Origin of the sequence: Pseudescherichia vulneris NBRC 102420 (assembly GCF_000759795.1) — a bacterium.
GTDB lineage: Bacteria > Pseudomonadota > Gammaproteobacteria > Enterobacterales > Enterobacteriaceae > Pseudescherichia > Pseudescherichia vulneris.
This window is the reverse complement of sequence record NZ_BBMZ01000002.1, coordinates 399779-456167: the sequence shown is the minus strand read 5'-3', so window position 1 is coordinate 456167 and position 56389 is coordinate 399779. Positions and strand designations below refer to the sequence as shown.

Annotated in this window: 57 protein-coding genes and 3 tRNA genes (2 of these 60 cut by a window edge); 30 read left to right on the top strand and 30 right to left on the bottom strand. The window is 55.3% G+C overall.

Annotated features, from left to right (window positions below; genetic code table 11):
• Positions 1 to 351, top strand: partial view of an HNH endonuclease gene (locus EV102420_RS02300; RefSeq protein WP_042388619.1) — the 3' portion only. It extends 294 nt beyond the left edge of the window; the window shows 351 of its 645 coding nt (coding positions 295-645); its start codon lies beyond the left edge, outside the window; the stop codon is at positions 349 to 351.
• A gap of 475 nt (positions 352 to 826) precedes the next feature.
• Here the strand turns inward: EV102420_RS02300 and EV102420_RS02290 are convergent, their stop codons facing one another.
• Positions 827 to 1039 (bottom strand): MarR family transcriptional regulator, encoded by a 213-nt coding sequence (locus tag EV102420_RS02290; RefSeq protein WP_370678335.1) that lies wholly within the window; start codon positions 1037 to 1039, stop codon positions 827 to 829.
• A 211-nt stretch (positions 1040 to 1250) separates the two neighbouring features.
• Here EV102420_RS02290 and EV102420_RS02285 point away from each other — a divergent pair, with 211 nt between their 5' ends.
• The 5 genes from EV102420_RS02285 (at position 1251) to EV102420_RS02260 (ending at position 4970) form a co-directional block, all read left to right on the top strand.
• The gene (locus EV102420_RS02285) at positions 1251 to 1679 is read left to right on the top strand and encodes a hypothetical protein (RefSeq protein WP_306302596.1); all 429 of its coding nucleotides are present in this window, start codon (positions 1251 to 1253) and stop codon (positions 1677 to 1679) included.
• 395 nt (positions 1680 to 2074) lie between these two features.
• Positions 2075 to 2401 (top strand): DUF1493 family protein, encoded by a 327-nt coding sequence (locus EV102420_RS02275; protein ID WP_042388337.1) that lies wholly within the window; start codon positions 2075 to 2077, stop codon positions 2399 to 2401.
• A gap of 26 nt (positions 2402 to 2427) precedes the next feature.
• Positions 2428 to 2766 carry a DUF1493 family protein gene (locus EV102420_RS02270; RefSeq protein ID WP_042388335.1) on the top strand — a complete coding sequence of 113 codons (339 nt, stop codon included), beginning with the start codon at positions 2428 to 2430 and terminating at the stop codon, positions 2764 to 2766.
• 214 nt (positions 2767 to 2980) lie between these two features.
• Positions 2981 to 3820: an MBL fold metallo-hydrolase gene (locus EV102420_RS02265; protein ID WP_042388333.1), complete on the top strand. Its 840-nt coding sequence runs from the start codon at positions 2981 to 2983 to the stop codon at positions 3818 to 3820.
• Between the two features lie 253 nt (positions 3821 to 4073).
• Positions 4074 to 4970 (top strand): manganese catalase family protein, encoded by an 897-nt coding sequence (locus EV102420_RS02260; protein ID WP_042388330.1) that lies wholly within the window; start codon positions 4074 to 4076, stop codon positions 4968 to 4970.
• 57 nt (positions 4971 to 5027) lie between these two features.
• Here the strand turns inward: EV102420_RS02260 and EV102420_RS02255 are convergent, their stop codons facing one another.
• Positions 5028 to 8729, bottom strand: a complete 3702-nt coding sequence (locus EV102420_RS02255; RefSeq protein ID WP_042388327.1) for an NAD(P)-binding protein — start codon at positions 8727 to 8729, stop codon at positions 5028 to 5030.
• Positions 8730 to 9155: 426 nt separating this feature from the next.
• On the opposite strand from EV102420_RS02255, the gene EV102420_RS02250 reads away from it, so the two are divergent.
• A complete protein-coding gene (locus EV102420_RS02250) occupies positions 9156 to 10061 on the top strand; it encodes a WYL domain-containing protein (RefSeq protein ID WP_042388325.1) in 906 nt (301 codons plus the stop codon).
• Here EV102420_RS02250 and symE read toward each other — a convergent pair.
• Positions 10058 to 10384, bottom strand: a complete 327-nt coding sequence (gene symE, locus EV102420_RS02245; RefSeq protein ID WP_042388322.1) for an endoribonuclease SymE — start codon at positions 10382 to 10384, stop codon at positions 10058 to 10060. The genes EV102420_RS02250 and symE overlap by 4 nt on opposite strands.
• Before the next feature lie 205 nt (positions 10385 to 10589).
• On the opposite strand from symE, the gene EV102420_RS02240 reads away from it, so the two are divergent.
• Positions 10590 to 11711, top strand: a complete 1122-nt coding sequence (locus EV102420_RS02240; protein ID WP_042388321.1) for a ribosomal protein uL16 3-hydroxylase — start codon at positions 10590 to 10592, stop codon at positions 11709 to 11711.
• 10 nt (positions 11712 to 11721) lie between these two features.
• Here EV102420_RS02240 and EV102420_RS02235 read toward each other — a convergent pair whose 3' ends face one another.
• The gene (locus EV102420_RS02235; protein ID WP_042388318.1) at positions 11722 to 12504 is read right to left on the bottom strand and encodes an NAD(P)H-dependent oxidoreductase; all 783 of its coding nucleotides are present in this window, start codon (positions 12502 to 12504) and stop codon (positions 11722 to 11724) included.
• Between the two features lie 86 nt (positions 12505 to 12590).
• Between EV102420_RS02235 and EV102420_RS02230 the strand changes: the two genes are divergently transcribed.
• From EV102420_RS02230 to EV102420_RS02215, 4 genes are all read left to right on the top strand, one after another.
• Entirely contained in the window at positions 12591 to 13484 is an 894-nt protein-coding gene (locus EV102420_RS02230) for a LysR family transcriptional regulator (protein ID WP_042388317.1), read from the top strand.
• Positions 13485 to 13501: 17 nt separating this feature from the next.
• Complete coding sequence (gene fos, locus EV102420_RS02225; RefSeq protein ID WP_042388315.1) at positions 13502 to 13924, top strand: fosfomycin resistance glutathione transferase; 423 nt, start codon at positions 13502 to 13504, stop codon at positions 13922 to 13924.
• Between the two features lie 208 nt (positions 13925 to 14132).
• Entirely contained in the window at positions 14133 to 15200 is a 1068-nt protein-coding gene (locus EV102420_RS02220) for an HlyD family secretion protein (RefSeq protein ID WP_042388314.1), read from the top strand.
• Complete coding sequence (locus EV102420_RS02215; RefSeq protein WP_042388313.1) at positions 15190 to 16260, top strand: DUF2955 domain-containing protein; 1071 nt, start codon at positions 15190 to 15192, stop codon at positions 16258 to 16260. The genes EV102420_RS02220 and EV102420_RS02215 overlap by 11 nt, the downstream gene beginning before the upstream one ends.
• Here EV102420_RS02215 and EV102420_RS02210 read toward each other — a convergent pair whose 3' ends face one another.
• Both EV102420_RS02210 and EV102420_RS02205 read right to left on the bottom strand, forming a co-directional pair.
• Positions 16261 to 17532 carry a DUF445 domain-containing protein gene (locus EV102420_RS02210; protein WP_042388309.1) on the bottom strand — a complete coding sequence of 424 codons (1272 nt, stop codon included), beginning with the start codon at positions 17530 to 17532 and terminating at the stop codon, positions 16261 to 16263.
• A 41-nt stretch (positions 17533 to 17573) separates the two neighbouring features.
• A complete protein-coding gene (locus tag EV102420_RS02205) occupies positions 17574 to 18095 on the bottom strand; it encodes a VOC family protein (protein WP_042388308.1) in 522 nt (173 codons plus the stop codon).
• Positions 18096 to 18304: 209 nt separating this feature from the next.
• On the opposite strand from EV102420_RS02205, the gene EV102420_RS02200 reads away from it, so the two are divergent.
• Entirely contained in the window at positions 18305 to 19675 is a 1371-nt protein-coding gene (locus tag EV102420_RS02200) for an NAD-dependent succinate-semialdehyde dehydrogenase (RefSeq protein WP_042388306.1), read from the top strand.
• Positions 19676 to 19718: 43 nt separating this feature from the next.
• On the opposite strand, the gene EV102420_RS02195 is transcribed toward EV102420_RS02200, so the two are convergent.
• The gene (locus tag EV102420_RS02195) at positions 19719 to 21131 is read right to left on the bottom strand and encodes an aminotransferase-like domain-containing protein (RefSeq protein WP_042388303.1); all 1413 of its coding nucleotides are present in this window, start codon (positions 21129 to 21131) and stop codon (positions 19719 to 19721) included.
• 177 nt (positions 21132 to 21308) lie between these two features.
• On the opposite strand from EV102420_RS02195, the gene EV102420_RS21030 reads away from it, so the two are divergent.
• Positions 21309 to 21473: a DUF1127 domain-containing protein gene (locus EV102420_RS21030; protein ID WP_072015171.1), complete on the top strand. Its 165-nt coding sequence runs from the start codon at positions 21309 to 21311 to the stop codon at positions 21471 to 21473.
• A 33-nt stretch (positions 21474 to 21506) separates the two neighbouring features.
• On the opposite strand, the gene EV102420_RS02190 is transcribed toward EV102420_RS21030, so the two are convergent.
• The 7 genes from EV102420_RS02190 to EV102420_RS02160 form a co-directional block, all read right to left on the bottom strand.
• Positions 21507 to 22154 (bottom strand): LysE family translocator, encoded by a 648-nt coding sequence (locus tag EV102420_RS02190; RefSeq protein WP_042388302.1) that lies wholly within the window; start codon positions 22152 to 22154, stop codon positions 21507 to 21509.
• 48 nt (positions 22155 to 22202) lie between these two features.
• Positions 22203 to 22949 (bottom strand): AraC family transcriptional regulator, encoded by a 747-nt coding sequence (locus tag EV102420_RS02185; RefSeq protein WP_042388301.1) that lies wholly within the window; start codon positions 22947 to 22949, stop codon positions 22203 to 22205.
• Positions 22946 to 23905, bottom strand: coding sequence for a GTPase (gene yjiA / locus EV102420_RS02180; RefSeq protein WP_042388299.1), 960 nt, complete (start codon positions 23903 to 23905; stop codon positions 22946 to 22948). Before yjiA ends, EV102420_RS02185 begins: the two co-directional genes overlap by 4 nt.
• An 8-nt stretch (positions 23906 to 23913) precedes the next feature.
• Positions 23914 to 24108: a YbdD/YjiX family protein gene (locus EV102420_RS02175; protein WP_042388298.1), complete on the bottom strand. Its 195-nt coding sequence runs from the start codon at positions 24106 to 24108 to the stop codon at positions 23914 to 23916.
• Between the two features lie 91 nt (positions 24109 to 24199).
• Positions 24200 to 26350, bottom strand: a complete 2151-nt coding sequence (locus EV102420_RS02170) for a carbon starvation CstA family protein (protein ID WP_042388297.1) — start codon at positions 26348 to 26350, stop codon at positions 24200 to 24202.
• Positions 26351 to 26618: 268 nt separating this feature from the next.
• Entirely contained in the window at positions 26619 to 27065 is a 447-nt protein-coding gene (locus EV102420_RS02165) for a DUF943 family protein (RefSeq protein WP_042388295.1), read from the bottom strand.
• The gene (locus tag EV102420_RS02160; RefSeq protein WP_165570642.1) at positions 27058 to 27882 is read right to left on the bottom strand and encodes a DUF3289 family protein; all 825 of its coding nucleotides are present in this window, start codon (positions 27880 to 27882) and stop codon (positions 27058 to 27060) included. The genes EV102420_RS02165 and EV102420_RS02160 overlap by 8 nt, the downstream gene beginning before the upstream one ends.
• A gap of 228 nt (positions 27883 to 28110) precedes the next feature.
• On the opposite strand from EV102420_RS02160, the gene tsr reads away from it, so the two are divergent.
• Entirely contained in the window at positions 28111 to 29778 is a 1668-nt protein-coding gene (gene tsr, locus EV102420_RS02155; protein ID WP_042388291.1) for a methyl-accepting chemotaxis protein, read from the top strand.
• A 63-nt stretch (positions 29779 to 29841) separates the two neighbouring features.
• Here tsr and opgB read toward each other — a convergent pair whose 3' ends face one another.
• The 9 genes from opgB to EV102420_RS02110 all read right to left on the bottom strand — a co-directional run bounded on the left by opgB (position 29842) and on the right by EV102420_RS02110 (position 37312).
• The gene (gene opgB, locus EV102420_RS02150) at positions 29842 to 32133 is read right to left on the bottom strand and encodes a phosphatidylglycerol--membrane-oligosaccharide glycerophosphotransferase (RefSeq protein ID WP_042388290.1); all 2292 of its coding nucleotides are present in this window, start codon (positions 32131 to 32133) and stop codon (positions 29842 to 29844) included.
• A 202-nt stretch (positions 32134 to 32335) separates the two neighbouring features.
• Entirely contained in the window at positions 32336 to 32836 is a 501-nt protein-coding gene (locus EV102420_RS02145) for a YjjA family protein (protein ID WP_042388288.1), read from the bottom strand.
• A gap of 72 nt (positions 32837 to 32908) precedes the next feature.
• Positions 32909 to 33646 carry a replicative helicase loader DnaC gene (gene dnaC, locus EV102420_RS02140; RefSeq protein ID WP_042388284.1) on the bottom strand — a complete coding sequence of 246 codons (738 nt, stop codon included), beginning with the start codon at positions 33644 to 33646 and terminating at the stop codon, positions 32909 to 32911.
• Positions 33647 to 33648: 2 nt separating this feature from the next.
• On the bottom strand, positions 33649 to 34188 hold the full coding sequence (dnaT, locus tag EV102420_RS02135) for a primosomal protein DnaT (RefSeq protein ID WP_042388281.1): 540 nt from the start codon (positions 34186 to 34188) through the stop codon (positions 33649 to 33651).
• A 123-nt stretch (positions 34189 to 34311) separates the two neighbouring features.
• Entirely contained in the window at positions 34312 to 34740 is a 429-nt protein-coding gene (locus tag EV102420_RS02130) for an organic hydroperoxide resistance protein (protein WP_042388279.1), read from the bottom strand.
• A gap of 106 nt (positions 34741 to 34846) precedes the next feature.
• On the bottom strand, positions 34847 to 35302 hold the full coding sequence (locus EV102420_RS02125) for a MarR family winged helix-turn-helix transcriptional regulator (protein ID WP_042388277.1): 456 nt from the start codon (positions 35300 to 35302) through the stop codon (positions 34847 to 34849).
• 62 nt (positions 35303 to 35364) lie between these two features.
• Positions 35365 to 36006, bottom strand: a complete 642-nt coding sequence (locus EV102420_RS02120; RefSeq protein WP_042388275.1) for a TetR/AcrR family transcriptional regulator — start codon at positions 36004 to 36006, stop codon at positions 35365 to 35367.
• Positions 36007 to 36071: 65 nt separating this feature from the next.
• On the bottom strand, positions 36072 to 36545 hold the full coding sequence (locus tag EV102420_RS02115) for a threonine/serine exporter (protein ID WP_042388273.1): 474 nt from the start codon (positions 36543 to 36545) through the stop codon (positions 36072 to 36074).
• Positions 36536 to 37312: a threonine/serine exporter family protein gene (locus tag EV102420_RS02110; protein WP_042388270.1), complete on the bottom strand. Its 777-nt coding sequence runs from the start codon at positions 37310 to 37312 to the stop codon at positions 36536 to 36538. Before EV102420_RS02110 ends, EV102420_RS02115 begins: the two co-directional genes overlap by 10 nt.
• Positions 37313 to 37786: 474 nt before the next feature.
• On the opposite strand from EV102420_RS02110, the gene EV102420_RS02105 reads away from it, so the two are divergent.
• The 3 genes from EV102420_RS02105 (at position 37787) to EV102420_RS02095 (ending at position 40654) form a co-directional block, all read left to right on the top strand.
• A complete protein-coding gene (locus EV102420_RS02105) occupies positions 37787 to 38524 on the top strand; it encodes a helix-turn-helix domain-containing protein (RefSeq protein ID WP_042388268.1) in 738 nt (245 codons plus the stop codon).
• Positions 38470 to 39156 carry a DNA-binding transcriptional activator BglJ gene (gene bglJ, locus EV102420_RS02100; protein WP_072015170.1) on the top strand — a complete coding sequence of 229 codons (687 nt, stop codon included), beginning with the start codon at positions 38470 to 38472 and terminating at the stop codon, positions 39154 to 39156. The genes EV102420_RS02105 and bglJ overlap by 55 nt, the downstream gene beginning before the upstream one ends.
• A 154-nt stretch (positions 39157 to 39310) precedes the next feature.
• Positions 39311 to 40654, top strand: a complete 1344-nt coding sequence (locus tag EV102420_RS02095) for a PTS sugar transporter subunit IIC (RefSeq protein WP_042388263.1) — start codon at positions 39311 to 39313, stop codon at positions 40652 to 40654.
• A gap of 3 nt (positions 40655 to 40657) precedes the next feature.
• On the opposite strand, the gene fhuF is transcribed toward EV102420_RS02095, so the two are convergent.
• The 6 genes from fhuF to rsmC form a co-directional block, all read right to left on the bottom strand.
• Complete coding sequence (gene fhuF, locus EV102420_RS02090; protein ID WP_042388261.1) at positions 40658 to 41446, bottom strand: siderophore-iron reductase FhuF; 789 nt, start codon at positions 41444 to 41446, stop codon at positions 40658 to 40660.
• Between the two features lie 100 nt (positions 41447 to 41546).
• The gene (locus EV102420_RS02085) at positions 41547 to 42611 is read right to left on the bottom strand and encodes a GGDEF domain-containing protein (protein WP_042388259.1); all 1065 of its coding nucleotides are present in this window, start codon (positions 42609 to 42611) and stop codon (positions 41547 to 41549) included.
• Positions 42612 to 42922: 311 nt separating this feature from the next.
• A tRNA-Leu gene (locus EV102420_RS02080) sits at positions 42923 to 43008 on the bottom strand.
• 37 nt (positions 43009 to 43045) lie between these two features.
• A tRNA-Leu gene (locus tag EV102420_RS02075) sits at positions 43046 to 43131 on the bottom strand.
• Positions 43132 to 43160: 29 nt separating this feature from the next.
• Positions 43161 to 43247 (bottom strand) — tRNA-Leu (locus EV102420_RS02070).
• 174 nt (positions 43248 to 43421) lie between these two features.
• Positions 43422 to 44450, bottom strand: a complete 1029-nt coding sequence (gene rsmC, locus EV102420_RS02065) for a 16S rRNA (guanine(1207)-N(2))-methyltransferase RsmC (protein ID WP_042388257.1) — start codon at positions 44448 to 44450, stop codon at positions 43422 to 43424.
• 104 nt (positions 44451 to 44554) lie between these two features.
• Here rsmC and EV102420_RS02060 point away from each other — a divergent pair, with 104 nt between their 5' ends.
• From EV102420_RS02060 to deoD, 12 genes are all read left to right on the top strand, one after another.
• Positions 44555 to 44968: a DNA polymerase III subunit psi gene (locus EV102420_RS02060; protein ID WP_042388254.1), complete on the top strand. Its 414-nt coding sequence runs from the start codon at positions 44555 to 44557 to the stop codon at positions 44966 to 44968.
• The gene (gene rimI, locus EV102420_RS02055; RefSeq protein ID WP_042388252.1) at positions 44937 to 45377 is read left to right on the top strand and encodes a ribosomal protein S18-alanine N-acetyltransferase; all 441 of its coding nucleotides are present in this window, start codon (positions 44937 to 44939) and stop codon (positions 45375 to 45377) included. The genes EV102420_RS02060 and rimI overlap by 32 nt, the downstream gene beginning before the upstream one ends.
• A gap of 16 nt (positions 45378 to 45393) precedes the next feature.
• The gene (gene yjjG, locus EV102420_RS02050; RefSeq protein ID WP_042388250.1) at positions 45394 to 46071 is read left to right on the top strand and encodes a pyrimidine 5'-nucleotidase; all 678 of its coding nucleotides are present in this window, start codon (positions 45394 to 45396) and stop codon (positions 46069 to 46071) included.
• A gap of 91 nt (positions 46072 to 46162) precedes the next feature.
• Positions 46163 to 47752: a peptide chain release factor 3 gene (prfC, locus tag EV102420_RS02045; RefSeq protein ID WP_042388248.1), complete on the top strand. Its 1590-nt coding sequence runs from the start codon at positions 46163 to 46165 to the stop codon at positions 47750 to 47752.
• A gap of 345 nt (positions 47753 to 48097) precedes the next feature.
• Positions 48098 to 48718 carry a molecular chaperone OsmY gene (gene osmY, locus EV102420_RS02040; protein ID WP_042388246.1) on the top strand — a complete coding sequence of 207 codons (621 nt, stop codon included), beginning with the start codon at positions 48098 to 48100 and terminating at the stop codon, positions 48716 to 48718.
• A 129-nt stretch (positions 48719 to 48847) separates the two neighbouring features.
• A complete protein-coding gene (locus tag EV102420_RS21025; protein WP_002437547.1) occupies positions 48848 to 49009 on the top strand; it encodes a DUF1328 domain-containing protein in 162 nt (53 codons plus the stop codon).
• 116 nt (positions 49010 to 49125) lie between these two features.
• Positions 49126 to 50199 carry a patatin-like phospholipase family protein gene (locus EV102420_RS02035; RefSeq protein WP_042388245.1) on the top strand — a complete coding sequence of 358 codons (1074 nt, stop codon included), beginning with the start codon at positions 49126 to 49128 and terminating at the stop codon, positions 50197 to 50199.
• Positions 50196 to 50969 carry a TatD family hydrolase gene (locus EV102420_RS02030; protein WP_042388243.1) on the top strand — a complete coding sequence of 258 codons (774 nt, stop codon included), beginning with the start codon at positions 50196 to 50198 and terminating at the stop codon, positions 50967 to 50969. The genes EV102420_RS02035 and EV102420_RS02030 overlap by 4 nt, the downstream gene beginning before the upstream one ends.
• A gap of 285 nt (positions 50970 to 51254) precedes the next feature.
• Positions 51255 to 52034, top strand: a complete 780-nt coding sequence (gene deoC / locus EV102420_RS02025) for a deoxyribose-phosphate aldolase (protein ID WP_042388240.1) — start codon at positions 51255 to 51257, stop codon at positions 52032 to 52034.
• A 105-nt stretch (positions 52035 to 52139) separates the two neighbouring features.
• Positions 52140 to 53462 (top strand): thymidine phosphorylase, encoded by a 1323-nt coding sequence (gene deoA, locus EV102420_RS02020; RefSeq protein ID WP_042388238.1) that lies wholly within the window; start codon positions 52140 to 52142, stop codon positions 53460 to 53462.
• Positions 53463 to 53529: 67 nt separating this feature from the next.
• Positions 53530 to 54753 (top strand): phosphopentomutase, encoded by a 1224-nt coding sequence (gene deoB, locus EV102420_RS02015; protein ID WP_042388236.1) that lies wholly within the window; start codon positions 53530 to 53532, stop codon positions 54751 to 54753.
• Between the two features lie 102 nt (positions 54754 to 54855).
• Positions 54856 to 55575 (top strand): purine-nucleoside phosphorylase, encoded by a 720-nt coding sequence (gene deoD, locus EV102420_RS02010; RefSeq protein ID WP_042388235.1) that lies wholly within the window; start codon positions 54856 to 54858, stop codon positions 55573 to 55575.
• Positions 55576 to 55656: 81 nt separating this feature from the next.
• Here deoD and lplA read toward each other — a convergent pair whose 3' ends face one another.
• Positions 55657 to 56389 carry the 3' portion of a lipoate--protein ligase gene (gene lplA, locus EV102420_RS02005; RefSeq protein ID WP_042388231.1) on the bottom strand. The gene runs 284 nt beyond the window's last position, so only the last 733 of its 1017 coding nucleotides appear in the window; the start codon falls outside the window, past its right edge — the gene reads right to left on this strand; it ends in the stop codon at positions 55657 to 55659.

Here is a 56389-nt window from a genome sequence, read left to right as displayed (position 1 = left end):
GATGAGATCCAGCAGGAAGCTACCTACATCGAAGGAGCCGCCATTCAGGTAACCGTTAACCGCTACGAACGTGACCGCAAGGCCCGACAGGCAGCACTAGAGTGGCATGGCTATCAGTGCAAGGTATGCGGTATCGACATGACCAAGGTGTACGGTGAAATCGCGAAAGGCTTTATTCATGTGCACCATCTTGTCCCCTTATCAGAGATAAAAGAGGACTACCGGGTTGACCCTAAAACCGATCTCATCCCCGTCTGCCCCAACTGCCATGCAATGCTACATCGGCAAGATCCCCCGTTAACCCCTGAAGCTTTGAATCGACAGATGAAGGCACAAGCTTCCAGCAATTGACTCTCTAAAATGTTCGATAACCGAATCCCACAAGATGACATCATAAAGAAAAATTTACTCACACTGTTCTATGGGAAGGAATAGTGAATATCCCATTAATGAACTCTGAAGCAGAGTAGTCAACAGCTACTTTAGCATATCGACATGGGATAAGTCCTGGTGCTCAAGCTCTTCCAGTAGTCGATACCCGCGCTCTGATACCTTATCGTGATCCATACCTACCGGGGCTCTAAGGATGACGTCAACTAATCCAGCTTCGGATAAATTCTTCACCAGCTGAGCAACATTACCGATACCCTCCATGTTTCGCATTGCCATGGCGCGATCAAGATTATACCAGTTCCAGTTTACGTCATTTCTGGAAGCTAACAGCTTAAGAATGTTTAACTCAGTATTGTTTAGCATAATTGCGCATATAGACCATAGACATCTGCGCTAGTCATCCTGTTTGCTTCAAGTGAGGTAGCCATTGGCTCTACTGTGCTTCCTGTTTACTTAGAAACTGATGTCCTTGAACTGATACACGATACCGAGGCTTAGCGTTTTCTTCGCTGTAAACGATATCAACCATTCCATTATTCACCAGGCTCGTTACGATGTTCGCAACGTTGCTAAATCCGGGAATTCCCCTCACAGCAAGTGTACGGTCCAATATCATCCAGATCCAATCAATGTCTTTTTCTGCCATCACTTGTAGGACATTAAATTCAGCATTGGATATCCTAATTTTATTGCTCACTGGTAAAATTCCCGCTAATCTTTTGACTATAATCTGAAGTTTATAGAAAATCATGGCAATAACTAAATTGTAATTAATTTTATTTATATGCTTGAGTGTTTGTTAGTTTCGGCAAGAACCTCTGATAATATGTATTAACTTCTTGCAAGGGAATGAAATAATGATGCTGACAATATTAAGGTGGATTAGCGCAGCCATCATCACGGTACTCATCCTCGGATGGCTGTTCGTCTGGTTGATTGCATCAGGTATTGATGAGACGACGACTTATACTGAGAACGACTTCTTCAGTTACCACACGCTGACGGACAAAGAGATCGAGAAAGCCCCCCGGATATCCGGCGATTACTACTTTAAATCACAGCCCGGTGATGGGTATGCGCCAACCAACACGATTATCTTTAAGGGAGCATCAAACGTTGAACCATTACGGGTATATCTAAAAAAATTGGGATACACCAGGCAGAGAATAGATTCAGAGGCGGCGGAAACCTGGATAAAGCCAGAGGAGTTTAACAGCGATATATTTTATCTTTACGCCAACGCTACTACCGGTGAGGTCGAGCTATCAAAGCTGCTGAACAACTAACGGTAAATGCCCGAGCCTTTAGTTCAGCCCAATGTATGAGCATAGACGTCATGAGGCATTTAACACCCTTGTCGATAATGTAATGGAGGCGATCGGCAGTGATAAAATCTGCTCGTAATCGTTGGGCTATCCGGCTTCTCAACGTCTTTCTGTTCCTTGCGATCTTTATTGCTGTAGGCCGTACTCTGGGCGATCCCTACTACTGGGTTAACGACGCCTTAGCCGATAAGCTCGCCAATCTGCTTTACGGGTACGGTAAAGTGGGTGCTGAAGAGATAGACGATGTCTATTTTTATATTGATGTTGTCTCGGTCATAGCGATAACTGTTGTTCTCTATCTTATAGTAGTTAAGTTAATAAGAAGACTCAGGAACAGTGCGAGGCAACGATAGCTTATGGTAGACAACATTGAGCAGCGCGTTTATGAACTTATACGCCCCTATGCTGGCGTCTATTTATTTAGCTTTGAGCCGGTAGAGCTAACGCTTGAAAGCGATCTCGATGCCGATTTGGATCTTGAAGATCTCGATGCCAGCGAGCTCATGGATACGTTTTTCAGTGAACTGCACGTAGAACGAGGCAACTTCAACATCAAAACTTACTATCCCGATATCCCTTTTTCATGGAACCTGTTTAAGAAAAGGGAGCCTGTTCCCGTGCCCGCTTTCACTATCGGCATGCTGGTCGAGTCAGCAAAAGCCGGTAAGTGGTTATATGACTAGTTGATAGCGAGAAAAGGAGACACGTCATGGTAACGGATAGCGAGGTACTAGATCTCTTTCGGGACGAGCTACCCGTAATGGGAACGCTGACGGGTAAGATGATCCCTTTGCAGCTTGATGATGCGCTACAGGCTTATACTGAGTTTGACGATCTCTCATTTGCTATTGATAAATATAGTAAAAAATACGAAGTGGACGTGTCGGTTATTGATTTCTCTGCCTACTATCCGTGGGAAATAGAATGGTTTTTCCGCAAGTGGTTTACCAAGAAGCCAATCAGGCAAACCACAGAACCGTTAACGGTGAAAATGTTTGCGGAGTCAGCCCGGGCGGGCGAGTGGTTATACGCGAAGGAATATCAGTAGCCATCAATCCTTTTCATCGCTTGCGTACGCGTAACCCAGTCATCATTTAAACCCGCAAAACCTCCCTCAAACCATTGCACTCATCCGCCTAACGTGGACAATGTTTATCCATCGGCTGTTTTTATAACTGCGAAACCAATAAGTTGCATGAAGCTATGCGGCCGGATTGATAAAGGGCGAGTATACTTTTAACTGAACAAGGAGGTTCAAACATATGCTGAAAATAACCGTGTTACTTGAAAACCGAAAAGCAAAACATGCTGATGGGCTAGCCTGTCGGCCAGGGCTAAGCCTGTTGATTGAAGATGGTGAAACGAGGATACTTTTTGATACCGGGCCAGATGCCTCGTTTATGCACAACGCTAAAAAAATGGGCGTGTCGCTTGATGGCATTGACTGGGTTGTACTATCCCACGGGCATTACGATCACTGCGGTGGGCTAAGGCATCTTCAAAAGCTACCAAAGGTGCTGTGCCACCCAGGTGTTTACGACCAAAAATACGCAGGGGTAATGGTTTTTAATCACTTTATAGAGATCAAGAAGATATCGACCCAGCTACCTCCAGTTCAATGTAACTTTCATTTCACCAAAGAGCCTTACGAGATAAGCCAGAGGTTTATCTGGTCGGGCGAGATAGAATCAGCTAAATCTTACGGGTATGTGAGAGGTGAGAAAGTAGAGCCAGACGCACTCAACGATGAAGGCGTCCTGATATATAAATCCAAAAAGGGTCTGGTGATATTCACCGGCTGCGGCCATAAAGGCTTGAGAAATATTATCGAACACTGCAAAAAGCTCACGGGGATAAATACTGTTCATGCTCTGGTAGGTGGGATGCATCTACGGCATGCTATGCCGTGGGCTCTACTACCTTTACGACACTATATCCAAGATGTTAACCCCGAGCGGATCCTGACCTGCCACTGCACTGGGAGGTGGGGCAAGCTGTGCTTGCCTGGAGCTGAAGAGATCAATACAGGGGATAACATCAGCCTGCCTGAGGCTCCTTTTCAAGCGCGCGTATCTGTTAAATCAAACACATCAATACCTTGAAAAGAAAAATAAATATTTATGTAAATGATTATTTCCTATGATTTTATTTGCTCTGTCAATGCTGGGCTAGGATAACTCTTAAAACCAGGAAGATAATTTAATATTCCCGCCGATTTTCCCTCATGAGCTATCCTTATAACCTGCACGACGACTTTATATGAAAATCTAACGTTTTCATATTTAAGCATTTATTTATTAATCATTCAGTAGTTGTGAAGATGCTGAAAAAATAAATAATCACTGGAGTGAGCCTATGTTCAGACATGTAAAGCAATTACAGTACACAGTACGCGTTGCTGAGCCGAATCCCGGTTTAGCTAACCTTCTGCTTGAGCAGTTTGGTGGACCACAGGGTGAACTGGCAGCAGCCTGCCGTTACTTTACTCAGGGGCTCGGCGATGACGATCCGGGCCGCAAAGATATGCTGATGGACATCGCAACTGAAGAGCTAAGCCACCTCGAAATTATCGGCTCTCTGGTTGGGATGCTCAACAAGGGTGCGAAAGGCGATCTGGCAGAAGGCACAGAGCAAGAAGCCGACCTCTATCGTAAAATCACCGGTAACGGTAACGACAGTCATCTGACTGCGCTGCTGTATGGCGGTGGTCCGTCACTGACTAACTCGGCAGGTGTGCCGTGGACCGCGGCCTATATCGATACCATCGGTGAAGTGACCGCTGACCTGCGCTCTAACATTGCCGCTGAAGCGCGTGCAAAAATCATCTACGAACGTCTAATCAACATGACCGACGATCCAGGTGTGAAAGATGCGCTGGGCTTCCTGATGACCCGTGAAGTAGCGCACCAGATCTCCTTTGAAAAAGCGCTCTACTCGATCCGCAACAACTTCCCGCCAGGAAAACTGCCGCCGATCGAACAGTACGCTCACACCTACTTCGATATGTCTGAAGGTGGTGAAGTACGCGGTAGCTGGAACTCAGATGAGAACTTCGACTACGTGACTAACCCACAGCCTGCCGTTGACGGTGGCGATGGCTTACCTAGCGTTGTGCTGCCGGGGCCGCAGCAGGCGAACCTGGACGCGATGAAGCTGCGTACCGCATCTGACCCGTCGGTTAACCCGGTTACCGGTACCGATCTGGGTTCAGTGCCGCCGATTGAGAACGAGACCGCTAAAAAAGCGCCGTAATCGTCGGTAAGTGAAAAAAACCCGGAAGCGAATGTTCCGGGTTTTTTATTTATCGGTTTACGCTCCCGCCCCACGTCGGCTGACGCTGTTTTTCACCTTCTCAGCGGCATTCTTCCCGGCAATAAACGCATGATCGGAGTTGTAGTACTCCCACTCACTGTAGCGACCCGCCAGCACGATATCCTGAGTCAGCAGCCACTGACGCACCGTCTCAACGTTTTTCGACCGCTCATGATCGTACACCACGTAGGCATAGGGAATATCCAGCTGATTAGCCACCAGCACCTCATCTTCCGCCGTAAAGATGCCGACCTCAATACACTCGGCAATGCAGCGGTCTATCAGCGCCTGACCATCAACCGGTAGCGGTTTATGCTCGGAGTAGGTGATCTCGCAGGTCAGGCCACAGCCGCCCGGCGGATTACACTCTGGGCTGGTATTACCCTGCACAAAGATGCGGTGGAAAATGGTTTCACCGGCAAAGTAGATCCAGTGTTTATCGGTGAGATCTGCCCGACCAATGCCAAGGTTCACACAGCGTACCGAGACATGGTGCAGCCCGTTCGCCGCAGCGATCACTTCATCCGGAGCCTCGTCGCCAATGATGCGAATAAGCTCGGGAAGCGGCATGGTGCTAATCAGCTGCTCATAATGGAACTGCCTGCCATCGGCGAGAACGGCAATATGCTGATTCGCCAGAATATGGGTGATCTCGCTGTTGGTCTCTACCACGCCTTTGATGTGCGGCAGAAACGCCGACATCAGCGCCTGGAAGCCACCTTTCAGCGGGTAGCCGAAGCGGGCGTTGGGACCCATCGGTTTGCCGACCGGCTCTACCGCGCCTTCAACGATCTGGGCGAGATCCGGTAGCGGCACGCGCCCACCAAGCCAGGAGGTCTCCATTTCAGAGAGCGGTACGGTCCACAGCTTCTGGTTATAGGGAATAGCAAAATGCCTGGCGATACCTGCGCCCCACACCTGGTAGATAAAGCGTTCGAAGTTCTCTGGCGGTATATCAGCTGTGTTACTGTACTTGGCTTCAATGGCACCGAGAATACACTCTTTGATGGTATCGGTCGGCAGGCCATACAGCGCGCCCTGGAAAGGATAGCGCGTGTAGACGCCGTCGGTGTAGATCCAGGCCTCGCGCATCTGCCAGTGCAGGTTGTCACCCAGCAGCATGTCATACAGCTCCAGCACATAGGGATCGTTCGAGAACATGATGTGCCCGGCGTAGTCGAAGGTAAAACCGCCGTCTTCAATCGAGCGGCACCAGCCGCCGACGCTCTCGTTGCGCTCCAGCAGCACCGCCTGAGAGCCATAGTGATACGCCGCGCTCAGACCCGTTGGACCGCCGCCCAGGATCAGGCAGCGGGCAGGGATGACGTTTTCGCTGCGCGAGGGTTTCGGCTTAAGCGCCATGTTTTTCCGCGCCGCGTCATTTGCTGCCTGTGTGGCAGGCGTGGCGACGCGCTGTGGGGCGGATTTTGCCAGCTCTTTCTCCATCAGGCCATGCATTGCCTGTGCCGTGACGTCCCAGGAGGTGCTGTCAACGATCCGCTTCATCTCACGCTGCATTGTCTGCCTGGCTTCGGGCGTTAGTGCGAGCATTTTTTCACAGGCGCGTACAAAGCCGGCACGATCGTAGCCGATGGCCACGACATGCTTATAGGGCTCGACCACATCGGTAATCGCCGTGCTCACCACCGGCAGCAGGGCGGCCATATACTCAAGCACCTTGGTCGGGCTGATGTAGCGCGTTGAGGCGTTGAGGGCGAACGGCATCAGGCAGACATCCCACCCGGCCAAAAACTGAGGCAGGGCCTGGTAAGGCTGCATACCAAGATAGTGGATATTAGGACGCTGGGGCAGGGAGGCCGGATCGATTTTGACGACCGGCCCGACCATGATCACCTGCCACTCCGGATGGGCATCGGCAATCGCAGCCACCAGATCGAGATCCATGCGCTCATCAATGACGCCACAGTACCCTAAGCGCGGGTGCGGCAGATCCTGGATAAGCGGATGGTAGTTGTTGCGATCGAGCGCCTGCTCAAAGTGAATGGCGTCTACGCTGCTGGTAAAGCAGTGAATATTTTCATGCCGTCCCGACTTTGCTGCATAGAGGCTGGGGCCGCCGGTAAACACGATATCGGCCCGATTAAGCAGGGCGGATTCGCGCTGTAAAAGCTGTCTGGGCGCATTCTCAAACGCGGCCAGCTCATCCATACAGTCGTAGATCACCAGAGAGGGATTAAAGACCGCCAGCAGCGGCAGCGCCATCGGCGTATAGAACCAGACCAGCGGCGCTTCATTTTCATCGACGATATCCGCCAGCAGCGGCTGGAGATACGCAATCTGACTGTCGTGGAAGCCATGCACCTGGAGCGGCGTATGTGGTTTTATTACGGTCACATTGGGCGCAGGATGCGTCATGCTCAGGCTGGCAGGCGGAGGCGCGAACGTTGGCTCTTCAATAAAGTAGATCTGGTAATGTTTCGCCAGCCGGGTCAGGAGATGCTGCGGGCGCTGAAAGACAAAGTCCCAGCGCAGATGGCTAAAGATATACAGTTTTTTCATAGGGTCGCTACTATTCTTAGCGTCATTCAGATCGCATAGTCGGGAATGGAACAGACCCAGTGTGTGCTGCGCCTTTTGCAAGGCTGCGGCATAAACAGGATCAAGTATGCGTGCCAGTGGGTCCGTGCCCTGATGGTCAAGTTCCCATAGTCCGCTGCGATGCCAACGGCTCAAATCCTCCCAGTCGGGCCGGTCGATGGCGGGATAAAGACATACCCCATGTAGCTCGACGCCTGCCAGCTGCGCCTGGGCTACCTCTGTCGCTATCTGGCTTATCCATGCACCGCGTCCGCTGCCAACGTGGCTGGTTTCAGCCAGCAGGATCGGGCGCTCATAGCGACGATAAAGCGTTTCTAACATCTGGCTGAGGCGGACACGCCTGGGATCGCCAAGGTGCCAGCATAGGCGTGCATTGCTGCCGCTCTCCCATTGGTTATCGTGGTAGTAGTTCGCTCCAATAATATCGAGATAACGGGGCGCACCGCCCAGCTCCGGTTCTGTTCTGCCTGAGAGCATGTCCCAAGTTTGATACTGTGAGTTGTAGTGGCCTGCTGTCGCGGCCAGCGACTCCGGGCTCTGGTCCGGCGCGACCAGGTGAATAATGGGATCGCAGTGCAACATGCGAGCACGCGGATCGGCAGCCCTGATCGCCTCGCAGGCTGCTATGGTTGCGCGTACCAGCTGACGCTTGCTCTCTTCGCCAGTGACGATGCCCGGCGGCGCTGAGCAGCGGAAAAACCCTACCGAGAGGGCCCAGCTGGTAAACGAGATCTCATTGACCGGCGAGTAAACGGGCGAAGAGACGTACCATGGCGCTAAAAATTGCGCCAGCGCACCACAGAAACGTGCAAAGCGGGGCACAAAATCGGGTGAAAAAATATCGGTTTCGTCTGGCCAGCCGTAGTGGCAGATCGTCCAGCAAATTTGTATTCCGACCTCGTTTGCAGCCTGCATCTTTTCGGCAACGGATGAAAAATCATATCCGTAAGCGGTCTCAACAAGACGCCAGCCTACGCTCTCTCGTACCGTTGCAATATTTAACTTCTTTAATAAAATATAATCGCTTAGCACTCTGGCATTGTGCCCGGTAACGTCGTTCATTGAGAGCGGCATACCCTGACCGTTTCGGTGATCGGCACCCTCATAACCCGCTTGCCAGAAGCTGTCAAATATTGGCATCCCGCTCTCTCCTGCATTTTTATTTTTTGTGATCCGTAACCGAATAACGTTTTTATAATGGGCAGCGCTGTTTACCGAAGCGGTAATCGATAAACTTTAAGAAATTTAAGCGTATATCCAATAAGTTATATTTTCACTCATGCCTTTGCATGAGCAATTTTTAATGACAATAGGGTGGTAAATATATTTTTGTTAATTTTGGTTAAGTATAGTGCTGGCAATCCTTTTTACCAGTTGAGTATCGTTAAAGAGTGATAAGAAATTATTAGAGTTAGTTATATATGCAATACGCCATCAATAAAAAGTGCGATTTTTATAGCGAGTAAATACTCATTTAAAAAAATCATTATAGTTTTCAAGGCGGCTGCCGTTAATTATTATGACCCTAGCCTCTTTCGAGGCACTTTTCTTCCGGGACGTAAATCAATGAAGGATAACGGCAGTACAAAATACGACCTGCTTATTGAGCGCCTGTGTGAAACGTTTGGTGCGCTCTACCAGGGTGTCACCATCGATAAAAACTGGCTGTGCGAACGGTTTGGCATTGCGGAGCGAACCGCCTACCGGGATCTCGCCAGGCTGGCTCACGTGTTAGACGAAGTATCTAACGGACGCTTTAAGCTAACGGCGAATCTGCTGCCGTCGCTCCATACTGGTCACCTGGCAGAGTTTGCCAGCTTTGCCGGCGTTGCACATTTGTTCCCGCATCATGACGGCCAGTCTCTGCGTAAGCGCATGAACAACGCCGACAATATTGCTATTCACGGTGCCTGCAGCCGGGAGAATCAGCAGTATGGCGATCTCATGAATAGCCTCGATAATTCGATCACCTCCCGCACGGAAGTCACCTGCTTTTACCGCGAAAAAAACCGTCGTCTGCAACCGTATCGGCTCATTAACCACTATGGCCTCTGGTATCTGGCCGCAGTAGAGCAGGGCTGCCTGAAATCATTTGAGCTGGCGCGCATTGCAGAGTTTGCCACGACTCAAACAACATTTGAGCTGGAGGCTGACGTCGTTGAAGAGCTTGAGACGACCCCCGGCATCCGCTTCGGTAAAAGAACCGAAGTGACGCTGCACGTCTCTGCCCATGCGGCCACTTTCGTCACGCGCCGCCCGCTTTTCCCCGCCCAGCGTCTGTTGAAGGAACATAAGGACGGCAGCATTACCATTGCGACGGCGATCAGCGACCAGGACACGCTGTTTCGCTGGTTACGCTACTGGCTGCCCGACATTCGTATTCTTGGCCCAGCCACGTTGAGCGCGGCTTTCACGCAGGATCTACAGGCACGCTGCAAACCCGCTATACGCGAACAGCTGCAGGACGCTTAATTCACCCGTCTCTTTGCGGCGACCAGGTCAATGTAGTCCTGCACCTGGCGCTGCTTTCGTGGGGAGAGCTTGCTGATTTTCCGCACTGATTGCATCAGCTCCTCTTCAACGGGTTTAGCGATCAGCACGATGCACCCGTTCAGCACCCGAACATCCATCTCCGTACCGGTTGGGAAACCGGCCTCTTCCAGCCACTGGCCTTTTATGGCGATGGCGGGCACATGAACATGGTCATGAAAGCGTGTCGCATAGCTGACGGTTAAACGGCGTTGGGTAACGGGTTCTACAAGACCATGTTCATCAAGACAATGTTCATCTGCCATGGTAACGGCTCCTTAGCAAGAAAGAGGCAGTGCGCCGAAAAGAGAATGACTGTAATTATATACAGTATATTGCGGCTGGCTATTTAGAAAAACTCAAATCAATGTTTAGAAATTGTGGGTTCGCCACTCTCTTGACCCATGACAAGGCAGCGTCGGTAGCAGCCTCTTTATAATCAGGGACGTTTCCTCTCTCTGGTGTGAACCCATGGCTTACCAACTCGATCTCAACTGGCCGGAATTTCTTGAAAAGTACTGGCAAAAACAACCGGTTGTTTTAAAAAACGCGCTGCGCAACTTCGTTGATCCTATCAGCCCCGACGAGCTGGCAGGGCTGGCAATGGAGCCAGAAGTCGACAGTCGTCTGGTCAGCTATCACAACGGCCAGTGGCAGGCCAGCAACGGCCCGTTTGAGCACTTTGATCACCTGGGCGAAACCGGCTGGTCGCTGCTGGCGCAGGCCGTCAACCATTGGCATATGCCCTCCGCCGAGCTTGTTCGTCCGTTTCGCGTGCTGCCGGACTGGCGCTTAGACGATCTGATGATCTCCTTCTCGGTCCCTGGCGGCGGCGTGGGCCCGCATATCGATCAGTACGATGTCTTTATCATTCAGGGGATGGGCAGCCGCCGCTGGCGAGTGGGCGACAAGCTGCCGATGCGTCAGTTCTGTCCGCATCCGGCGCTGCTGCACGTTGATCCCTTCACGCCGATTATCGATGAAGATCTTGCGCCGGGCGATATTCTCTACATCCCGCCCGGCTTCCCACATGACGGCATCACCCATACCACCGCGCTGAACTACTCTGTCGGCTTCCGGGGACCCAACGGCAGGGATCTGCTCAGCAGCTTTGCCGATTACGCGCTGGAAAACGATCTTGGCAGCGAGCATTACAGCGATCCCGATCTCACCTGCCGCGATCATCCGGGCCGGGTGGAGACCTACGAACTCGATCGTCTACGCACGATGATGATCGATATGATCCGGCAGCCCGAGACGTTTAAACAGTGGTTTGGCAGCTTTGTAACCACGCCGCGCCACGAGCTGGATATCGCGCCCGCCGAACCGCCTTATGAACAGGATGAGGTGTTGGACGCGCTGCTGGGGGGAGAGAGCCTGACCCGCCTGAGCGGCCTGCGGGTGCTGAACGTCGGCGGCAGCGTCTTCATCAACAGCGAGCCGCTGGAGATGTCCGATCCCGCAGCGGCGGATGCGCTCTGTCGCTACACCACCCTCGGTAAAAACGAGCTAGGTGCGGCGCTGGGTAACCCGGTATGCGTGGCGGAGCTGACCGCGCTGATTAACCAGGGCTACTGGTACTTTGATGAGTAGCGTTGGCGTTTTAGCGCCTGCGAATGTGGATCCCGAATCCCGTTTCACCAGGGAGTATATCGTCTCTTAGCGTAAGCGCCGGAATGGTATACTCTCCGGCGTTTTGCTGGCGAAACGCTATCGGCGCACTGTCCCACAGGCTGTCCAGCCGCTGGGCTAGCGCGTCGGCGTGGTTAGCGAAGCTCTCTTCGTTGATGCGTCCGGCGCGGTAGATCACCATCGGTGGCAGGACGGTAAAGCCGGGGTAGTAAAGGATGCCGTGTTGGATCGGAAACAGAATGTCGTCGATGGGGCCGTTAATACCGCGCGGACTGTAGTGTGAGTCCCAGCCGCCGGTGGTCACTAACAGCATGGCCCGTTTGCCGACGAAGCTACCTTCGCCGTAGCGGTCGCCCCAGTGGCTGTCGCTGTGCTCGCCCACGCCGTAGGCAAATCCACAGGCGTAAACGCGATCGACCCAGCCCTTCATAATGGCGGGCATAGAGAACCACCATAGCGGGAACTGGAATATCACCGCATCTGCCCAGCGCAGCTTCTCCTGCTCGCGGGCAATGTCTGCGCTTTGCACACCGTTCTCATAAGCATATTTCGAGTCTACCGACGCATCAAAACGTTCGCCCGTCAGCTCGGCAGTGGTGTCGTCTGCGTCAAGGTGCGCTTTCCACTGCATGGCATACAGGTCTGAAACTTGCACCTCGTGGCCGGTACGCTGCAGATGCGTTACGGCGAAATCTCTTAGCGATCCGTTGAGCGAGCGGGCTTCCGGGTGGGCGTAAACAATCAGTACGTTCATGATCTATTCCAGTAATAAGAAAGAAATGCAGAATAGAGGGGCAGCAGATATAGTAGAAATTAATTGTTAATATCTTTGGTATAGCGATGATTAATATCGGCCAGCTGGATCTCAACCTGTTACTGACCCTTGATGTACTGCTGGCGGAACACAACGTGACGCGGGCGGCGCAGCGTCTGAACCTTTCCCAACCCTCCGTCAGCGTGCAGCTTGCCCGACTCAGAGAGATCTTTAACGATCCGCTTCTGCTTCCCGGGCCGCGCGGCATGATACCTACCGCCAGAGCGGATACGCTGCGTGAGCCGCTGCGGCAGGCGCTTGAGGTGCTCCAAAGTGCCATTGCGCCGGAGGAGGCTTTCGATCCCACCAAGGCGAATCTCACCTGGCGGGTAGCCGCTACCGATTACACCGAAACCGCCATTGTGCTGCCGCTGCTAAACGGCCTGCGCACCGCTGCACCGGGTACTCGGCTAGCAATATATGAACTCAGCCCAGGGCAGAGCGTGCGGCAGGCAGAGCAGGGCGAGCGAGACATCATTTTTCATACCCGTGACAGCGCGCCGCCGGAGCTGCATCAGCGATCGCTGTTTACCGAGCGCTACGTGCTGGCCGGACGCCAGGATCACCCCAGGCTTAAGCGCCGACCCACGCTGGCGCAGTTTTGCCAGCTTGAGCATGTCATGGTGTCTCCGGACGGCGGTGGCTTTAGTGGCGCAACCGACGCTGTACTGGCAACGCATGGCCTCTCACGCCGGGTGGTGCTTTCCGTACCGCATTTTCTGTTTATGCTCAAGGTATTGGCGAGTACCGATCTGGTGGCCGTGGTGCCGGAGCGGCTGGTTAAATCGGTGGGAGGATTAACCGTTGTTGAACCCCCTGTCGAGGTACCGGGCTTTGAAATTTTAATGCTGTGGCACGAGCGCGTGCACCGCGATCCAGGGCATCAGTGGCTGCGGAACTACATTGCTGATTCGATGTAAAACAGAAGGGGAAGCGTATGCTGAAAGGTTTGAACCACCTCACGCTAGCCGTCGTTGATCTAAGACGCAGCGTCGACTTTTACCAGCGTGTGCTGGGACTCGAACTCCACGCGCAGTGGGATAACGGAGCGTACTTTAGCTGCGGCGATCTGTGGCTGTGCCTGTCGGTCGATGCGGCTCGTCAGCAGGTTGCATTCGCTGAAAAAGACTACACCCACTACGCCTTCAGCATTGCCGCACAGGATTTTCCTGCCTTTGTTGCCAGGCTGGAGCAGGCCGAAACGGTATTTTGGAAAGAGAACAGGAGCGAAGGCGACTCCTGCTATTTTCTCGATCCAGACGGGCATCAACTGGAGATCCACGTGGGCGATTTAGCCCAGCGCCTGGCTGCCTGCAGGCAGAGGCCCTACGCGGGTATGCGTTTTACTTCCGACGCATAGCGTTTCAGATTCGCTTCGTTCCCGTACTTATAATGGTAACAGCGCTGGGACAGGGCTGTTACCTTTCGCATTCCATGCTCTTTAGCTGTTCATTTCTTGATAGTTTCCCTGATAAGCATTAGCTTACCCCGCTTTTGTCAACCGACGCCGCTGGCATGCCTGGTGCGCCGCTGCATCACCTGCATTAACACCGTAAGACATAATAATTATGATGACGCCTGAACAAAAATTCGCCCGCTGGGTAAGGGTCAGTATTGCCTCTTTCCTGCTGATGTTTGTCTATTTTATCGTTGCGGATATCTGGATCCCGCTGACGCCGGACTCCACCGTGATGCGCGTGGTGTCGCCCGTTTCCGCCCGCGTCTCGGGCTATGTCGCCCAGGTCTATGTGCACAACAACAGCCAGGTAAAGAAGGGCGATCTGCTGTTTGAGCTGGATCGTACGCCGTTTATCAACCGCGTGGAGGCGGCGCAGATTGCACTGCGGCAGGCGCATCTGACCAACCAGCAGCTTGATGCGCAGATCGCCGCCTCGCAGGCGAGCCTGACCAGCGCCCAGCTTACAGCCCGCAACGACAAGGCCACCTTCGATCGCTATCAGCGCCTGAGCACCACCCAGAACGTCTCCCAGCAGGATCTCGATAAGGTTCGCACCGCGTGGCAGTCCAGCGAGCAATCGGTCAGTAATCTACAGGCAAACATCCGTGCGCTGCACATTCAGCGCGGCGATCGGGACGATGCGCATAACGTTACCCTGCAGAAGTACCAGAACGCGCTGGAAGAGGCGCAGCTTAACCTGGGCTGGACGCAGATCCGCGCCGAGGCGGATGGCACCATCAGCAACCTGCAGCTCAGCCCTGGCTGGTACGCCTCTGCCGGATCGGCAGCGCTGGCGTTAGTGAGCAATAACACCGATATCGTGGCCGACTTCCGTGAGAAGAGCCTGCGCCATACAAAACCGGGGACGGATGCCGCAGTGGTCTTTGATGCGCTGCCGGGCCAGGTGTTCCATGCTCGGGTGACCTCCCGCGACGCTGGGATCCTGGCGGGCCAGGAGGCGGTGAACGGCGATCTATCCCAGCCGGAAACCTCTAACCGCTGGGTGCGCGATGCCCAGCGAATGCGTATCCACGTCGTGCTGGATGAGCCGCTGGCGCAGCCGCTGCCAACCGGGGCGCGCGCCACCGTTCAGCTCTACAACAGCGAAGGGCCGTTTGCCCATTTCTTCTCCGGCCTGCAAATCCACCTGGTTAGTTTGCTGCATTATGTCTATTAGTACGCTGGCCCGCGTTTTTTCGCCTCACGACAAGGTCGTCTACTCGGCGAACGATTTCCGCCAGACGCTGCGTATTGCGCTGGCGGGGACGCTAGCGTTAAGCATTTCGAGCTTCTACAACGTTCAGTACGGCGTCTTCTTTGTGGTCTACCCGCTGATGCTGATGTCGCTGGTGCCGGTCTTCAATGGCCACGTGGCGAGGCAGTTTATCTTCAGCTCGGTCATCAACTGCATTGAGATGGTGCTGATCATCGGCTTTCTGTCGCAATGGCCGGTGATCATGACGCTGGTGGTCTTTGCCCTGTACGTGGTGCGCTTTCGCTTTATGAGTCAGGGGCCGCTGTTTCTCTTCGGTTCGATGGGGGTGGTATGCCAGAGCACGATGCTCAACTTTATGAGCTATCCCACTAACGACTGGCACGTGCTGTTCTTTTCGAATATTGAGGCCTGCGTGATGGCGGTCTGCCTGAGCGCGCTGCTGCACTACCTGATCCCGGACGTCGAGCCGCGTATGCGCCCACCGGTGATCGAGAAAGACGCTGCCCGCATCCGCCATGAGTCGCTGCTCTCCGGCATCGTGGCAACGGTGATCTTTATCGTCTTCCAGGTGTGTAACCTCAGCGACTCGCTGTCGGCGCTGATGGCGGGCGTGCTCAGCCTCTTCCCGATGAGCTACCGTGGCGCAGTGCTCAGCTCAATATGGCGAATCGCGGGCGTGGTGCTGGGCTGCGTCTATATTCTGCTGATCCAGCTGGTGCTCTACGATCACAGCAGCCATATGCTGCTGATGATGCCGCTGATCTGTCTCGGGCTAGGGGTGGGTGCGCGGCTGCATACCATGGAGAAGGTGGGGGCGGGCGTGGGCTTTGCCAGCATCACCACCCTTGGGATCATGTTTGGCCAGAATATGCACCCTAATCAGGATCTGGTGTTCAGCGATCTCTACCGTATCGTCTCGGTTACCGTGTCGCTGTTCATTACCCTGACGCTCGTGTTCCTGGTTCACCTGCTGCTCAACCGCTTCGCGGCTACGCGTTACGTGATACCGCCACCCGCCTGATCAGCCGGCAAACAGCCCCGGCAGCTGTGACAGGAGCCACAGGATAAGCCCGATGGTGCCGCCGACCAGCGTGCCGTTGACGCGGATAAACTGCAGATCTTTGCCGATGTTGAGCTCGATCTGCTGCGACATCTCTTTTGCATCCCAGCTCTTGACCGTATCGCTGATGTGGCGGGTCAGGAACTGGGCAAACTCCGGGGCCACACTTTGAGCGGCCTGCTCAAGATGCTGATTAAACGAGGCGCGCAGGGCGCTATCCGCCACCAGCGTTTCGCCAAACCACTGTCCGGCCTCGGCGATGCGCAGCTGCACTTTTGAGTTTTCACTCTCCATATCGGCCTTCAGCCAGTTGCGCAGATCGCCCCACAGCTCGCCCAGATAGCGGTTAAACGCTTCGTCCTCTTTCAGGTAGGTCTTGGTGCTCTCTGCCCGGGCGGCCATCTCCGGATCGTGCTTCAGCCGATCGATAAGCTTCAGGGTGGCTTTGTCAAAGGCCTGGCGGATCTGGTGGGCCTGGTCATGGCTGATGTCATCCAGCAGGGAGTTCACCGCGCTGGAGACCATCTCCGCGCTCTGCTCCCCCAGCCACTCGGTGGGCAGCAGCTTCGCTTTACGCGGATGCTCGGTCTTCAGCCAGCGCACGATGTGGTGGGCAATAAAGTCGCGGGTGCTCTGGCGTTGGATCAGCATCAGAAGCTGGGCGATCAGCGAGTCCAGCAGCACCTGATGGCGGTTGTTTTTGGTCAGGCTCTCCAGCACCAGCGCGGTGGTGCCAGAGAGATCGACCTTATCGATCGCCTTGTGCACGGCGCGTTTGAGCAAGTTCTGGATGCGGGCATCGTCGGTGAGATCGAGAAAGCCGCTCATCACCTGCAACAGGTGTTGACCTACCCGACGGGCGTTATCCGGCTGGCTGAACCAGGAGCCGATCATCAGCGCAGGCTCGTGACGGCGAATCAGCGCGATCAGCGACTGGGTATCGAGAAACTTCTCTTGCACGAAGATGCCGAGATTATCGCCGATCCGCTCCTGATTACGCGGGATGATCGCCGTATGGCGGGAAATAAAGGGCAGCGGCACGCGGCGGAACAGCGCCACCACCGCAAACCAGTCGGCCAGCGCGCCTACCATTGCCGCTTCGGCGACGGCCTTCACTGCGCCAACCAGGCGGGTGGGCGGCAGAAACAGGGTGGTAGCAAAGGTCGCCGCGGCGATCAGCAGCAGCGACAGGGCCAGGCGCTTGGCGCGTTTAAGTTCGGCTAATTTATCCATCTACTCATCATAGATCCCTGACGACTAAATAGAAATCCCGATCAGGGTTTCCAGCGCCGCGAAGCGGTCTCTTTCTCGTAGGGCATCGGCGAGGGACGGGAGATGAATTCAATGATGCCGCCCCACGGCGTGCTGCCGTAGCAGAACTGGTTGCCGTCGCCATACTCGGTAGGGAAGGTAAGCGGCTTGGGCTCGGTGAACATCTTGCCGCCGGCCTCTTCGAAGCGCTGCGTTGCCTGCTCGATATTATCGGTATAGACCGCAAAGTGTTGCAGACCATAGTCGCTGGCCCGCTGGGGTTGGTCCTGATCCGGCCCCTGCATCTCAAATAGCTCGATGCCCGGACCGTTGTGCAGCTTCAGCATCCTGACCGCTTTCACCTGGGTGCCAGGGGCAAGACGCAGCGTGTGCTGCTGGGCGTCCTGGTCAATCTCCTGACCAGGCGAGACGGATTCATAGAGCAGCTCTGCGCCCAGGGCGGCACAGAAGAAGGTGGTTGCCTGCTTGATGTCCGGTACGGTAATGCCGATATGGTCCATACCGCGAATAGTGGCTTCGCTCATGATCTCTCCCGATGAACAGTCAGTGATTTTATCCATGCGTTTAAGCGTAGAAGGTGAAGGTACTATCGCGCAAATGCTGGGCTATTCTCTACTTCGCAGAGGACTCAGAACCGTCTGTTTATGCCAGATAATCCATGCGCGATCACACATTTCAACTACCCTTATTAACCTTATCAGCATCTTTTACTGCTAACCAGGAGGTATTTGAGATGGCCTATCAGACAGTGAATCCATTCACAAATCAGCTTGTTAAAGAGTATCCGTCCCATACTGATGCGGATATCGAGGCGACGCTGAAAAAAGCGGATGCGCTATACCACTCCTCATGGTCAAAGGGCGATATTGAGAAGCGTCTACCTATACTGCTTAAGCTTGCCAATCTGCTGGAGGAACGTTCAGAGGAGCTGGCGAAAATTGCCACCCAAGAGATGGGCAAACTGATCGAGCAGAGCCGCGGAGAAGTGAAATTGTGTGCGAGCATTGCGCGCTACTATGCCGATAATGCCGATACTTTCCTTGCGCCGGTAAAATACAACTCCGATCTGGGCGACGCCTGGGTTGAGCATCACCCCATCGGCGTGCTGATGGCGGTAGAACCGTGGAACTTCCCTTACTATCAGCTGATGCGCGTTCTGGCCCCGAACCTGGCTGCCGGTAACCCGATTATCGTTAAACATGCTAGCATCGTGCCGCACTGCGCGGAAATCTTCGAGCAGCTGGTGCGAGAGGCGGGGGCGCCAGAGGGGGCGTATACCAACCTGTTTATCTCTTCGGACCAGGTGTCCAACATCATTGCTGACGATCGCGTTCAGGGCGTAGCGCTGACCGGCTCTGAAACGGCAGGCAGCGCGGTAGCAGCGCAGGCGGCCAAGAAGCTGAAGAAAGCGACCCTTGAACTGGGCGGTAATGACGTCTTTGTCGTACTGGACGACAGCGATCTGGATAAAGCCGTTGAGGTGGGCGTCACCGCGCGTCTGCAAAACGCCGGTCAGGTCTGTACAGCCGCGAAGCGCTTTATTGTGCAGGAATCCATCGCAGATAAGTTCCTGGAGAAATATACCGACGCCTTCCGCCAGGTGAAGATCGGTGACCCGATGGATGAGTCTACGACCTTAGGCCCGCTATCGTCTAAAGACGCGCTGGAAACGCTGACCAAGCAGGTTAACGAGGCGGTGAAAAACGGAGCGAAGCTGCATCTTGGCGGTAAGCCCGTTGAGCGCGAAGGTAACTTCTTCGAGCCAACGATCCTGACCCACATCACCCGCGACAATCCGGCCTATTTTGAAGAGTTCTTCGGTCCGGTGGCGCAGATTTACGTGGTCAAAGATGATGATGAGGTTGTGCAGCTGGCGAACGACTCAAACTACGGTCTGGGCGGCTCTATCTTTAGCCAGAATATCGATCGGGCAAAAGCCCTGGCGTCACGTATCGAGACTGGGATGGTTTACATCAACTCCCTGACCGATACCGCACCGGAACTGCCGTTCGGCGGCGTTAAGCGCTCCGGCTTTGGTCGCGAGCTGTCGGATCTGGGGATCAAAGAGTTTGTGAACCAGAAGCTGGTAGTGGTGAGTAAGTAGCGTCAGCAAGTAACTTCCACGCCCCCTGTCGCGAGGGAGGGGGTTATTCCATTGCCACCTTTACCGCATTGCCCAGTTTCTCCATCACCGCCTGATGCTTCTCATTTGGCGGTAACGCGCAGTTAATTCGCACGCAGTTGCGATACTTCCCTGATGCTGAAAACAGCGATCCCGGTGCCACCTGGATTTTCAGCCGGCACAGCTGTTGCGCCACGCAGACCATGTCGACCTGCTCGGGCAGTTCCACCCACAGCATAAACCCACCCTTCGGACGCGTGATGCAGATCCCTTCCGGAAAATACTCACGCACCCAGCAGGTATAGATTTCCATATTACGCTGATAGATCTGGCGCATCCGCCTGATATGACGATGGTAATGTCCGTCTTTGATAAAGCTGGCCGCCGCCAGCTGAGTTACCGGGACGTTGCTGCCGACCATGGCGTACTTCATCTGCAAAAACCGGTCGTGGTAGCGCCCAGGCACAATCCAGCCCACGCGCAGGCCAGGCGCGACGGTTTTGGTAAAGGAGCTGCACAGCATGACCCGGCCATCAATATCCCAGGAGTGGATCGTGCGTGGGCGCGGGTAGTCAGTCGCCAGTTCGCCATAGACGTCATCTTCAAAAATGACGATGTCATGGCTCTGGGCAAGAGCAAGAAGCGCCCGCTTACGCGCGTCCGGCATAATAAACCCAAGCGGGTTATTACAGTTCGGCACGGTAATAATTCCCTTGATTGGCCACTGGGCCAGCGCCAGCTCCAGCGCCTCCACGCTCATACCCGTTTCTGGATCGGTCGGTATCTCAATGACCTTGAAACCCAGGCTGCGCAGAAGCTGCATGGTGCCGTAATAGGTGGGGGACTCAATAGCGATGATATCGCCAGGGCGGCACACCGCCAGCAGGGCAAGCGAAAGCCCGCTCTGGCTGCCGCTGGTAATAATGATATCCTCCGCGCTCACCACCGAGCCGCCGTCTAACATCAGGCGGGCAAGCTGCTCCCGCAGCTCCACGCGGCCGGTCAGGGCGTCATAGCCGAGGATCTCATCGAGGTTATGCTGTACCAGGCGTTTTAGCTCGCGCCAAAGCGGTTGCAGGCTAGGCTGCTGGATATCCGGCGCGCCGCTGCTAAAAGGAATAATCTCTTTGTCCTTGTGGCCTTTGAGCATATCGATCACCTGATCCCACTGGGTGATCTCTACCGGACGCTGTACCGGCCGCGACATGGGCGGCACAGGCGGCTGCACCTTGCGCGGCGCAACAAAGTAGCCGGATCGCGGCTGCGGGGTAATAAGCTGCCGCGTTTCAAGGGTCTGATATGCCTGCTGAACGGTACTGATGCTCACGCCATGCTCCTGGCTCAGGCTGCGCACCGACGGGAGTTTTTCTCCATAGCGATACAGGCCTTGCTCAATGCGCTCGGCTAAGAGCTCCGCCAGACGTTGATACCGTGCCATGCTGTATCCTTATTCATTGCCATACAGATTAAAAAATCAGTACAGATCTATGCTAATGACGCTGTTCAGATACCGTTTTAGCGCATCTGTATGGAAAACAAAATGGTTTTGTGAGTCTGTATTGTTTATGCCTCTCTCGCTGAAAATAGAGCTTCAGTCAACGCGAGGAGGCAGAGAATGGAATTTCATGAAAACAGAGGTAAAAGACCCTTTATCGGCTTTGTCATCCTCTGGCGAGCGATAAAAAAATGGCATCTGCGGAGCCAGGCGCAGCGCACCCTGCGAAAAATGAGCAATGAGCAGCTAAAGGATATAGGGCTGCGACGGGGTGAAGTGGAGTAATGCCGTAGCCAGCAGGATTTACACTTGCCGGGCCTAGGGTCCGGCAAAAAACAACGTTGCTAAAATCCATACCCCAAACCCCATCAGCACCGCACCGGCGATCCGCTCGATAACGACCACCGCCGCCGAGAGGCGTTTTTGCACTGGCGGCAAACCAATCAGCATCACCACCAGCAGATCCCACACCAGCACCACGATGACCATCCAGATGCCGCTTACCGACTGCTGGAGCAGCGTAACGTTAGGCCCCAGCAGCGAGGCCATTAGCGCCAGGTAGAACAGGGCGTTCTTCGGGTTGAGCAGCGCCGAAGCCAGTCCCATTAGCACCTGCTTCACCAGCGACGGGCGGCCAGCATCGACCCCTTGTAGGGCGAGATTGCCCGGCCTGCTGCGAATAAGCTGGCTGCCTATCCACAGCAGGTACGCCGCCCCGGCCACTTCGATCAGGGAGAACAGCAGGGGTGAGCGCCGTAGCTCACTCCAGCCAATAATCGCCAGCGCAATGTAGACGGCGTTGCCTGCGGCGATGCCAACGCACAGCCCGATGCTGCCGCGCAGGCGGTAGCGGATAGCGTAGCCCGTCAGCAGAAAGAAGTCCGGGCCGGGGCTGAGCAGGGCGACAAAGTGTGACAGCGCCAGCATGGCAAACGCGGCGGGAAACAGGGTATGTAACAGATCCATAGCGGCCTCAGAGAGTAAACCTGAGGCCATCCTACGGCGTGCGGGGCATTAATTATTGTCAGATATTGATCGGCCCGTGGCGTACTGACGCGGCGTGGCTGCGGTATAGCTGACAAAGGTCTTATGGAAGTGGCTCTGATCGGCAAAGCCGCTTTGGTAGCCAACGTCGGCAATATCCGCCCCGGCGCGCAGGCGCGTTTTGGCAAACTCAATCCGGGCGCTATTGAGAAAGGTGATAGGCGTCAGGCCCATATCCTGCTTAAAGGTGCGGATCAGCGTCTCTTTGCGTAGGGAAAACTGATGAGCCAGCGCATCCAACGAGGGCGGAGCCACCATGTTCTCAAGCAGCGTTTCCTGCAGTTGCAGGCTGATAGGGCGCAGCGTGGCAGGTTGGGCGGGCTCAGCGGGAAGTGCGGCGAGCAGCGTCTCGACTGCCTGAGAAGAGAGGTTCTCAATGGCTTGCAGATAGTGACGGAACAGGGATTCGCTCCGCACAATCTGGGACGCGGGCTGAAAATCCGTTTCAATGTAGAGCATATGGTAACTGCGAGGCTGCCCGTCCACCGGATTGCAGCTGTGCGGGGCATGCGCGGGAATGATCATCAGATCTCCCGGCGAAAGCAGATACGTTTTGTCATTACAGACGCAGCGGGTTTGCCCCTCGACGATGGCACCGATCGACAGTTGGGCATGGCTGTGCGTCTTATATGCCTGGCGGCTCTGCCAGGTGGAGCGTAACTCCACCCATGGCAGCAGCGGCGAGCGCCAGAATGTTTGCGAGATATCGCGAGTCACTGCGTTTTTAACTCAGCAAAGGCCGCTCGGATCTCCTCCTCCGGCAACTGGACGCCGATAAACACCAGCGTGCTGTGCGGTGGCTCGTCGTCCCAGGGACGGTCCCAGTCGGCGCTGTAGAGGCGTTGTACGCCCTGAAACAGCAGGCGGTTGGGTTCGCCGTCGATCCACAGCATTCCCTTGTAGCGCAGCAGCCTTTCGGCAAAGCTGAGCAGCAGGTTCTCCATCACCCGGGAGACCGCGCCAATCTCTACCGGGTAGTCCAGCTCCACCACAATAGACGAAATAGCGTTCTGCTTGTCCGCCATAAAGTGGAAGCGCGGCGTCGCGGGCACGACGTTCTCCTCCAGCATAAAACCATTGGTATTAAACAGCAGCGCCAGGTCGATGTCACCGTGGGTGACGGTATAGATCGGTGCTCGGGCGTTGATGCGCTGTAGCCGCTCGCGCAGGGCCTCGGCGCTGCCCGCCACGTCGGTTTTGGTCAGCAGAATGCGGTCGGCGTAGCCTACCTGGGACTGGGCAAGGGTGAACTGGTTCATCTGCCCGTCGGCGTGCACCGCATCCACCAGAGCAATGACGCCGTCCAGCAGGTAGCGCTGGCAGAGGATCTCGTGGGAGAAGAAGGTCTGAATAATCGGGCCGGGATCGGCCATGCCGGTGCACTCGATCACCAGTCGGTCAAAGGCGATATCGCCTCGGTCGAGGCCGTCGAGCAGATCCAGCAATGCGCTCTCCAGTTCGTTGGAGCGGGAGCAGCAGATGCAGCCGTTGGTCAGGGTTTTGATCTGCGTAGCGCGATCGCCAATCAGCTGATCGTCAACGGAGACTTCGCCAAACTCGTTCTCAATGACCGCAATTTTGTAGCCGTGCTGTTCGTTGAGGATGTGGCGCAGCAGGGTGGTTTTGCCTGCGCCAAGAAAACCGGTAAGAAGCGTTACTGCAATGGGTGTCATAGTGTCTCCTAACAGCAGCTGCTTCCGCCGCTGCCGTAGCGTGCTTCCTGTCGCTCGCGGAAGAACTCGTTATAGGTCATGTAGGGCTTATCCGGGTGATTGGTCTTCATATGCTCAACGTAGTTGTCATAGTCAGGAATTCCAATCAGCATTTTCGCGGCCTGGCCGAGATACTTTTTTGCTTCACCTAAGTTACCAAACATGTGGCGTTCCTGATATTACAAAAGCCCGGCAAGATTGCCGGGCCGAAAAACGTAGGCCGGATAAGCGCAGCACCATCCGGCGTTTCGTTAATTAGTGGTGTGAAGAGGTCTTCACGCCGCCTTCCGGCACCGGCACGTACGGCGTCTCTTTATCCGTACGGATCGTGCTGTTGCGGGCCTTCATCCAGGTTTTGAAGCCGTAGAAGATGATGCTGTACACCACCACCAGGAAGAGGATGCTCAGCCCGGCGTTGGTGTAGTTGTTGACGACGATGTGGTTCATGTTCGCCACTTCCTGGGCGGTCAGCTCGCTACCGGCGGCAATACGCGCTTTGTACTGGTTCGCCATGTAGAAGAAGCCTTCCATCTGCGGGTTGTCGCTGAACAGCTTCAGCCCCAGCGCCCAGGTGGTACAGATCAGCAGCCAGACGGCCGGTACTACGGTCACCCAGATGTACTTGGTACGCTGCATCTTAACCAGCACCACGGTACCCAGCACCAGCGCTACGGCGGCCAGCATCTGGTTAGAGATGCCAAACAGCGGCCACAGGCTCTTCACGCCGCCCAGCGGATCCACCACGCCCTGATAGAGCAGGTAGCCCCAGAGGCCCACGCAGCCTGCGGTACCGATAATACCCGCCACCAGAGAGTCGGTTTTCTTCAGGAACGGCACGAAGTTACCCAGCAGATCTTGCAGCATAAAACGGCCAGAGCGGGTCCCGGCATCCAGCGCGGTCAGGATAAACAGCGCTTCGAACAGAATGCCGAAGTGATACCAGAAGCCCATGTCCGCCCACGGCAGAATTTTGTGGAACACGTGGGCGATACCGACTGCCAGCGTTGGCGCTCCGCCGGCGCGGTTCAGCACGGACGGTTCACCGATATCCTTCGCGGTTTGCAGGATCTGCTCAGGGGTGATAACAAAGCCCCAGGAGCTGACCGTAGCGGCGGCATGAGCAGTAACGTCTTGCAGCTGCGCCATGATCGCCGGGGCGTTCGCACCGCCCAGCTCGTGCAGGTTCGGCATCACGATACCCAGACCGGCAGGCGGGGTGTTCATGGCAAAGTAGAGGCCCGGCTCGATAATTGAGGCCGCTACCAGCGCCATAATCGCGACGAAGGATTCCATCAGCATCGCGCCGTAACCAATAAAGCGGGCGTCGGTTTCACAGGCCAGCAGCTTCGGCGTCGTGCCGGAGGCGATCAGCGCGTGGAAGCCGGATACGGCGCCACAGGCGATGGTGATAAACAGGAACGGGAACAGCGCGCCTTTCCACAGCGGACCGGTACCGTCAATGTACTGGGTCATGGCGGGCATCTTCAGCTCTGGATTGAGGATCACGATACCAATGGCCAGGCCGACGATAACGCCAATCTTCAGGAAGGTCGCCAGATAGTCACGCGGGGCGAGGATCAGCCACACCGGCAGCAGGGCGGAGACAAACGCATAGCCAATCAGGGTGAAGGTGATGGTGGTGTCTTTAAAGGTCAGCGCCGGGCCCCAGTACGGGTCGGCCGCAATCACGCCGCCGAAGTAGATAGAGGCCACCAGCAGCACGATACCAATCACCGACACTTCGCCCACGCGGCCCGGGCGCAGGAATCGCATGTAGATCCCCATAAACAGCGCGATTGGCACGGTGGAGCAGACGGTGAAGACGCCCCACGGGCTTTCCGCCAGCGCCTTAACGACGATCAGCGCCAGTACGGCGAGGATGATAATCATGATCAGGAAGCAGCCGAAGAGAGCGATAGTGCCCGGCACCGGACCCATCTCCTCTTTGATCATCTCCCCGAGAGAAGCGCCGTTACGGCGGGAGGAGATAAACAGCACCATAAAGTCCTGCACCGCGCCGGCCAGCACGACGCCAGCCAGCAGCCAGAGCGTACCGGGCAGGTAGCCCATCTGTGCGGCCAGCACCGGGCCGACCAGCGGGCCTGCCCCGGCGATAGCGGCAAAGTGGTGACCAAACAGCACGTTACGGTTGGTCGGGACGTAGTTCAGGCCGTCATTGTTAATGACCGCCGGGGTGGCGCGGGTCGGGTCGAGCTTCATGACCTTCTGCGCGATGTAGAGGCTGTAGTAGCGATAAGCCACGAGGTAAACGGAGACCGACGCGACGACGATCCACAGGGCGCTTACGTTTTCACCCCGCCGTAAGGCGACAACCGCCAGACAGAAAGCACCGATGATCCCGAGGATCATCCAGGGTATGTGCTTGAGTAGCTTTTTATTATCCATATCAGACCTGGCTATAGGAAAAAGATTACAGGAGTAGGAGGCGTTAAATTGATAAATTTTCCCTGAGGATCATGGCAAACGGCGAGCAGAAAACGGGCAATATGTGGTCGAGCGGTTGAATGTGAGGGGTAAGCGGTCGCAGGAGAGCGATAAGCGGTTTTAACGGGGCGTGAACGGGAAAAAGAGTGTGATGTGGATCACTGGTTAAATCGCAAACCAGCCTTGGCTTTGCTCAGTAAGACCCCAGTTTACATGGGGCCTTATGCATTTATGACTTAATAGCTATCGTTTTATCACCGACTTGTATATCTACACTACCATCCCTGTTGCCCTCGATGCGCATCAGTAGATCTTTGTCGATGCATTTACCGTCATCATTGTTGAAGCACAGCATATCCTGGGTATCAGCGTTAAAAATTCTGATATCGCCATTTGGTTTTGCCTTAAATCCGTCGCCATAATTCCAAACGCTGATATACCAGTCTCCGTTTTTAGCCGGAACAGGGATGCTGAATTTTTCCTTCAGGATCTGTTTATGATCTCGCCACCAATCTACCTTCCCGTTGTCAGTAAGGGGAAAATGCTTAACCGCAACGTTAGCAAAGTTCAACTCACGATCGACGGCCATGATTTCACCTTTTCTCGGGAGATTTAAGCAGCTAATGGTAATAACCAATAAGGCGAGGATGAAAAGCAAGTATTTAAATTTAAGCATTTTTCTTCCCTTTGATTGTCACAACTGTTTCCATATTCGTAAAGAATGGCTTAAATCCATAGCTCTTAGATCTTTGTAATACAAACCATGTTTTAAAAAAGTAAAACTGATTGAATTTCCAGCTTTTTATATCATTCTGATCTAAGCCGAAATGATCCTGGATTTTATATCTTATTGATGCACTATATTCACTATTATTAATGTTAAGCTCATTAATGTAAATTTCAGTACTGTATGTATCATGCACAGCTAAACCTAGACCATTAAAGTTATCTTTAAACCCTGTAAATTTTGGGAGAACACCACCTTTAATGTTTAATGTTATTTGTGGTATTACTTCAGCTGGCAACTTCCTTGTTTGCCAATCAATATTCTTGTCTAAAATTTGTTTGATTCTTTTCAGAGAGCTATTGGATGAGTCATCAGAAATGATATTGTGGTTAAGCGCTGCATTTAAAGTTGCATTATTGAAGCTATGACCGTTCGTTGTCTGCATATGAGTAAACATTTCTTTTATGATCCTATTGTAAGGACCTAAAAAAGAGAAAGGCAACGCTAGTTTCTTCAAATCATCGAACATTAATCTTATACACTCTTGCTTACTAATTTTTTTGCCGGGCGTTGGTAAGTAAAAACGATTCTGGGGATGGTTGAAAGGTGATATGAGCTCCATTGTGTAAGGATTGACTACTGTGGATACGTCACGCAAATTTAAGTGGTTTTGCAGAAACGAATCCGGCAAATCGCCATACCTCATATCGTCTGAACTACTATCGTTAAATTTTTTCTGTGTAGAGTAGATAAGAATGGGTTCCATACCATCAATCTCCATTGCTTGCTGATTGTTCAAGTCTAAACATCGCGAGAAAAAAGTGCACTCCTAAAAATGTCAGCAAGTGCAGAGGCTTGGTTGCTACTGGCTCTCCTTTAGTAGACTAGCCCCATCTTCAGGATCACGTTTCAACGACTACACCACACAACTATTCGGTAAAGTTTTCCTGTTCCAGGCCGAAAAACTGTTATCCCTCTAAAGGAATGAGAAAACATGTTAAACCGTATCAAAATTGTGACCAGTTTACTTCTGGTCCTTGCACTATTTGGCCTGTTACAAATCACCTCCGGCGGACTGTTCTTCAGCGCGCTGAAACACGACAAAGATAACTTCACCGTTCTGCAAACCATCCGTGAGCAGCAGTCTACGCTCAACGGCAGCTGGGTTGCCCTGCTGCAGACCCGTAACACGCTTAACCGTGCCGGGATCCGCTACATGATGGATCAGAACAACATCGGCAGCGGCACCACCGTTGCCGAGCTGATGCAGATTGCCAGCGCCTCCCTGAAACAGGCGGAGCAGCGCTGGAACGAGTATCAGGCTCTGCCGCACGATCCGCGTCAGAACGATGCCGTAACCCAGGAGATCAAGCGCCAGTATGATATCTATCACGGTGCGCTGGCTGAGCTTATCCAGCTGCTGGGCGCAGGCAAAATCAACGAGTTCTTTGACCAGCCAACCCAGGGTTACCAGGATGGATTCGAGAAAGAGTACGTTGAGTTCCTGAAGCAGAATGACCATCTTTATGACCTCGCCGTCGAGGACAACAACAACTCCTACAGCCTGGCGATCTGGATCATTATCGGCGTGCTGCTGGCCGTGCTGGCGGTGATTGTTGCCGTCTGGTTCGGTATTAAAAACGTGCTGATCTCCCCGCTCAACCGTCTGGTGGAGAGCATCCGCCATATCGCTGGCGGCGATCTGGTGCAGAAGATCGACGTGCACGGTGCTAACGAGATGGGCCAGCTGGCAGAAAGCCTGCGTCACATGCAGGGCGAGCTGATGCGTACCGTGGGTACGGTACGTACCGGTGCGAACGAGATCTACAGCGGCGCAAGCGAAATCGCGATGGGCAACAACGATCTCTCCTCCCGTACCGAGCAGCAGGCTGCTTCTCTGGAAGAGACCGCTGCCAGCATGGAAGAGCTGACCGCGACCGTGAAGCAGAACGCCGAAAACGCCCGTCAGGCGAGCCATCTGGCACTTAGCGCCTCTGAGACCGCGCAGAAGGGCGGCAAAGTGGTGGATAACGTGGTACAGACTATGCGTGACATCGCTGGCAGCTCGCAGAAAATCGCTGACATCATCAGCGTGATCGACGGCATCGCTTTCCAGACCAACATCCTGGCGCTGAACGCGGCGGTAGAAGCGGCACGTGCCGGTGAGCAGGGCCGTGGTTTTGCGGTGGTGGCAGGTGAAGTACGTAACCTGGCCCAGCGCAGCGCCCAGGCCGCTCGCGAAATTAAGAGCCTGATCGAAGACTCCGTAGGCCGCGTCGAGCTGGGTTCAACCCTGGTTGAGAGCGCCGGTGAGACCATGGACGAGATCGTCAATGCGGTGACCCGCGTAACAGACATCATGGGCGAAATCGCCTCTGCGTCCGACGAGCAGAGCCGCGGTATCGACCAGGTGGGCCTGGCGGTTGCCGAGATGGATCGCGTTACCCAGCAGAACGCCTCGCTGGTACAGGAATCTGCCGCAGCCGCGGCGGCGCTGGAAGAGCAGGCGAGCCGTCTGACCCAGGCCGTAGCGGTGTTCCGTATTATGCAGGATCAGCGTAAAGAGGCCCGTGACCAGGCTATCATCGCCAAAGCCTCAGCGCCGCTGGCGACCCGCAAACCGGCCGTTGCCGACGCGGGCGATAACTGGGAAACCTTCTAAGTTGTAATAACGCCGGGTGGCGCTGCGCTTACCCGGCCTACTCATGCTGCTCACACAAAACAGCTAGCCCTCGGTTTTTACCACCTTAATCTCCACCATCCCAATTCCTAATCTGCGCGGTGAGTGGCCGAGAATATTCCCTTCGTTGGTAGACTGCGGATCCGGCGGCACAATCGTCAGCGTATTGCTATGCGACGGGTTATGGAACCGCAGCGTGGTGGTAGAGACCTCATTGCCTAAAGTTAGTGTCTGCTCACTATCACCTATCCGCACCGGGATTGGTTTGTTGGCGTTCGGGCCATAGGCTTTAGCCGTGATAACCAGATCGAAATTTTCCGGCAGCGGCGCGTTGTACTCAATCTTCACCTCTTCACCCAGCTGCGCGTTGGACCAGCGCCCCCAGCTCTCCGGGCGAGAGATGCCGCTAAACTGCTTCACCTCTTCCGGCGCGCCCGCCACGTTAAAGATAAAGCTGTCTGCCTTATAGCGAACGTCATTATCTACCACCTTGAGCATATCCACGTTGCGCTGATAGCGGGCGGTGTCGATGACCGTATCCTTAAACGCGGTTTTGCCTTGCCACTGGGCGCTGTCGACGTGCTGTACCCTTTGCTGACCGCCCAGCTGACCCTGCGAGACGCACCAGTCGGTGGAGAGCGCCAACTGCTGGGCCCACATCTGCGCCATCTTGTAGCAGCGATCGACCCAGACAAAGTTATCCCGTGGCGCGAAGTCGGCGAGCTGGAAGCGCAGCGGCGCAGAGTACTCGCTCTCTGGCAGCGGCTCTACGCGCTGGTCCGAGACGCGGATCAGCAGCGGCAGGCGGAAACGGCTACCGGAAAACGCAATCATCTCCTTGTCGCGCTCGACGGTGAACTCCTTCATCTCTGTCGGGAAGTTCCACAGGCGGATGATATCCGGCTTCCACGCCAGCACCTTCTCTTTCATGTTCAGGAACGACTGGGAGAGCGACTGGCCCGAGAGGCTGCTGCGTCCCAACCCAAGGAAGTTATCCCCGCCGAGAATATCCAGCACCGTGGCACCGTTATCCATGGTGTTACGCTTCAGGCCGATAACGTCCTGGGTAGGCTGGTCGCCGCGCAGCACAAAGAAGAGGTTGTTACGATCCTGCTTGCTGAGGTACTTCCACGCGGTGTTGTTCATCGCCAGATGATCGGAGGAGACCACAATCACCGTATCTTTAAACCACGGCGAGGCTTTGATCTTGTTGATCAGCGCGGCGATATGCTGCTGGCTACAGGTCACTGCGCTAAAGGACTGGTTTGCTTTGCCGTCGATGGCGTAGCTTTTCCGCTCGCAGCTGCGGGAGACAAAGCCGTCCGGGTGATGGGTATCAACGGTCAGGGCAAACAGCGAGAAGCGTTTCCCGCTCTGGGAGAGCTGCTGATACTGCTGCCACACCTCGTCCAGGACGGTGTCATCGTAGAAGCCCCAGTCGTTGCGGTAGGTTGGATCGGCAACACGGCCTTTCAGCTCTTCCGCCCCAATAAGGTGGTCAAAGCCGTGGGATTTTAAAAATACATCTTTCCCGGCAAAGCGCAGGTTGGCTCCCTGCACAAAGTGGTTCTCGTAGCCGGAGTTCTTCAGGATATCGCCGAGACAGAGGTTGTGCGGGAAGAAGCTCGACATTGAGGCCGAGGCGTTACCCTCGAAGGGCGCAAACAGCGGAATGCCGCACTGGGAGGCGACCATCCCGGCAATGGTGTAGTCGGTGCCCGGCAGCTGCGCGGTATGGGTGAAATCCAGCCCCTCATCTTTCAGTGCGCCCAGCTCTGGCGTCAGGCCAGGAAAGGCCGCGCTATCAAAGTAGGTGCGCTCCAGGCTCTCGCCGTAGATATAGACCAGGTTAAGGGCGGGCTGCGGAATGCTTTTCGCGGGCTCTTTATACCAGACCGCGAAGTCGGGATCGCCCGCCCTGGACTGGGACTTGACCAGCTCGGTGATCTGTCGAAAAGCCGGGCTGGCATCGACCGAACCCAGGGCCAGCAGCAGCGCCAGCAGGCTATAGCCAACGTGCAGCGGGTGATGGCGGCGACGGCGCAGGATCCAGCCGAGGGCAAAAAAGAGTGCCAGCAGGCCGATGACCAGTGCTGCGCCCGGCAGAATATACTTGCTCACGCCCGCACCGGTCAGGCTGTTAGTGATGGTGTAAAGCACCGCGTCGTTAATGCCGTCGCCGGTGAAGTAGTCGCTGGCGTAGAGCGCGATATTGAGCACCACAAAGCAGCCCAGTACGGCAAGGATCGCGGTAAACCACCAGGTATTGCGGCCTGCCTTCAGAGAGTAGATAGCTATCGAGGCAATAAACAGCACAAGAGAGAGAAATTCAGACAACGGTCGATCCTCAATAGCAGCAGCCGAAATGTTGCAGGAAAAACACTTTAATGGCGAATTCACATAGCTGCAATTCTAGCGTCACACTCACTACATTCTATTAAGAAAAGGTTTAGAGAGAGGGGTTTTATGAGCGATGTCTCATTTCGTAAGGGAGGCGCGCCTGCCTTGCAGGATGGGCAGACGCGTTAAGGCGTGATAATCAGGAGAGGAAGTTCATGCCTTGCTTCAGCACCAGGTCGCAGGCCTTGGTTTTCACCTTCTCTGCCAGCGGCGTGCTGCCGATATTATTCAGATTCAGCTGCTCACCGTCTTTGGTGTTGAGCATCCCCTGCAGGCCCTCCAGGAAGTTAGTATCTTCCTTCTGCTCCGGCGCACTCAGGCCCAGCTTCTCCAGCACCTGGCTTTTGATATTCTCCGCGCTGGTCACCGAGGCCAGCTTGTTTTTGGCGCAGTATCCCATGATGCCCGCGGCGTTATTCATGGTGTCAGCGCTCAGCGCCTGGTTACCGCTGTTCAGCAGGCCGCCAAGGGCGGAGAGCGAGGTCCCGCTCTGCTGCGTCGACGTGGTTGACCCGGAATTCTGGCTCAGCTGGCTAGCTGCGCTGTTCAGCTGCTCCTGCCAGGTGGCGGCGTGGGAGAGGGAAGAGAGCAGGGCGCTGGCGATCGCGACGCTGCACAGTAAACGTTTGGCTGATTTCATGTGGCATAACCCGTTAGGATGGACCTGGGCAGTATATACCGGGAGACCCGCCAGGCCGCGCCAGGAAAGCTCTTAATACTCTTTGCCGGTAACGCGGCTGCGGTAGCTATCCCAGTTAAAGTTAACCCACAGGCTGTTGCCAAGACGCATGCGATCCATCACCCGTTCGCCAAGCAGTCGGGTCATGTCCGCCACGTTGTTGTTGGTCAGCATGCCGGTCGGGCGCTTGGAGGAGGAGCGGCGATCGACAATCTGGTTGATGATCACCTTCTCGTAGCGTGACTCCGACTGGACGCCGATCTCGTCGATCACCAGCAGATCGACCATGCTGAGATCGTTGATCAGCTGCTCTTCGCTGGTTTCCCGACTGCTGAAGGTCTCTTTCATGGCCGACATGATGTCGGCCACGGTAATGATCAGTACAGACTTGCCGCGCAGCAGCAGCTCGTTGCAGATCGCCGCCGCAAGATGGTTTTTGCCGGTGCCGGGCTTGCCGGAGAAGACAAAGCTGGCAATGTTGCCGTCGAACTCCTCGACATACTGGCGCGCCTTGCTCAGGGCGTTCATCTGCCCCTCATTTTCAACCTTATAGTTATCAAAAGAGCAGTTCTGATGCAGAGGACGGATGCCGGAGCGGTTGAAGGTACGCTGCATCTTCATCGCCCGATTTTCCCGGGCGAGCGCCGCCGAGCGGATCTCGCCCTGCTCTTTTTGCCAGGCCAGCAGCTCTTCACCGGTGGTAAACGCCGGCTTCACGTGGGCAGGCATCATCTTTTGCAAACGCTTCATCATTTCGCCGACGTCTTTCATGATTAACCTCTGAAACCTGGGGGAACCTGGTTATCCGGCTCGGAAACCGCGTTGATATCGCGCTTAACGGCGCCTGTCAGGCTACCGCGGCCAATCTGCACGCTGCGGGCCAGCTTCTGCTGCCACTGCATATGATGGAAAACTTTACCCTCGGCCTGCCAGTAGGTGACAAACGAGGCCAGCTCTTCGTGGGTCACGGGCTGGTTCAGGGCGATGCCCCACAGTGCGGCCAGGCGCTGAAAATCGGGATCCGGCTGCCAGCCTGCATACATGGCGAATTTCCCCATCGGCACGCTGGGGGGCGCGTCGGTCGGCTCGCTAAAAAACTGCTGATCGAGCGCGATATCGCTGGCCGGGCGCTGCAATCGGGCTTCCAGTTCCAGCAGCTGCGCCAGACGCGCGGGCGTCAGGGCATAAAACGCCGGGGCGTTATCAGCAAAAACAGCCACCGTCCCGTCACGGGACTGGCTCAGGACGCGGGCGTGATCGTGCATAAACGCGTCGATACCGATGACATTGGTGGAGAGGATTCTGGAAGACATAGCGCTATCTCAAGCTAAAAACAGAGCGGAAAGATCCGCGGGTGATATGTGCTCATAGTAGCACAGAGAGGGGGCGCTTTTATAGGCCAGGCAAGCGTCGCGCCGCCCGGCCTCGCGAACGTATTAGGCGATAATGTTCAGCGTGACATCGATGTTGTTGCGGGTGGCGTTAGAGTAAGGGCAGACGATATGCGCTGCGTCGACCAGCTTCTGCGCTTCGGCCGCATCCATACCCGGCAGGTGAATATTCAGCTTCGCTTCGATGCCAAAACCGGTTGGCAGCGGCCCGATGCCGACTTCGCCTTCAACAAAGGCCTCTTTGGGCATGGCGATTTTGTCGCGGCCAGCAACAAATTTCATCGCGCCGAGGAAGCAGGCGGAGTAGCCCGCAGCAAACAGCTGCTCTGGGTTAGTGACGTTGCCGCCCATGCCGCCCATCTCTTTCGGTACGCCCAGCTGCACGTCCAGTACGCCGTCAGAGGAGGTCGCACGGCCGTCACGGCCACCGGTTGCTTTGGCTTTTGCGGTGTAAACTACTTTTTCTAAAGACATGGCAGGTTCCTTATTTTCGCTGTTATCGCTATATGCGCTATAAAATAGCGCGCTATTTATATGTTGCGTATAAGGCCGTCAACGACGGCGCTATACTGTGTTAAGTCTATGCCTTGTGAAGCTGGTGGCGCAGCGTCTCCAGCTCGTGCTGAAGGGCGGCCAGTGAATCTGTATCGCAGGCGGCGGCACAGCGTACCGACTCTGGAATAGCAAGCGCCTTCTCATGCAGCGCCCGTCCCGATTCGGTCAGAGTGACGGCGACCTGGCGTTCATCCTGACGCGAGCGCTGGCGAACAATCAGCCCGGCGCTCTCCAGGCGTTTCAGCAGCGGTGTCAGGGTGGCAGAGTCGAGAAACAGCTGCTCGCCAATCTCTGACACGGTAATGTCGTCCCGCTCCCACAGTACCAGCATGACCAAATACTGCGGGTAGGTGAGGCCTAACGGCGCCAGCAGCTGCCGATAGAGTTTATTCAGCGCCAGGTTTGCGGAGTAGAGCGCAAAGCAGAGCTGATTATTCAGGGCCAGCGGCGCATCTGCCGGAGCCGTCGATTTCGTCTTCATGCAATGAATATAGATAGTGCACGATTTAATTGCAAGTTATATTTTTGTGACAAGTCACCCCATCACGGACAGACATAGCGCAGCACCACCTGCACCGCCATTGCACGATAGTGCGCCTGCTGGGCCTGGCTATCTGCACCCTCTTCAAACAGCAGCGTAAAGGTGTAGCTGTTCGCCACGTAGTGGAAGCTGAAGCTGCTCATCAGACGGTGCACGTCGCGGGCATTCACGCTGCGGCTGAAAAGCTGCTTTTGCTGGCCGCGCTGTAAAATATCCTCCAGCAGGACCAGCGCGCTGCGGTTTACCTTGCGCAGATACTCTGACTGCTGCATGTAGCGTCCGCGCTGCATGTTCTCCATACAGATAATGCGAATAAAATCGGGATGCGCAGCATGATAATCAAAGGTGCTTTCTACCAGTTCAACCATCGCCTCCACCGGTGGCAGGCGCGTCAGGTTAAGCCGCGTTTCGCTGGCGCGGATCTGGGTATAAACATACTCAAGCACCTGCAAATAGAGGGTCTCTTTGGTCTTAAAATGGTAAACCACCATCCGTTTGGTGGTGCCCGCCTTCTCGGCGATCTGCTCCATGCGGGCACCGTTCAGACCATACTCGGCAAATAGCTCAATGGCACTGGTGAAGATTTTGTCCTTCAGGCTAGACTCGTCCAGTTTCTCCGGTAAATAAACGCCGTCGTGCTTCACATCCGCCTCTTTTTGGCCGCAACAGGAACAGGGATTATTACCACGGCGCAGGCAGAACACAAACCTCAAACGCGGGGGCGCTTCCGGTAGAGCCACAATCCAGGTACTGACAGACCGACAGAGAGCGCTGCCACAATGGAGGTGGCCTTGAGAAAGTTGGTCAGCAGCAGGATCATCAGCGTTTCGCTGTAGCCCAAATGGCCTATCTTCACCGCGGAGATCATCGCCGTATAGGCCGAGATGCCCGGAAACATCGGGATCACCGCCGCAACGGTAAAGACCTTGGGATGGGCAAGATACCAGCGTGACCAGCGGATGCCGATGCAGCCAACCAGCATGGCAGCAACAAAGGTGGACCATTCAATGTTGATGCCGCTGGTCATCATCACCATTCGCGCGCCGTGGCCAATGGCACCCAGCAGCGCACACCAGGGCAGGGCACGCTGCGGCACGTTGAACACCATGGCAAAGCCAACGGCAGGAATAGCGGAGAGGATCATGTCCTGCGCCAGCGCCAGCAGAAAATCAGTTACACCCATCCGCGTAGCCCCCACAGCGTCATGGCCATCACCACCCCGATACAGGTTGCCAGCGTCAACAGGCTGGCAATGGCCCAGCGTGCCAGTCCGGTATTGATATGGCCTTTAAACATGTCGGCAACGGCGTTAATCAGCGGAAAGCCGGGAACCAGCAGCAGGACGCTGGCCGCCATCGCGACCGTTGACGTGTGGGCGAAGGCGGGCAGGGTAAGCAGCAGCCCTGAGACGGTGGTAGCCACAAAGGCCGTCAGGCAGAAGTTGATCTGCGGATGCAGATGCCGCTGGGCCAGCGTCAGGCGCACGTACATGGCGACGCTGCTGGCACAGAAGGTGATGGCTGCCCCATCCCAGCCGCCGTTATTCAGTTTGCAGAAGCAGGCGCAGGAGAGGCCAACCGCCAGCGTGACGAGCCAGCGCGAATAGCGCAGCGGCTTAATCTGGTTAAAGCGTCGCTCGACGCCTCTCGCATCCAGCAGCTTATGCTCGGTCATAATGACGATGTGCTGCACCTCAGTGACCACATGCATGTTGATGCCTCGATCGCGGTTTTTACGCGTCGAGGTCAGGCATTGGCCGTTCTGAATGGTGGTGAGCACAATGGCGTTCGCGGCGATGGCGCTCTCGACGCTATCCATGCTTAGCGCGAGGCCAAGACGGGTAGAGAGCTCCTCCACCAGCGCGCTCTCCGCACCGTGCTGTAACAGGAGAAGGCCGCACTGAATGCACAGTCGCGTTACGGCCCGCTGTTGATCCCGATCTGCTTGCATAAGATGCCTCGCTAGCGTAGCGAAATACCCATAGGGTGAAATAGAAAACCTATTTTTAACACAACGTGCTACCCGAACGGCGCTGTGATAGATCAATATTTAGCTAATTAATCAATTTATCTTGATGCTGGCGATTTGATCCGGTTACGGCGCGCTATTGACCCGAACAAACCCAATTTTACATTCACGTTATCTATATATTTAAATTTGCTTACTCTATATTTTACTTTTTTAAGGTGTCAGCCATTATTTTTTCCAGTAAAGATGTGCAATATTAGGGTAGGGAGAAACATGCTCCCTCTGATGACTGACGTCAGTCGACACGATAAAACGGTTACACGTAATCTTAATCCTGTGCTTTGTCTACAGTGCTAAAGCTGTACAAAAAGTTTATTCGATCGTTTTTTATTCACGGAAATTATTTCAATGAGCGAATAAATAACTCCTGGTTTTTTGAATGAAAGCGGAGGTGGTATGTTACCAGAAAAATATAGGTGCGCAGTGATAATAAGCAAAGCGCCGCTAATACAGCGCGGTTTTGTTGCTATTATGGACGATGCTTTTCATGAGTATGAAGTTGTCTGCTGCTCTACCCGGCAGGAGGTCACGTTCTCTCTGCTACAGCGCGCAAGCGTTGTATTTGTCGATCTCACCAACGATCTGCACAAGGCGCGCAGCGCCTGCAGGGAGTACGCCGCGATGATGATGCATCTTACTGAAAATCATTGGATTTTTATGGTTCCACTGCAGGTCTATCCCATGGCGGTAGAGCAGCTGTTACGTTCGGAGAGTACGCTCCTTTCCAGCATGGAACCTCTCGACGGGATAATTAATGCCATCCGTAGCGGCAGTCGGCGCGCAGGCGAAATCAGCGAGGTACTGTTATCCCCACATGATGGCGACATCCATGATGAAAACATACCTCCCGTCTCTCTAACCTATTCGGAAAGACAGGTATTACGACTTCTTGGTAAAGGATGGGGTATTAATCAAATTGCAGCCATGCTGAAAAAGAGTAATAAAACGGTGAGTGCACAAAAAAATAGCGCCATGCGCCGTCTCTGTTTACGCAGTAATGCCGAGCTATTTGCGTGGATTAATAGTAGTCAGGGCGCAAGTATATTGAATTTAAATATAACCTACGGAGATGATGGGCAATGGAAAAAAGCGGAAAAAGCAAACACGTTGCCATTATTGAGCGATGTGCCATAAGCGAAACTGGACTAAGTCAGCTATTTCCACACGCAGCGACGGCACATTTTCAGTTTCACTTTTTTAAGGATTACGCGACGTTCCTCAGAGCCATAGTGTGGACACCTTTCTTTTCACTTATTTACTCGCTATCGGGTATCAGAACGGAAAGGCTAGAGTGTCTGAGAGCGCTAAACCATATGGAAAAAAACTACCCCGATAGGCTGCGTATTGTGCTGGCCGGGAATGAGATGGAAGAGCGGCTGGTAAGCCGTTTTTCACCTACGTCACTGCACGGCATTCTCAGTAAAACAGCGCCGCTAGAGGTGATGCGTCAGCAGCTGTGGAAGTGGCTCAACGAGAACCAGCAGCGAAACGATAACGAGCTCAATCTCTGGTATTTCAGCGATGACGAGGTGCTGAGCCAGACCGAGCGTGACATTATTTTTTGTACCACAAAGGGGTACTCGATTGTAGATATTGCCTGCTACTTCAAGCGCAATATCAAGGTCATTCGTGCCTATAAGCTGAGTCTTATGACGAAATTGGGCGTACGTAACGATGCAGAACTGCTCTACGCTGCGGACATTCTTATACAGATGCAAAAAACGCTGAATAAGCCTACTTCACCCCGACGACGGATATCGGCCTAACTGTGAGGTAAATCCTGGTTATGCACGGGGTGCCAGGCCGATTATCGATCCTCTTCACAATCACGGAAACCGGTTACAGTAACCGGTTGCACAGTGCAGATCGGAGGCTAATACTCATTTTGCCATTCCATTTTTCGCCTGACCGGAGAGCCAAATGTCTGCCAACCACGCTGCGTTTAACCTGATCTTCCGTTTTGTTGAAAATTATGTCAGCCCCATTGCCGGACGCATCTCTGCTCAGCGTCATGTGATGGCAATTCGTGATGGTTTTATCTCGGCAATGCCCTTTATGATTGTCGGCTCCTTCCTGCTTATTTTTGCCTATCCCCCATTTTCACCGGATACCACCTGGGGCTTCGCCCGCGGCTGGCTCGATCTGGCCAAGCAGTATGAGGGGCGGATCCTCACCCCGTTCGATATGACCATGGGGATCATGTCGATCTACATCTGTGCCGCCATCGCCTATAACCTCGGCAAGCACTATGTAAAGTCGCACCAGCTCGACCCCTTCATGTGCGCCATGCTCTCGCTGATGGCCTTTCTGCTGGTAGCCGCGCCAAAAACCGATAGCGCCTTGCCGGTGCATAGCCTCGGCGGCACCGGGATCTTTACCGCTATCCTGGTCGCCATCTACTGCGTGGAGCTGATGCGCTTTCTAAAAGCGCATAACATCGGGATCCGTCTGCCGGACCAGGTGCCGCCGATGATTAAAAACTCGTTCGATCTGCTGATCCCGGTATTGGTCGTGGTGCTGACGCTTTACCCGCTGAGCCTGTTTATTCAGTCAGAGTTCTCGGTGCTGATCCCCCAGGCGATTATGGCGCTATTCAAGCCGCTGGTGGCCGCCGCGGACTCGCTGCCTGCCATTCTGCTGGCGGTGCTGATTGGCCACCTGCTGTGGTTCGCAGGCATTCACGGGGCGGCTATCGTCTCCGGCATGTTGCAGATGTTCTGGTTAACCAACCTGGGGATGAACCAGACCGCACTGGCGCAGGGCGCGCCGCTGCCGCACATCTTTATGGAAGCGTTCTGGACGTTCTTTATTGTCGTGGGGGGCTCCGGGGCGACTATGGGGCTAGTGATCTGCTATCTGCGTAGCCGATCTGTACACCTGCGCTCGATCGGGCGGCTTAGCATTGTCCCCAGCTTCTTTAATATTAACGAGCCGGTTATCTTTGGCACGCCTATCGTCATGAACCCGGTCTTTTTTATCCCCTTCCTGCTCGCACCGCTGGTTAACTCGGTGATTGCCTGGGGCGCAATGAAAATGGATCTGATTGGTCGGGTGATTGCCGTGGTTCCCTGGACTGCACCGGCACCGATTGGTGCAGCCTGGGCGCTGGGCTGGGACTACCGGGCGGCCATCCTTGTCGTTCTGCTGGCCGTGGTCTCCGCCGTGATCTACTTCCCGTTCTTCAAAGTGTACGAGAAACAGCTTCTGGAGCAGGAGGCGCAGGAGTCACAGCGCGCAGAGGGTGAAAGTCAGCAGGTCGCGTGAGAGTTATTTAAGCGTACAGTCGCCGCACTGCTGGACATCCGGCAGGCGGTAGCGCTGACAGCAGGTACGACGCGTCAGCACGCCTTCACGCAGCACCACGGTGCGCCAGAGTGGGTTATCAATGCCGTTTGTCAGCGTTTTATCGAAAAAGCAGAGCTGACGCAGGGCGCTCACTCTGGCATCGCCGAGCAGCGGCTTCATCTCATTCAGATACCAGTTGATGAGATAACCCGTATTGCTCCAGATAAGCTTGCCGTTGATCTCGCCGGTCGCTTCCAGCGCCTGAACGACCGGCAGCATTGCCGAGACGATGAGCTTCTCGATGCGGCCACGATCGTCTAACAGCGTGGTGTAACGATCGGCATGCACGTCGGCCCAGAAGCAGGCCGCGCGGCCCGTTTCATGGAATTCAACGTGAAAATGTTCCGGGGAGAGATCCAGCGCGGTGTCGTGCGCCAGCAGGGCCAGCATCAGCGGCGGAACCAGCAGGCCCAGATACCACTGCGCCCACAGCGAGAGAAGCGGTTTCCCTTCGCGAGGCAGATGCGGCTGGTTACGGTAGATATGATCGGCGTAGTCGGCCAGCAGCGTGCGCAGCGCGGCGGGGCGCTGCCACTGCGCCAGAGTCATCGCCTGGTGCGGCGGTGGCTCATCGAGACGGATAACCTCCAGCATGTGCGGACGCTGGCTGGACAGGGTTTCGCGTAAAGCATTGGCAAGCGTTGGCGCAGCGCTATACAGCGGGGTTCGCCAAATCAGATCGTTTGCCAGCAGTTCGGAACGTTGCGCCATAGGAGGTTAGACCGGAATCTAAATGATAATGATTGCCAATCCTAACCACAGGCAGACGCAAGCGCAACATTTTTGTCGCTAAATGCCCGTCTGTTTGCGTTTACGCCATCTGTAGCTCGCCGCTGACCAGAATAGAGTTGCGGCCTAAATGCTTCGCTTCATATAGCGCCTTATCCGCTTTGCCCAGCGCATCCTCAATATCTTCGTCGAGCAGCGGGGCGATACCGATGCTCACCGTGACGTTGGTTGCCACGCTCTCATTAAACATATGCGGGATCTTGAGATCGAAAACCTGCTGGCGAATGCGCTCGGCAGTAGTGCGGGCGTGCTCCAGATCGACGTTGCTCAGCAGGATCATAAACTCCTCGCCGCCGAAGCGGGCCACGATATCCCGGGAGCGCACGGCGTCACGGATAGCGGCAGAAACACGGATCAGCGCCTGGTCACCCATCATATGGCCGTAGTGATCGTTGTAGGCCTTAAAGTGGTCGATATCCAGCAGCAGCACGAACTGTCTGCCGTCATCATGGGCGAGCAGGTTATCGAGCTTATTTTGCAGGCCGCGGCGGTTATAGAGGCCGGTCAGCGGATCGAGCATGCTTAAATCGTTCAGGGTTTTACGCTCATCCAGCAGCCTGTACATGAGATCCTGGGCAAAGCTTTCATTACGGCGCTGAATAACATGCTGGATGGCGATGCCGACGACCGGCAGGGCGAAGCAGTAGAGCACCCTTAACCAGGCGTTACCGTCGCTAAGCCAGAGGCAGGCCACGCTGACCGGCAGGGAATGCAAGATAAACGCGCTGATATTGTTAGAGAAAGCGATAGTTCCAATGAATAATACGCTTAATAGCGCAATTAAAAGATAAGCCGGATCCTGGTGGCCGATAACGGAATATTTGACGCTAACATGCCACGCCCACAGGCTGCCAAATACGAGCGAAATGAGCGGTATATTTATTTTCTTCTCTGCTTGCCATCCATGCCACAGCAGCAGCGCAACGCTAGCGGTGAAGAGCAGCCCGAGCGGCAGCGTCACGCCTTTGGCGCTGCTCAGCGGCAGCAGGTATGAGAAGAGGGCCGAAACGGCATTGAGAAACAAGAATAACCGCAGCGATAATTGATATTTCTTGTTACAGAGGTTATGCCAGGATTGTGCTGTCATGTGTAATGTCGTTATTAATCTGCAATATATAAAAAGTTATGGTTGGCAAAATGAGAAATAACGCGTGAGTAAAAATTCGCGAAAAAAGATTAAGAAATTGTTATGTATTTTCCGAGGCGCACAATTTATCACCTTCATGAATGTCTGTCATTAACAGATGTAGAAAGTTCATGCAGTAGTGTGACCGCAGGCTGGCAAGTGGGTGGGGAGTGGTGATATCGGGATCGCCTGACTGGCGGGATAATGCTGATGGTAATGAATATGAAAATAGGGTGAAACAGGAGAAGTCGTACCGGGGAGAGCAAGATAAGTGGTGCGAGGGGGGGGACTCGAACCCCCACATCCAAAGGACACTAACACCTGAAGCTAGCGCGTCTACCAATTCCGCCACCTTCGCACAGCTATCTTACTTTTTGCTTTTGATATCGCCTCGTTGGTGCGAGGGGGGGGACTCGAACCCCCACATCCAAAGGACACTAACACCTGAAGCTAGCGCGTCTACCAATTCCGCCACCTTCGCCCAGTGCGAGCAATATCAATCGTGATTTATGGTGCGAGGGGGGGGACTCGAACCCCCACATCCGTAAGGACACTAACACCTGAAGCTAGCGCGTCTACCAATTCCGCCACCTTCGCAGACCATCGATACTTTTAAAGTATCGTAACCACGGAGGCGCATTCTAGATGTTTTATACCGTTCGTCAACAGTTAATTGTGTGGGATAGAATAACTGCTGCAAAATTCATCGCGAACGGCCAGCAGCGCCCGGTGGCGCTGCGCTTACCGGGCCTCTGGGCTGGCCGAATCTGATTAACGCTTCGCCTGGCGGGTCATTACCGTACGGTAAACCTTAAACCGCCCGGTCTGGGCCAGCACTTCGTGGAAGCCAAAGGTTTCGTCCAGCACCTGCGGATAAGGCAGGAAGGCGTTAGCCACAATACGCAGCTCGCCGCCGCTGTTCAGATGGCGTACCGCGCCGCGGATCAGCGTCTGCGCTGCCTCCAGGCTGGTCTGCAAACCATCGTGGAACGGCGGGTTAGAGATGATCATATCGTAACGTCCGGTCACCTCAGAGAAGACGTTGCTGGCAAAGACCTCGCCCTCAAAGCCGTTTGCGGCGAGGGTCGCGCGGCTGGCTTCCACCGCCGGGGCGCTGACGTCACAGAGCGTCAGGCGAACCTTCGGTGAGTGGCTGGCCAGCACCGCAGAGAGCACGCCCGCGCCGCAGCCGATATCCAGCACCTTGCCTTTGGTGTGCGGCGTCAGGGTAGAGAGCAGCAGCTGGCTGCCGCTGTCGAGGCCATCACGGCTGAACACGCCCGGCAGAGTATGGATAGTCAGGTCGTCCAGCGTATAGCTCCCACCAAACGCGGCGGCATCAAACGCAGGCTGCTTCTCCAGACGACCATGGTACAGGCCGCAGCGGCGCGCGCTGTCCACTTTGTTCAGCGGGCAGTACTCCGCCAGCATCTGCTCGGCGCTGCGCACGCCGCTGCGGTTCTCGCCGACGACAAAAATATCGGTGCCCAGCGGCAGCAGGGAGAGGATGTTCATCAGCTGGAACTGGGCTTCCGGCTTGTTCTTCGGCCAGTAATAGATCAGCGTATCGCTGTCGCCCACGTCGGCCTGTTCAGCCACGAGGCTAAAGCGGGCGTTGTCGCCCAGCTGGCGGCTCAGCACCTGCCAGTGGTGAAACTGTTGGGTATGGGCGCGGCTCTCAGCGGTATCCAGACGCGCGGGCAGGTCGTCCTGCATATCTCCGGCAAACAGAACGCGGCTCTCTTCGAAATCATCACTGTGACGCAGCAAGACTTCACTTGCCGGGGTTAAAGCAGACATGAAACAGCTCCTTAATAAACTCAGCGCTGGATTATAGTTGTTTGTTGGCGCAGATACGACGAATTTGCTATATTTGCGCGCCTGACATACAGGAGTGACCCGCTATGATTTCCCGACGCGACTGGCAGCTACAGCAGCTGGGCATTACCCAGTGGTCTTTGCGCCTGCCTGCGGCGTTGCAGGGCGAAGTCGCTGTGTCACTGCCCGCGCATATCCGTCTGGTGATGGTGTCAAACGCGCTCCCGGCGCTCAGCGAGCCGCTGGTGGGCGATATCCTGCGGGCGCTGACGATAACCCCGGATCAGGTGCTGCAGCTGACCCCCGATCGCGTGGCGATGCTGCCCCCGGAGAGCCGCTGTAACAGCTGGCTGCTGGGCACTCACGAGGCGCTGACGCTGGAAGGCGCACGCGTCCACTCTCCCGCGCTCGATGAACTGCGGGCAAACCCGGCGGCACGAGCCGACCTATGGCGACAAATCTGCGAGTATGAACACGATTTCTTCCCTCAGCACGGCTGACCTCACCCACGCTTTTGCCATTGAGCAACGCGCCCATGCTTTTCCCTGGAGCGAAAAAACCTTCGCCAGTAATCAGGGTGAACGCTACCTGAACCTGGGCCTGACGGTTGACGAGACGCTGGCGGCGTTTGCCATTACCCAGGTCGTTCTTGACGAAGCGACGCTGTTTAATATCGCGGTCGATCCCGCGTTTCAGCGCCGGGGACTGGGGCGTGCGCTGCTTGAGCATCTTATTAGCGAGCTGGAAAAACGTGACGTACTGACGCTGTGGCTGGAGGTGCGGGCCTCAAACGCGGCGGCTATCGCCCTCTATGAGAGCCTGGGCTTTAACGAGGCGACAATTCGCCGCAACTACTATCCAACCGCTGACGGGCGCGAAGACGCCGTAATTATGGCTTTGCCGCTTTAATAGAAAAGGTAATGTAATGAACTGGGACTGGATCTTCTTTGATGCCGACGAAACGCTGTTTACCTTCGACTCATTCAGCGGACTACAGCGGATGTTTCTCGACTACAGCGTGACCTTTACCGCTGAAGATTTTCAGGACTACCAGGCGATCAATAAGCCGCTGTGGGTGGATTACCAGAACGGCGCTATCACCTCTTTGCAGCTTCAGCATCAGCGTTTCCAGAGCTGGGCTGACCGCCTCAGCGTGCAGCCGGGCGATCTTAACAGCGCCTTTGTTAACGCGATGGCCGAAATTTGCGCCCCGCTGCCGGGCGCGGTCTCGCTGCTGAACGCCCTGCAGGGCAAGTGCAAGATGGGCATTATTACCAACGGCTTTACCGCGCTACAGCAAATTCGCCTGGAGCGCACCGGCCTGCGTGACCATTTTGACCTGATTGTGATCTCCGAGCAGGTTGGCGTGGCGAAGCCGCATCCGCATATCTTTGATTACGCGCTGGAGCAGGCGGGCAATCCCGCGCGTTCCCGTGTGCTGATGGTGGGCGATACCGCCGAGTCCGATATTCTGGGTGGCATGAATGCCGGATTAGCCACCTGCTGGCTCAATGCACACAACCGCACGCTGCCGGAGGGGATCAACCCGACCTGGACCGTGACCTCGTTGAGCGAACTGGAGCAACGCCTGTGTAAACACTGATTGCCTCCCCCCTATTGATGGGTAAAATAGCCGCAATTTTTCGTATTCAACATGCGTGGCGATGCGCCACGTTTACTAAGAAGATTCAATTATGACGTTGTCTCCTTATCTGCAAGAGGTGGCCAAGCGCCGTACTTTTGCCATTATCTCTCACCCGGACGCCGGTAAAACCACCATCACTGAGAAAGTGCTGCTGTTCGGACAGGCAATCCAGACCGCCGGTACGGTAAAAGGCCGTGGCTCGAGCCAGCACGCAAAATCCGACTGGATGGAGATGGAAAAGCAGCGTGGGATCTCGATCACTACCTCCGTGATGCAGTTCCCCTATCACGACTGCCTGGTAAACCTGCTGGATACCCCGGGGCACGAAGACTTCTCTGAAGATACCTACCGTACCCTGACGGCGGTGGACTGCTGCCTGATGGTGATCGATGCCGCGAAAGGCGTTGAGGATCGTACCCGCAAGCTGATGGAAGTTACCCGTCTGCGCGATACGCCGATCCTGACCTTTATGAACAAGCTCGACCGTGACATCCGTGACCCGATGGAAGTGATGGACGAAGTTGAGAGCGAGCTGAAGATTGCCTGCGCACCGATTACCTGGCCGATTGGCTGTGGGAAGCTGTTTAAAGGCGTTTACCACCTTTATAAAGATGAAACCTACCTGTACCAGACCGGTAAAGGGCACACCATCCAGGAAGTCCGTATTGTTAAGGGGCTGGATAATCCGGATCTCGACGTGGCGGTAGGTGAAGAGCTGGCCGCGCAGCTGCGTGACGAGCTTGAGCTGGTGAAGGGCGCGTCTCACGAGTTCGATAAAGATCTCTTCCTGGCCGGTGAAATTACCCCGGTGTTCTTTGGTACCGCGCTGGGTAACTTCGGCGTTGACCATATGCTGGACGGTCTGGTCGAGTGGGCACCGACGCCAATGCCGCGTAAAACCGATACCCGTGAAGTGGAAGCTAAAGAGGAGAAGTTCTCCGGCTTCGTCTTTAAAATTCAGGCCAACATGGATCCGAAACACCGTGACCGCGTGGCGTTCCTGCGCGTCGTTTCCGGGAAATATGAAAAAGGCATGAAGCTACGCCAGGTGCGTATCGGCAAGGATGTGGTGATCTCTGACGCGCTGACCTTTATGGCGGGCGACCGTTCGCACGTTGAAGAGGCGTATCCGGGGGATATCATCGGCCTGCACAACCACGGCACGATCCAGATCGGCGATACCTTCACCCAGGGCGAAATGATGAAGTTCACCGGTATCCCGAACTTTGCCCCTGAGCTGTTCCGTCGCATCCGCCTGCGCGATCCGCTGAAGCAGAAGCAGCTGCTCAAAGGGCTGGTTCAGCTCTCGGAAGAGGGTGCGGTACAGGTGTTCCGTCCGATTGCCAACAACGATCTGATCGTCGGTGCGGTCGGGGTGCTGCAGTTCGACGTGGTGGTTGCGCGCCTGAAGAGCGAATACAACGTGGAAGCGATCTACGAATCGGTTAACGTGGCGACCGCCCGCTGGGTAGAGTGCAGCGACGTGAAGAAATTCGAAGAGTTCAAACGTAAAAACGAGATCCAGCTGGCGCTGGACGGTGGGGATAACCTGACCTACATCGCGCCGACCATGGTCAACCTGAACCTGACCCAGGAGCGTTACCCTGACGTTCAGTTCCGTAAAACGCGCGAACACTAATCACCTCTGCTCTCCAGGGCACGGCAGCCGCCGTGCTCTGTCACTTTCCCTGTCTTATTAGTCCCTTGCGGAATGTTCTTAATTAGCCCACTTTTTGCTTTTATCGCCTGTTTTTTATCTTCTCCCCCAAGCGCTTTTCAAATTGTTGGCTATATTTAACAAAGTGATTACCAGACGTGTGGATGAATGCACTGTTCAATGCGTGAATAAAAGCGTTTCATCCCACACTCTTTTTTAGTCACATGATTAATCGCTGTACGACAGGGTGTTATTCACCTTAGCAGCAAAGTGGCCTTGATGGCTGCTCAAAGCCCAAAACGTGGGCAAACTGAAAGGAATAGATCGATGACTATGACAAGACTGAAGATTTCTAAAACCCTGCTGGCTGTTGTATTAGGTTCTGTTGTTGCAAGCGGTTCTGCCATGGCAGAGACCAGCGCAACTGACAAAGCGCAATCTTCGGCGCACAGCGCAGGTGAAAAAATCGATAGCTCTATGAATAAAGTCGGTAACTTCATGGACGACAGCGCGATCACCGCCAAAGTTAAAGCAGCGCTGGTCGATCACGACAGCATTAAGAGCACCGACATCTCCGTCAAGACTGACAAAGCTGTTGTCACCCTGAGCGGTTTCGTTGAGAGCCAGGCGCAGGCTGAAGAAGCGGTGAAAGTCACTAAACAGGTTGAGGGCGTTAAGTCCGTGAGCGATAAGCTGCACGTGCGTGACGGCAAAGACTCTTCTGTGAAGGGCTATGCAGGTGATACTGCTACCACCAGCGAAATTAAAGCTAAGCTGTTAGCTGATGACATCGTTCCGGCACGTAAAGTGAAAGTTGAAACCACCGATGGTGTGGTCCAGCTGTCCGGTACGGTGGACTCCCAGGCACAAATCGAACGTGCGGAGAGCATCTCCAAAGCGGTCGATGGTGTGAAAAGTGTGAAAAACGATCTTAAAGTTAACAAGTAATCTCATAATGCGATCCCCCGCAGTGTAACGGGGGACGTGAGCATCACACCGAGTAAGTATCGCCGGTGAGTAGCCTGAGCGCTCACTAACAGCGGTAACGTTAACTATGGTAAAGGAAAGGAGAATCTTATGTTTCGTTGGGGCATTATATTTCTGGTTATCGCGTTAATCGCCGCTGCTCTGGGCTTTGGTGGCCTGGCCGGTACGGCAGCAGGTGCAGCAAAAATTGTTTTTGTTGTCGGGATCATTCTGTTCCTGGTCAGCCTGTTCATGGGACGTCGGCGTCCGTAGCGAGCCGTGAATTCCCGCTAATCGTAAAGCCAGTCCTTGTGACTGGCTTTCACGGTTTATGACAGTCCCAAAATGCGTTAGGCTTCTCATAACTAAAATAATGGAAGGAAAGCAGGGTGGGGCAGCGAATTCCCGTTACGCTCGGCAATATAGCGCCGTTGGCGTTGAGTTCCTTTCGCCCAGGGCGGCTTGCCTTAGTTTGCGAAGGCGGCGGTCAACGAGGCATTTTCACTGCCGGCGTGCTGGACGAATTTATGCGCGCGCAATTCAATCCCTTTGAGCTCTTCTTCGGCACCTCCGCCGGTGCACAAAATATCTCGGCCTACCTCTGTAATCAGCCCGGTTACGCGCGCAAAGTCATCATGCGCTACACCACCTCCCGTGAATTTTTCAATCCGGTGCGCTTTGTGCGCGGCGGCAACCTGATCGATCTCGACTGGCTAGTGGAGTCTACGGCCAGGGATATGCCGCTGGCGATGGATACTGCCGCCCGCCTGTTTGACGTTGGCAAGCTGTTCTACATGTGCGCCTGCCGGGGCGATGACTACACCCCTGGCTACTTTTCGCCAACCAGCCAGACCTGGATGGATCTGATCCGGGCTACCAGCGCTATCCCCGGTTTTTACCGCAGCGGCGTGATGCTGGACGGGATTAACTATCTCGACGGCGGCATCAGCGATGCCATTCCGGTGCAGGAGGCGGCAAAGCGGGGGGCGAAAACCATCGTGGTGATCCGCACCGTGCCGTCGCAGATGTACTACACGCCGCAGTGGTTTAAGCGCATGGAGCGCTGGCTGGGCGAGGGCAGCCTTCAGCCTTTCGTTAACCTCGTTCACCACCACGAGAACAGCTATCATGCGATCCAGCAGTTTATTGAGAAGCCTCCCGGCAAGCTGCGGATCTTTGAGATCTACCCGCCGCGCCTGCTGAAGAGCATGGCCCTCGGCAGTCGCCTGCCCGCGCTGCGCGATGACTACAAGATGGGGCGGCTGTGTGGCCGCTACTTCCTTGCCACCGTGGGTAAGCTGCTGGTGGATGAGCCGCCGCTGCTGCGCCATGCGCCAAGAATTATCACCCCGGCGACGGTGGTCGTGCCGCCTGCGGTGGTGGCAAACGATGTGCTGACCACCCCGCTGGTCGATGCGCCGCAGGCCAACGATACGACCTTCAATAACGAGAACTCGGCATGACGCAACGCTTTATCGATACCCACTGCCACTTTGACTTTCCGCCCTTTACCGGCGAGGAGGCGCAGAGTCTGGCTCAGGCCAGCGCAGCGGGCGTTGAGGCGATTGTCGTGCCCGCCACCGAAGCGGCCAATTTTTCCCGCGTGCTGGCCCTGGCGGAGCGGTTTGACACCGTCTATGCCGCGCTGGGCCTTCACCCGATCGTGATAGAAAACCATACGCCAGCGTGTATTGACAGATTGGCCGAGCAGCTCGCCGCACGGCCTACCCGACTGGTGGCGATAGGGGAGATTGGGCTGGATCTCTATCGGCAAGATCCGCAGTTTGATAAGCAGGAGCAGCTGCTCGATGCACAGCTGCGGCTAGCAAAGCAGCACGATCTGCCAGTGATCCTCCACTCCCGGCGCACCCATGACAAGCTGGCGATGCACCTCAAGCGTCATAGCCTGCCGCGCACCGGCGTTGTACATGGTTTTGCAGGTAGCCTGCAACAGGCCCAGCGCTTTGTTGAGATGGGCTACCGGATTGGCGTCGGGGGCACTATCACCTATCCGCGGGCGAGTAAGACCCGCGATGTTATCGCCCGCCTGCCCCTCTCCTCTTTACTGCTGGAGACCGATGCGCCGGATATGCCGCTCAACGGTTTCCAGGGGCAGCCTAACCGTCCCGAGCAGGCCGCCCGCGTCTTTACCACACTCTGTGAGCTGCGTCCGGAGTCCCCGGATGAGATAGCTGCTACGCTTCTTGATAATACGTATCAAACGTTTATGTGAAAATTTTATCATTTCTCTCCCGCCTGGCGCGATATTCCGCCGATGTGTCGCGTTTTACGGTGCTGTTATGTTAGAATTCTAACATGTCGGCCGTTCCGGGCATTGCCGCAATGAACGGCTTAAACAGTGACGTATCTCACATTGATATGGTGCAACTTTGCATGACGTTTTCATTAACTGTGATGTGCGTCGAAGTGTCGTGGCGGGAGGATGTTAGAATAGTAACAGACCCGCCCGGTTAAACAATGAACCGGCAAATGCCGTCTTCAGCTTCTGGAGAGTGTTATGACTGATTTAACTGCAAGCAGCCTGCGCGCATTGCAACTGATGGATTTGACTACCCTGAACGATGATGACACCGATGCGAAAGTGATCGCTCTGTGTCACCAGGCGAAAACCCCGGTAGGTAACACCGCCGCCATCTGCATCTACCCGCGCTTTATTCCGATTGCGCGTAAAACCCTGAAAGAGCAGGGCACGCCGGAGATCCGCATTGCCACGGTGACGAACTTCCCGCACGGTAATGACGACGTCGAGATCGCCCTGGCAGAGACGCGCGCGGCCATCGCCTACGGCGCGGACGAAGTGGACGTGGTGTTCCCGTACCGGGCGCTGATCGCCGGCAATGAGCAGATCGGTTTCGATCTGGTTCAGGCCTGTAAAGCCGCCTGTGCAGAAGCCAACGTGCTGCTGAAGGTCATTATCGAAACCGGCGAGCTGAAAGAGGAGGCCCTGATCCGTAAGGCTTCCGAAATCGCTATCAAAGCAGGCGCTGACTTTATTAAAACCTCCACCGGCAAGGTGCCAGTAAACGCCACCCCGGAGAGCGCGCGTATTATGCTGGAAACTATCCGCGACCTGGGCGTGGAGAAAACCGTAGGCTTCAAACCGGCGGGCGGCGTGCGTACGGCGGAAGACGCCGCGCAGTTCCTGGCCATTGCCGACCAGCTGTTCGGCGGCGAGTGGGCTGACTCACGCCACTACCGCTTTGGCGCGTCCAGCCTGCTGGCGAGCCTGCTGAAGGCCCTCGGCCATGGCGACGGAAAAAGCGCAAGCAGCTATTAAGAGTCGATTCGCCTGATGGCGCTTCGCTTATCAGGCCTACTGGATCGTAGGGCGGGTAAGCGTAGCGCCACCCGCCAATTCTGATGCTATACACAGGGGGTTACCTTGTTTCTCGCTCAAGAAATCATTCGAAAAAAACGCGATGGCCATGCCCTCAGCGACGAAGAGATCCGCTTTTTTATCAACGGCATTCGTGATAACACCATTTCAGAAGGTCAGATCGCCGCGCTGGCGATGACCATCTTCTTCCATGACATGGCGATGCCGGAGCGCGTCTCCCTGACCATGGCGATGCGCGACTCGGGTACGGTGCTGGACTGGAAAAGCCTCAGCCTGAACGGCCCGATTGTCGATAAGCACTCTACCGGCGGCGTGGGCGATGTAACCTCACTGATGCTTGGCCCGATGGTGGCAGCCTGTGGCGGCTACGTGCCGATGATCTCCGGACGCGGTCTGGGCCACACCGGCGGCACCCTCGACAAACTGGAAGCCATTCCCGGCTTTGACATCTTCCCGAGCGATAGCCGCTTCCGGGATATCATTAAGGACGTTGGCGTCGCGATTATCGGCCAGACCAGCTCCCTCGCCCCGGCGGACAAGCGCTTTTACGCCACCCGCGACATTACCGCCACGGTGGACTCTATTCCGCTGATCACCGCCTCTATTCTGGCGAAAAAGCTGGCGGAAGGGCTGGATGCGCTGGTCATGGATGTGAAAGTGGGCAGCGGGGCGTTTATGCCTACCTACGAACTGTCTGAAGCGCTGGCCGAAGCCATCGTTGGCGTCGCTAACGGCGCAGGCGTGCGCACCACAGCTCTGCTGACCGATATGAATCAGGTCCTCGCCTCCAGCGCCGGTAACGCGGTGGAAGTGCGCGAGGCGGTGCAGTTCCTGACCGGTGAATACCGCAACCCGCGCCTGCTCGACGTCACCATGGCGCTGTGCGTGGAGATGCTGATCTCCGGCAAGCTTGCCCGCGACGACGCCGATGCCCGCCAGCAGCTGCAGGCGGTGCTGGACAACGGCAAAGCGGCAGAGGTCTTTGGCCGCATGGTGGCCGCGCAAAAAGGCCCCGCTGACTTCGTCGAAAACTACGCAAAATACCTGCCGACGGCGACCCTCAGCAAGGCGGTCTACGCCGATACCGAAGGTTTTGTCTCGGCAATGGATACCCGTGCGCTGGGCATGGCGGTGGTGTCGATGGGCGGCGGTCGTCGTCAGGCTTCCGACAGCATCGACTACAGCGTCGGCTTTACCGATATGGCCCGTCTGGGTGACAGCATTGACGGGCAGCGACCGCTGGCGGTGATCCATGCCAAAGACGAAGCCAGCTGGCAGGAAGCGGCGAAAGCCGTGAAGTCCGCCGTCACGTTAGACGATCACGCTCCCAAAACCACGCCAACCGTCTATCGTCGCATTACTGAATAGCTGTATACTGATCTGATCGATTTTATTTGAAGCACTCATTTTCTGAAGCACTAAGTACGGAGAAAATATGAAACGTGCATTTATTATGGTGCTGGACTCTTTCGGCATCGGCGCTACCGAAGATGCGGACCGTTTTGGCGATGTAGGCTCTGATACGCTCGGCCATATTGCCGAAGCCTGTGCCAAAGGTGAAGCTAACACCGGCCGTCAGGGCCCGCTGAACCTGCCTAATTTAACCCGTCTGGGCCTGGCGAAAGCGCATGAAGGCTCAACCGGCACCATTCCTGCGGGGATGGACGGTAATGCGGAGATCGCAGGCGCATACGCCTGGGCGCATGAGCTCTCTTCCGGGAAAGATACGCCGTCGGGCCACTGGGAGATCGCTGGCGTGCCGGTTCTCTTTGACTGGGGCTACTTTTCCGACACCGAGAACAGCTTCCCACAGGAGCTACTCGACAAGTTGGTAGCACGTGCCGGGCTGCCGGGCTATCTGGGCAACTGCCACTCCTCGGGGACGGTAATTCTGGATCAGCTCGGTGAAGAGCATATGAAAACCGGCAAGCCGATTTTCTATACCTCTGCCGACTCGGTGTTCCAGATCGCCTGCCATGAAGAGACCTATGGCCTGGATAAGCTCTACGAGCTATGCGAAATCGCCCGTGAAGAGCTGACCGAAGGCGGCTACAACATTGGCCGCGTGATTGCGCGTCCGTTTGTTGGCGACAAGGCAGGTAACTTCCAGCGTACCGGTAACCGTCACGATCTGGCGGTAGAGCCGCCGGCACCGACCGTTCTGCAGAAGCTGGTGGAAGAGAAAGATGGCCAGGTGGTATCGGTAGGCAAAATCGCCGATATCTATGCCCACGTCGGTATCACTAAAAAAGTGAAAGCCACCGGCCTGGACGCGCTGTTTGACGCCACCGTTAAAGAGATGAAGGAAGCGGGGGATAACACCATCGTGTTTACCAACTTCGTTGACTTCGACTCCTCCTGGGGACATCGCCGTGATGTAGCAGGCTACGCGGGCGGCCTTGAGCTGTTCGACCGTCGTCTGCCGGAGCTGTTAGCGCTGGTGGAGGAGGGTGACATCATCATCCTCACCGCCGACCACGGTTGCGATCCGACCTGGACCGGTACAGACCACACCCGTGAGCATATCCCGGTGCTGATCTACGGCCCGAACGTCAAGCCTGGCTCGCTGGGCCACCGTGACACCTTCGCGGATATCGGCCAGACGCTGGCATCGTACTTTGGTACGTCGCCAATGGAATATGGCAAAAACATGCTGTAATGCTTTTGCCCGGCGGCGCTGCGCTTGCCGGGCTTACGGATCCTGTAGGCCGGATAAGGCATCGCCGCCATCCGGCGCAAAAATGTATAAAAAGGAATGAAAATGGCAACTCCTCACATTAATGCCGAAATGGGCGATTTCGCTGACGTTGTGCTGATGCCGGGCGATCCGCTGCGTGCTAAACATATCGCAGAAACCTTCTTTGAAGACGTGCGCGAAGTTAACAACGTGCGCGGGATGCTGGGCTACACCGGCACCTACAAAGGCCGTAAGATCTCCGTGATGGGCCACGGGATGGGTATTCCGTCCTGCTCTATCTACACCAAAGAGCTGATCACCGATTTTGGCGTGAAGAAGATCATCCGCGTAGGCTCCTGCGGCGCGGTACGTGCTGACGTTAAGCTGCGTGACGTGGTGATCGGTATGGGTGCCTGCACCGACTCCAAAGTAAACCGTCTGCGCTTTAAGGATCATGACTTCGCGGCGATTGCCGACTTCGACATGGTGCGCAACGCGGTAGACGCGGCTAAAGCACTGGGCGTTGACGCGCGCGTCGGCAACATCTTCTCTGCCGATCTCTTCTATACGCCGGACCCGAGCATGTTCGACGTGATGGAAAAATATGGCATTCTCGGCGTGGAGATGGAAGCGGCAGGGATCTACGGCGTAGCGGCAGAGTTCGGTGCGAAAGCACTGACGATCTGCACCGTTTCTGACCATATCCGTACCCACGAGCAGACCACCGCTGCCGAACGTCAGACGACCTTCAACGATATGATTAAGATCGCGCTGGAGTCCGTACTGCTGGGCGACAAAGAGTAAGTTTGCTCTTGCCCGGCGGCGCTTGCACAGACCTACAAAACTTGTAGGCCCGGTAAGCGCTAGCGCCACCGGGCGTTTCCGTTATCTGACCGCGTTACCCATCCATTCCGCTAGCTCCCGCAGCTCTCTCTCCTGCTCTGGAAAATCCCCTAACAGCGCATCGCACGCCTGCTGCAGACTATCCGCACGATAAGGGCAGCCCTGCAGACGCGCTGCCAGTGCCTCCAGCGGGGCTGGGTTCAGGCTGTCGGTAAAGATCTGCGCGCGCGTGATGTGTCCTCGCTCGACGTCGAAATGCAGCTCGACGCCGCCCCAGGTGAAGCGCTCATCCAGCAGATGGCTGAACGAGGGGGCCTGACCAAAGTTCCACTCCCAGCTGCTCTGGCGGGCAAAGGTGTCGGCAAAGTTCGGCAGATCCGGCGTCTTGTCCGGCGATATGATCTCTGCCGCAACATGCTCGCCGTAGTGGGCAAAAAAGGCCTCGGTGACCGCGGCGCAGATCGCCTCATGGGTAATACCCGGCAGCAGATCGACCAGATTTGCCACCCGGCCCCGTACTGAGGTAATGCCCTTGGCCTGGAGCTTCTTCTTATCGGGGTTGAGGTAGTTCGCCAGCCGGCTCAGATCGGCATTAAGCAGCAGCGTTCCGTGGTGAAAGCCACGATCCGGCGTCTCGCGATAGGCCGAGCCGGAGACCTTGCGGTCGCCCTCCGGCGTTTTGACCACCAGATCGTTACGTCCCGAGGCTTCCGCCGCTACGCCCAGCGCGTTGAGGGCGTTAAGCACAATGTGGGTGGAGATGGTTTTGTCATAC

Bases quoted from the DNA above. Each gene is read 5' to 3' on its own strand.
- EV102420_RS02290 (WP_370678335.1), bottom strand. From the start codon at position 1,039: ATGGCAGAAAAAGACATTGATTGGATCTGGATGATATTGGACCGTACA.
- EV102420_RS02285 (WP_306302596.1), top strand. From the start codon at position 1,251: ATGATGCTGACAATATTAAGGTGGATTAGCGCAGCCATCATCACGGTA.
- EV102420_RS02275 (WP_042388337.1), top strand. From the start codon at position 2,075: ATGGTAGACAACATTGAGCAGCGCGTTTATGAACTTATACGCCCCTAT.
- EV102420_RS02270 (WP_042388335.1), top strand. From the start codon at position 2,428: ATGGTAACGGATAGCGAGGTACTAGATCTCTTTCGGGACGAGCTACCC.
- EV102420_RS02265 (WP_042388333.1), top strand. From the start codon at position 2,981: ATGCTGAAAATAACCGTGTTACTTGAAAACCGAAAAGCAAAACATGCT.
- EV102420_RS02260 (WP_042388330.1), top strand. From the start codon at position 4,074: ATGTTCAGACATGTAAAGCAATTACAGTACACAGTACGCGTTGCTGAG.
- EV102420_RS02255 (WP_042388327.1), bottom strand. From the start codon at position 8,729: ATGCCAATATTTGACAGCTTCTGGCAAGCGGGTTATGAGGGTGCCGAT.
- EV102420_RS02250 (WP_042388325.1), top strand. From the start codon at position 9,156: ATGAAGGATAACGGCAGTACAAAATACGACCTGCTTATTGAGCGCCTG.
- symE (WP_042388322.1), bottom strand. From the start codon at position 10,384: ATGGCAGATGAACATTGTCTTGATGAACATGGTCTTGTAGAACCCGTT.
- EV102420_RS02240 (WP_042388321.1), top strand. From the start codon at position 10,590: ATGGCTTACCAACTCGATCTCAACTGGCCGGAATTTCTTGAAAAGTAC.
- EV102420_RS02235 (WP_042388318.1), bottom strand. From the start codon at position 12,504: ATGAACGTACTGATTGTTTACGCCCACCCGGAAGCCCGCTCGCTCAAC.
- EV102420_RS02230 (WP_042388317.1), top strand. From the start codon at position 12,591: ATGATTAATATCGGCCAGCTGGATCTCAACCTGTTACTGACCCTTGAT.
- fos (WP_042388315.1), top strand. From the start codon at position 13,502: ATGCTGAAAGGTTTGAACCACCTCACGCTAGCCGTCGTTGATCTAAGA.
- EV102420_RS02220 (WP_042388314.1), top strand. From the start codon at position 14,133: ATGATGACGCCTGAACAAAAATTCGCCCGCTGGGTAAGGGTCAGTATT.
- EV102420_RS02215 (WP_042388313.1), top strand. From the start codon at position 15,190: ATGTCTATTAGTACGCTGGCCCGCGTTTTTTCGCCTCACGACAAGGTC.
- EV102420_RS02210 (WP_042388309.1), bottom strand. From the start codon at position 17,532: ATGGATAAATTAGCCGAACTTAAACGCGCCAAGCGCCTGGCCCTGTCG.
- EV102420_RS02205 (WP_042388308.1), bottom strand. From the start codon at position 18,095: ATGAGCGAAGCCACTATTCGCGGTATGGACCATATCGGCATTACCGTA.
- EV102420_RS02200 (WP_042388306.1), top strand. From the start codon at position 18,305: ATGGCCTATCAGACAGTGAATCCATTCACAAATCAGCTTGTTAAAGAG.
- EV102420_RS02195 (WP_042388303.1), bottom strand. From the start codon at position 21,131: ATGGCACGGTATCAACGTCTGGCGGAGCTCTTAGCCGAGCGCATTGAG.
- EV102420_RS21030 (WP_072015171.1), top strand. From the start codon at position 21,309: ATGGAATTTCATGAAAACAGAGGTAAAAGACCCTTTATCGGCTTTGTC.
- EV102420_RS02190 (WP_042388302.1), bottom strand. From the start codon at position 22,154: ATGGATCTGTTACATACCCTGTTTCCCGCCGCGTTTGCCATGCTGGCG.
- yjiA (WP_042388299.1), bottom strand. From the start codon at position 23,905: ATGACACCCATTGCAGTAACGCTTCTTACCGGTTTTCTTGGCGCAGGC.
- EV102420_RS02175 (WP_042388298.1), bottom strand. From the start codon at position 24,108: ATGTTTGGTAACTTAGGTGAAGCAAAAAAGTATCTCGGCCAGGCCGCG.
- EV102420_RS02170 (WP_042388297.1), bottom strand. From the start codon at position 26,350: ATGGATAATAAAAAGCTACTCAAGCACATACCCTGGATGATCCTCGGG.
- EV102420_RS02165 (WP_042388295.1), bottom strand. From the start codon at position 27,065: ATGCTTAAATTTAAATACTTGCTTTTCATCCTCGCCTTATTGGTTATT.
- EV102420_RS02160 (WP_165570642.1), bottom strand. From the start codon at position 27,882: ATGGAACCCATTCTTATCTACTCTACACAGAAAAAATTTAACGATAGT.
- tsr (WP_042388291.1), top strand. From the start codon at position 28,111: ATGTTAAACCGTATCAAAATTGTGACCAGTTTACTTCTGGTCCTTGCA.
- EV102420_RS02145 (WP_042388288.1), bottom strand. From the start codon at position 32,836: ATGAAATCAGCCAAACGTTTACTGTGCAGCGTCGCGATCGCCAGCGCC.
- dnaC (WP_042388284.1), bottom strand. From the start codon at position 33,646: ATGAAAGACGTCGGCGAAATGATGAAGCGTTTGCAAAAGATGATGCCT.
- dnaT (WP_042388281.1), bottom strand. From the start codon at position 34,188: ATGTCTTCCAGAATCCTCTCCACCAATGTCATCGGTATCGACGCGTTT.
- EV102420_RS02130 (WP_042388279.1), bottom strand. From the start codon at position 34,740: ATGTCTTTAGAAAAAGTAGTTTACACCGCAAAAGCCAAAGCAACCGGT.
- EV102420_RS02125 (WP_042388277.1), bottom strand. From the start codon at position 35,302: ATGAAGACGAAATCGACGGCTCCGGCAGATGCGCCGCTGGCCCTGAAT.
- EV102420_RS02115 (WP_042388273.1), bottom strand. From the start codon at position 36,545: ATGGGTGTAACTGATTTTCTGCTGGCGCTGGCGCAGGACATGATCCTC.
- EV102420_RS02110 (WP_042388270.1), bottom strand. From the start codon at position 37,312: ATGCAAGCAGATCGGGATCAACAGCGGGCCGTAACGCGACTGTGCATT.
- EV102420_RS02105 (WP_042388268.1), top strand. From the start codon at position 37,787: ATGTTACCAGAAAAATATAGGTGCGCAGTGATAATAAGCAAAGCGCCG.
- bglJ (WP_072015170.1), top strand. From the start codon at position 38,470: ATGGAAAAAAGCGGAAAAAGCAAACACGTTGCCATTATTGAGCGATGT.
- EV102420_RS02095 (WP_042388263.1), top strand. From the start codon at position 39,311: ATGTCTGCCAACCACGCTGCGTTTAACCTGATCTTCCGTTTTGTTGAA.
- fhuF (WP_042388261.1), bottom strand. From the start codon at position 41,446: ATGGCGCAACGTTCCGAACTGCTGGCAAACGATCTGATTTGGCGAACC.
- EV102420_RS02085 (WP_042388259.1), bottom strand. From the start codon at position 42,611: ATGACAGCACAATCCTGGCATAACCTCTGTAACAAGAAATATCAATTA.
- rsmC (WP_042388257.1), bottom strand. From the start codon at position 44,450: ATGTCTGCTTTAACCCCGGCAAGTGAAGTCTTGCTGCGTCACAGTGAT.
- EV102420_RS02060 (WP_042388254.1), top strand. From the start codon at position 44,555: ATGATTTCCCGACGCGACTGGCAGCTACAGCAGCTGGGCATTACCCAG.
- rimI (WP_042388252.1), top strand. From the start codon at position 44,937: ATGAACACGATTTCTTCCCTCAGCACGGCTGACCTCACCCACGCTTTT.
- yjjG (WP_042388250.1), top strand. From the start codon at position 45,394: ATGAACTGGGACTGGATCTTCTTTGATGCCGACGAAACGCTGTTTACC.
- prfC (WP_042388248.1), top strand. From the start codon at position 46,163: ATGACGTTGTCTCCTTATCTGCAAGAGGTGGCCAAGCGCCGTACTTTT.
- osmY (WP_042388246.1), top strand. From the start codon at position 48,098: ATGACTATGACAAGACTGAAGATTTCTAAAACCCTGCTGGCTGTTGTA.
- EV102420_RS21025 (WP_002437547.1), top strand. From the start codon at position 48,848: ATGTTTCGTTGGGGCATTATATTTCTGGTTATCGCGTTAATCGCCGCT.
- EV102420_RS02030 (WP_042388243.1), top strand. From the start codon at position 50,196: ATGACGCAACGCTTTATCGATACCCACTGCCACTTTGACTTTCCGCCC.
- deoC (WP_042388240.1), top strand. From the start codon at position 51,255: ATGACTGATTTAACTGCAAGCAGCCTGCGCGCATTGCAACTGATGGAT.
- deoB (WP_042388236.1), top strand. From the start codon at position 53,530: ATGAAACGTGCATTTATTATGGTGCTGGACTCTTTCGGCATCGGCGCT.
- deoD (WP_042388235.1), top strand. From the start codon at position 54,856: ATGGCAACTCCTCACATTAATGCCGAAATGGGCGATTTCGCTGACGTT.